The organism is Marinitoga lauensis, from assembly GCF_004135675.1.
Lineage (GTDB): Bacteria > Thermotogota > Thermotogae > Petrotogales > Petrotogaceae > Marinitoga > Marinitoga lauensis.
This window is the reverse complement of sequence record NZ_QHLX01000003.1, coordinates 173015-230685: the sequence shown is the minus strand read 5'-3', so window position 1 is coordinate 230685 and position 57671 is coordinate 173015. Positions and strand designations below refer to the sequence as shown.

General features: G+C 28.4%; 51 protein-coding genes, 2 tRNA genes, 10 pseudogenes and 1 other annotated feature (2 of these 64 running past the window's edge). Of the genes and pseudogenes, 19 read left to right on the top strand and 44 right to left on the bottom strand.

Going from position 1 to position 57671, the window contains the following annotated elements:
- The 9 genes and pseudogenes from DJ007_RS06260 to arcA form a co-directional block, all read right to left on the bottom strand.
- On the bottom strand, window positions 1-510 hold the 5' portion of the coding sequence (locus DJ007_RS06260) for an ABC transporter ATP-binding protein (protein ID WP_129408794.1). Its footprint begins 243 nt before the window's first position; 510 of the gene's 753 nt are visible here — the first part of the coding sequence; it begins with the start codon at window positions 508-510; its stop codon lies beyond the left edge, outside the window.
- Window positions 511-523: 13 nt separating this feature from the next.
- Entirely contained in the window at window positions 524-2260 is a 1737-nt protein-coding gene (locus DJ007_RS06255) for a LytTR family transcriptional regulator DNA-binding domain-containing protein (protein ID WP_129408793.1), read from the bottom strand.
- Complete coding sequence (locus DJ007_RS06250; RefSeq protein WP_129408792.1) at window positions 2247-2810, bottom strand: hypothetical protein; 564 nt, start codon at window positions 2808-2810, stop codon at window positions 2247-2249. Before DJ007_RS06250 ends, DJ007_RS06255 begins: the two co-directional genes overlap by 14 nt.
- Window positions 2810-3130, bottom strand: coding sequence for a hypothetical protein (locus tag DJ007_RS06245; RefSeq protein ID WP_129408791.1), 321 nt, complete (start codon window positions 3128-3130; stop codon window positions 2810-2812). Before DJ007_RS06245 ends, DJ007_RS06250 begins: the two co-directional genes overlap by 1 nt.
- 92 nt (window positions 3131-3222) lie before the next feature.
- Window positions 3223-3453, bottom strand: coding sequence for a hypothetical protein (locus DJ007_RS06240; RefSeq protein ID WP_129408790.1), 231 nt, complete (start codon window positions 3451-3453; stop codon window positions 3223-3225).
- 22 nt (window positions 3454-3475) lie between these two features.
- Window positions 3476-4177, bottom strand: a complete 702-nt coding sequence (locus DJ007_RS06235) for a hypothetical protein (RefSeq protein ID WP_129408789.1) — start codon at window positions 4175-4177, stop codon at window positions 3476-3478.
- A gap of 139 nt (window positions 4178-4316) precedes the next feature.
- Window positions 4317-5975 (bottom strand): CehA/McbA family metallohydrolase, encoded by a 1659-nt coding sequence (locus DJ007_RS06230; protein WP_129408788.1) that lies wholly within the window; start codon window positions 5973-5975, stop codon window positions 4317-4319.
- A 245-nt stretch (window positions 5976-6220) separates the two neighbouring features.
- Window positions 6221-7512 (bottom strand): annotated as a pseudogene (locus DJ007_RS06225) (basic amino acid/polyamine antiporter).
- Between the two features lie 86 nt (window positions 7513-7598).
- Window positions 7599-8800: pseudogene (gene arcA, locus DJ007_RS06215) on the bottom strand (arginine deiminase).
- Between the two features lie 319 nt (window positions 8801-9119).
- On the opposite strand from arcA, the gene DJ007_RS06210 reads away from it, so the two are divergent.
- The 17 genes and pseudogenes from DJ007_RS06210 (at window position 9120) to DJ007_RS06130 (ending at window position 27291) form a co-directional block, all read left to right on the top strand.
- Window positions 9120-9195: transfer RNA gene (locus DJ007_RS06210), tRNA-Thr, on the top strand.
- A 19-nt stretch (window positions 9196-9214) separates the two neighbouring features.
- A tRNA-Tyr gene (locus tag DJ007_RS06205) sits at window positions 9215-9300 on the top strand.
- Between the two features lie 36 nt (window positions 9301-9336).
- A complete protein-coding gene (gene rpmG, locus DJ007_RS06200; protein ID WP_047267463.1) occupies window positions 9337-9501 on the top strand; it encodes a 50S ribosomal protein L33 in 165 nt (54 codons plus the stop codon).
- Between the two features lie 74 nt (window positions 9502-9575).
- Window positions 9576-9803: a preprotein translocase subunit SecE gene (gene secE / locus DJ007_RS06195; RefSeq protein ID WP_129408785.1), complete on the top strand. Its 228-nt coding sequence runs from the start codon at window positions 9576-9578 to the stop codon at window positions 9801-9803.
- A 23-nt stretch (window positions 9804-9826) separates the two neighbouring features.
- On the top strand, window positions 9827-10885 hold the full coding sequence (locus tag DJ007_RS06190) for a transcription termination/antitermination NusG family protein (RefSeq protein WP_129408784.1): 1059 nt from the start codon (window positions 9827-9829) through the stop codon (window positions 10883-10885).
- 46 nt (window positions 10886-10931) lie between these two features.
- Window positions 10932-11359: pseudogene (gene rplK, locus DJ007_RS06185) on the top strand (50S ribosomal protein L11).
- A gap of 13 nt (window positions 11360-11372) precedes the next feature.
- Window positions 11373-12074: a 50S ribosomal protein L1 gene (gene rplA / locus DJ007_RS06180; protein WP_129408783.1), complete on the top strand. Its 702-nt coding sequence runs from the start codon at window positions 11373-11375 to the stop codon at window positions 12072-12074.
- Window positions 12075-12095: 21 nt separating this feature from the next.
- Window positions 12096-12235: a sequence feature (ribosomal protein L10 leader region), on the top strand.
- Window positions 12236-12244: 9 nt separating this feature from the next.
- Entirely contained in the window at window positions 12245-12790 is a 546-nt protein-coding gene (gene rplJ / locus DJ007_RS06175) for a 50S ribosomal protein L10 (RefSeq protein WP_129408782.1), read from the top strand.
- Window positions 12791-12823: 33 nt separating this feature from the next.
- Window positions 12824-13207 (top strand): 50S ribosomal protein L7/L12, encoded by a 384-nt coding sequence (gene rplL / locus DJ007_RS06170; protein WP_129408781.1) that lies wholly within the window; start codon window positions 12824-12826, stop codon window positions 13205-13207.
- 111 nt (window positions 13208-13318) lie between these two features.
- Window positions 13319-16926, top strand: a pseudogene (rpoB, locus tag DJ007_RS06165) (DNA-directed RNA polymerase subunit beta).
- Between the two features lie 21 nt (window positions 16927-16947).
- Window positions 16948-21678, top strand: a pseudogene (locus DJ007_RS20065) (DNA-directed RNA polymerase subunit beta').
- Between the two features lie 437 nt (window positions 21679-22115).
- Window positions 22116-22655, top strand: coding sequence for a hypothetical protein (locus DJ007_RS06155; RefSeq protein ID WP_129408780.1), 540 nt, complete (start codon window positions 22116-22118; stop codon window positions 22653-22655).
- A 26-nt stretch (window positions 22656-22681) separates the two neighbouring features.
- Window positions 22682-24361 carry a hypothetical protein gene (locus DJ007_RS06150; protein WP_129408779.1) on the top strand — a complete coding sequence of 560 codons (1680 nt, stop codon included), beginning with the start codon at window positions 22682-22684 and terminating at the stop codon, window positions 24359-24361.
- A 122-nt stretch (window positions 24362-24483) separates the two neighbouring features.
- Window positions 24484-24672, top strand: a complete 189-nt coding sequence (locus tag DJ007_RS06145) for a hypothetical protein (protein WP_129408778.1) — start codon at window positions 24484-24486, stop codon at window positions 24670-24672.
- Between the two features lie 98 nt (window positions 24673-24770).
- On the top strand, window positions 24771-25340 hold the full coding sequence (locus DJ007_RS06140) for a hypothetical protein (protein ID WP_129408777.1): 570 nt from the start codon (window positions 24771-24773) through the stop codon (window positions 25338-25340).
- Window positions 25341-25426: 86 nt separating this feature from the next.
- Window positions 25427-26761, top strand: a complete 1335-nt coding sequence (locus tag DJ007_RS06135) for a hypothetical protein (RefSeq protein WP_129408776.1) — start codon at window positions 25427-25429, stop codon at window positions 26759-26761.
- A gap of 344 nt (window positions 26762-27105) precedes the next feature.
- Window positions 27106-27291, top strand: coding sequence for a hypothetical protein (locus tag DJ007_RS06130; RefSeq protein ID WP_129408775.1), 186 nt, complete (start codon window positions 27106-27108; stop codon window positions 27289-27291).
- A gap of 116 nt (window positions 27292-27407) precedes the next feature.
- On the opposite strand, the gene atpC is transcribed toward DJ007_RS06130, so the two are convergent.
- From atpC to DJ007_RS06065, 13 genes and pseudogenes are all read right to left on the bottom strand, one after another.
- Window positions 27408-27758: an ATP synthase F1 subunit epsilon gene (gene atpC / locus DJ007_RS06125; protein WP_129408774.1), complete on the bottom strand. Its 351-nt coding sequence runs from the start codon at window positions 27756-27758 to the stop codon at window positions 27408-27410.
- A 54-nt stretch (window positions 27759-27812) separates the two neighbouring features.
- Window positions 27813-29222, bottom strand: coding sequence for a F0F1 ATP synthase subunit beta (atpD, locus tag DJ007_RS06120; protein ID WP_129408773.1), 1410 nt, complete (start codon window positions 29220-29222; stop codon window positions 27813-27815).
- 16 nt (window positions 29223-29238) lie between these two features.
- Complete coding sequence (gene atpG, locus DJ007_RS06115) at window positions 29239-30075, bottom strand: ATP synthase F1 subunit gamma (protein ID WP_129408772.1); 837 nt, start codon at window positions 30073-30075, stop codon at window positions 29239-29241.
- Between the two features lie 14 nt (window positions 30076-30089).
- A pseudogene (gene atpA / locus DJ007_RS06110) lies at window positions 30090-31606 on the bottom strand (F0F1 ATP synthase subunit alpha).
- Window positions 31590-31883: a F0F1 ATP synthase subunit delta gene (locus DJ007_RS06105; RefSeq protein ID WP_206076173.1), complete on the bottom strand. Its 294-nt coding sequence runs from the start codon at window positions 31881-31883 to the stop codon at window positions 31590-31592. Before DJ007_RS06105 ends, atpA begins: the two are co-directional and overlap by 17 nt.
- 8 nt (window positions 31884-31891) lie before the next feature.
- A complete protein-coding gene (locus DJ007_RS06100) occupies window positions 31892-32164 on the bottom strand; it encodes a F0F1 ATP synthase subunit delta (protein WP_129408770.1) in 273 nt (90 codons plus the stop codon).
- A gap of 256 nt (window positions 32165-32420) precedes the next feature.
- Window positions 32421-32651: a F0F1 ATP synthase subunit B gene (locus DJ007_RS06095; protein WP_129408769.1), complete on the bottom strand. Its 231-nt coding sequence runs from the start codon at window positions 32649-32651 to the stop codon at window positions 32421-32423.
- A gap of 43 nt (window positions 32652-32694) precedes the next feature.
- On the bottom strand, window positions 32695-32991 hold the full coding sequence (locus DJ007_RS06090) for a F0F1 ATP synthase subunit C (protein WP_047267521.1): 297 nt from the start codon (window positions 32989-32991) through the stop codon (window positions 32695-32697).
- A gap of 118 nt (window positions 32992-33109) precedes the next feature.
- Window positions 33110-33871: a F0F1 ATP synthase subunit A gene (atpB, locus tag DJ007_RS06085; protein ID WP_240739313.1), complete on the bottom strand. Its 762-nt coding sequence runs from the start codon at window positions 33869-33871 to the stop codon at window positions 33110-33112.
- 15 nt (window positions 33872-33886) lie between these two features.
- Complete coding sequence (locus DJ007_RS06080; RefSeq protein ID WP_129408768.1) at window positions 33887-34225, bottom strand: hypothetical protein; 339 nt, start codon at window positions 34223-34225, stop codon at window positions 33887-33889.
- Window positions 34158-34382 (bottom strand): annotated as a pseudogene (locus tag DJ007_RS20060) (AtpZ/AtpI family protein); the annotation flags it as partial. The pseudogene DJ007_RS20060 and the gene DJ007_RS06080, both read right to left, overlap by 68 nt.
- A gap of 64 nt (window positions 34383-34446) precedes the next feature.
- The gene (locus DJ007_RS06070; RefSeq protein WP_129408767.1) at window positions 34447-34743 is read right to left on the bottom strand and encodes a chemotaxis protein CheX; all 297 of its coding nucleotides are present in this window, start codon (window positions 34741-34743) and stop codon (window positions 34447-34449) included.
- A complete protein-coding gene (locus DJ007_RS06065; RefSeq protein WP_129408766.1) occupies window positions 34710-34916 on the bottom strand; it encodes a hypothetical protein in 207 nt (68 codons plus the stop codon). Before DJ007_RS06065 ends, DJ007_RS06070 begins: the two co-directional genes overlap by 34 nt.
- 167 nt (window positions 34917-35083) lie before the next feature.
- Between DJ007_RS06065 and DJ007_RS06060 the strand changes: the two genes are divergently transcribed.
- Together DJ007_RS06060 and ribF are read left to right on the top strand one after the other, a co-directional pair.
- Entirely contained in the window at window positions 35084-36106 is a 1023-nt protein-coding gene (locus DJ007_RS06060) for a 6-phosphofructokinase (RefSeq protein WP_129408765.1), read from the top strand.
- A 34-nt stretch (window positions 36107-36140) separates the two neighbouring features.
- Window positions 36141-37031, top strand: a complete 891-nt coding sequence (gene ribF / locus DJ007_RS06055; RefSeq protein ID WP_129408764.1) for a riboflavin biosynthesis protein RibF — start codon at window positions 36141-36143, stop codon at window positions 37029-37031.
- Window positions 37032-37054: 23 nt separating this feature from the next.
- Here the strand turns inward: ribF and DJ007_RS14665 are convergent, their stop codons facing one another.
- The 22 genes and pseudogenes from DJ007_RS14665 to DJ007_RS05955 form a co-directional block, all read right to left on the bottom strand.
- Window positions 37055-37204, bottom strand: coding sequence for a hypothetical protein (locus DJ007_RS14665; protein WP_165974042.1), 150 nt, complete (start codon window positions 37202-37204; stop codon window positions 37055-37057).
- 8 nt (window positions 37205-37212) lie between these two features.
- Window positions 37213-38865, bottom strand: coding sequence for a flagellar filament capping protein FliD (gene fliD / locus DJ007_RS06050; protein ID WP_129408763.1), 1653 nt, complete (start codon window positions 38863-38865; stop codon window positions 37213-37215).
- A 72-nt stretch (window positions 38866-38937) separates the two neighbouring features.
- Window positions 38938-39321 (bottom strand): flagellar protein FlaG, encoded by a 384-nt coding sequence (locus DJ007_RS06045; RefSeq protein WP_129408762.1) that lies wholly within the window; start codon window positions 39319-39321, stop codon window positions 38938-38940.
- A gap of 73 nt (window positions 39322-39394) precedes the next feature.
- Window positions 39395-40234 carry a PHP domain-containing protein gene (locus tag DJ007_RS06040; protein ID WP_129408761.1) on the bottom strand — a complete coding sequence of 280 codons (840 nt, stop codon included), beginning with the start codon at window positions 40232-40234 and terminating at the stop codon, window positions 39395-39397.
- Window positions 40209-42329 carry a GGDEF domain-containing protein gene (locus DJ007_RS06035; protein WP_129408760.1) on the bottom strand — a complete coding sequence of 707 codons (2121 nt, stop codon included), beginning with the start codon at window positions 42327-42329 and terminating at the stop codon, window positions 40209-40211. The genes DJ007_RS06040 and DJ007_RS06035 overlap by 26 nt, the downstream gene beginning before the upstream one ends.
- A gap of 92 nt (window positions 42330-42421) precedes the next feature.
- A complete protein-coding gene (locus DJ007_RS06030) occupies window positions 42422-42730 on the bottom strand; it encodes a hypothetical protein (RefSeq protein ID WP_206076172.1) in 309 nt (102 codons plus the stop codon).
- Between the two features lie 161 nt (window positions 42731-42891).
- A complete protein-coding gene (locus DJ007_RS06025) occupies window positions 42892-44208 on the bottom strand; it encodes a hypothetical protein (RefSeq protein WP_206076171.1) in 1317 nt (438 codons plus the stop codon).
- 37 nt (window positions 44209-44245) lie between these two features.
- Window positions 44246-45366, bottom strand: a pseudogene (locus DJ007_RS20785) (sodium/proton-translocating pyrophosphatase).
- 5 nt (window positions 45367-45371) lie between these two features.
- The gene (locus DJ007_RS20780; RefSeq protein WP_276318683.1) at window positions 45372-46412 is read right to left on the bottom strand and encodes a sodium/proton-translocating pyrophosphatase; all 1041 of its coding nucleotides are present in this window, start codon (window positions 46410-46412) and stop codon (window positions 45372-45374) included.
- Window positions 46413-46487: 75 nt separating this feature from the next.
- Entirely contained in the window at window positions 46488-47579 is a 1092-nt protein-coding gene (locus tag DJ007_RS06015; RefSeq protein ID WP_129408757.1) for an HD domain-containing protein, read from the bottom strand.
- 4 nt (window positions 47580-47583) lie between these two features.
- A complete protein-coding gene (locus tag DJ007_RS06010; RefSeq protein WP_165974041.1) occupies window positions 47584-48546 on the bottom strand; it encodes a DNA polymerase III subunit delta in 963 nt (320 codons plus the stop codon).
- Window positions 48521-50035, bottom strand: a complete 1515-nt coding sequence (locus tag DJ007_RS06005; protein ID WP_129408755.1) for a penicillin-binding transpeptidase domain-containing protein — start codon at window positions 50033-50035, stop codon at window positions 48521-48523. Before DJ007_RS06005 ends, DJ007_RS06010 begins: the two co-directional genes overlap by 26 nt.
- Window positions 50036-50226: 191 nt before the next feature.
- Window positions 50227-50502, bottom strand: a complete 276-nt coding sequence (locus DJ007_RS06000) for a hypothetical protein (RefSeq protein WP_129408754.1) — start codon at window positions 50500-50502, stop codon at window positions 50227-50229.
- A 12-nt stretch (window positions 50503-50514) separates the two neighbouring features.
- Window positions 50515-51402, bottom strand: coding sequence for a 16S rRNA (cytosine(1402)-N(4))-methyltransferase RsmH (rsmH, locus tag DJ007_RS05995; RefSeq protein ID WP_129408753.1), 888 nt, complete (start codon window positions 51400-51402; stop codon window positions 50515-50517).
- Between the two features lie 331 nt (window positions 51403-51733).
- Window positions 51734-53571, bottom strand: a pseudogene (locus tag DJ007_RS20050) (ABC transporter ATP-binding protein).
- Window positions 53568-55411 (bottom strand): annotated as a pseudogene (locus DJ007_RS20045) (ABC transporter ATP-binding protein); the annotation flags it as partial. The pseudogenes DJ007_RS20050 and DJ007_RS20045, both read right to left, overlap by 4 nt.
- Window positions 55412-55518: 107 nt before the next feature.
- Window positions 55519-55752: a hypothetical protein gene (locus tag DJ007_RS20775; RefSeq protein ID WP_129408752.1), complete on the bottom strand. Its 234-nt coding sequence runs from the start codon at window positions 55750-55752 to the stop codon at window positions 55519-55521.
- A gap of 185 nt (window positions 55753-55937) precedes the next feature.
- On the bottom strand, window positions 55938-56114 hold the full coding sequence (locus tag DJ007_RS15670; protein WP_206076166.1) for a MarR family winged helix-turn-helix transcriptional regulator: 177 nt from the start codon (window positions 56112-56114) through the stop codon (window positions 55938-55940).
- 473 nt (window positions 56115-56587) lie between these two features.
- Entirely contained in the window at window positions 56588-56836 is a 249-nt protein-coding gene (locus DJ007_RS05970; RefSeq protein WP_129408751.1) for a hypothetical protein, read from the bottom strand.
- Entirely contained in the window at window positions 56836-57099 is a 264-nt protein-coding gene (locus tag DJ007_RS05965) for a hypothetical protein (protein ID WP_129408750.1), read from the bottom strand. The genes DJ007_RS05970 and DJ007_RS05965 overlap by 1 nt, the downstream gene beginning before the upstream one ends.
- A complete protein-coding gene (locus tag DJ007_RS05960) occupies window positions 57096-57587 on the bottom strand; it encodes a hypothetical protein (protein WP_129408749.1) in 492 nt (163 codons plus the stop codon). The genes DJ007_RS05965 and DJ007_RS05960 overlap by 4 nt, the downstream gene beginning before the upstream one ends.
- A protein-coding gene (locus DJ007_RS05955) for a lactate utilization protein (protein WP_129408748.1) crosses the window boundary here: on the bottom strand, window positions 57584-57671 show its 3' portion. The gene runs 554 nt beyond the window's last position; the window shows 88 of its 642 coding nt (coding positions 555-642); the start codon falls outside the window, past its right edge — the gene reads right to left on this strand; the stop codon is at window positions 57584-57586. The genes DJ007_RS05960 and DJ007_RS05955 overlap by 4 nt, the downstream gene beginning before the upstream one ends.

The following is a 57671-nucleotide window of genomic DNA, read 5'->3' as shown; positions in this document are numbered from 1 at the left end:
TAATATTTTTGCAGATTTTGCATCTAATCCAACAGTTGGTTCATCTAAAAATATAACCTTTGGTTTTCGCATCAAAACAGATGCAACCATTAATTTTTGTTTCATTCCATGAGAATAATCACCTATAAACGAATCAAGATAATCTATTTCAAATGCTTCACAAATTTCATCAAGGCGTTTTTTTGATTCATCTTTATCAACTTCATATATATTCATAATAAATTCAATAAACTCTGACCCTTTTAAATTTTCATACATTTTTGGCTCATCAGGAACTACCCCTATATTTGCCTTTATTTTTATCTCATTTTTTTTCATATCCATACCAAGTATTTCTATTTCTCCGCTTGTAGGTTTCAATGTTCCTGTTAACATCCTAATTGTCGTGGTTTTACCAGCGCCATTTGGTCCTAAAAATCCATAAATCTCCCCGCTTTTAATGTTTAGATTTACATTATCTACTGCAATAAAGTCACCAAACTTTTTTACTAAATTTTTAGCTTTAATCACAAAAACACCCCCGTTAGAATTTAAATTTTTCTTTTATATGATGTAAATGGCTTCTACCTATTTTTAATTCTATACCATTATCTAATTCTACTATATAATCTCTTACAAAAAACTTTTTGAATTTTTTTATATGATCAACAGAGATAATATAACTTTTATGTATTCTTATAAATTTTTCTGGATCAAGAGCTTCTTCTAATTTTTTTAATGTATCATCGTAATAGTATTCTTCACTTTTAGTACATAAAAAAACATATTTATCTTCTGCTTTAAAATAATATATTTCTTCTTCTGGAATAATTAAAATTATATCTCTATCCTTTACCGAAAATTTTCTTAAATAATTACTATGACTAATTTTTTCCAATAAAGATTTATTTATTACCTGTTTCCTTTCTATTACTCTTTCAATGGATATTTTTAGTCTTTTTAAGTCAAATGGTTTTAATAAATAATCAACAGCATTTTCTTCAAATGCTCTTATAGCATATTCTTGATAAGCGGTGACAAAAATCACTAATGGTTCATAAGAAAGTTCTTTTAATATATCAAATCCATTTTTTTCCGGTAAATTGATATCAAGAAATATTAAATCAGGCCTATTCTTTTCTATCAGGTCAATAGCTTCTTTACCTGATTTTGCTTCTCCAATTAAATTAATATAATCAAAATTAGCTAAAAGCTTTTTTAATCTATTTAAAGAATGCTCTTCATCTTCAATAATAATACTTTTTATTAACATATTTTCATCCCCGATTTTTATTATTACCTTTATTCCTGATGGTTTATTCTGTTCAAATTCAATTTTTGCATTATCATATGTTAATGCCAACCTATTTTTTATACTTATAAGTCCAAAACCGAATTTTATATCATTAATTTTTCCTATACCATTATCCACAACCTCAAATATTACAGTATTTCCCTTTCTAAAAGCAGAAACACTTATTTTTCCTCCTTCTTTCTTCTTCGAGATTCCATGAATTATAGAATTTTCAACAATAGGTTCCAATATCAAAGGTGGTACTTTAAATTCATTTAGATTATCATCTATGTCAAATTTACACTCTAATCTATTTCCTAATCTAATTTTTTCTATCTCAAGATATTCTTTTATTAAATTTATTTCTTCATTCAAAGAGACAAGATCCTTATCTGAAGAATATAATATCTTTCTATATATATCTGAAAGATTTATTATAATTTTTTCCATTTGTTCCGAATTTTCCTGACCTATTTCCAGTAAAGTATTTAATGTATTAAATAAGAAATGTGGGTTTAGTTTTGATCTTAGTGATACTAATTCTGCCTTTAACTTTTCATTTTTCAACCTTTCGTTTTTTCTTATTTCTTCATTTAACTTTTTATATATAATAATAATAGAAAATATTAAAAACAGAAGAATAACAATAGTTATTAAAAATAGATATTTATATGATGGAAAAACATTAAAAGCAAGAAGATTCGACATTATATACTCTGAAATAACTATACCAGAAAAAATACTAAAAATCAAAATCAAAATATTAACTATTTTATCCAGAAATCTTATTTCTATTTTCACAAATATTTTTAAAAATCTTTGAAGAATATAATAGATTAGACCTATGGAATTTGAAAAAATTTCTGCAATTAAAATACCATACCATAAATTAAAATATGGAGAGAATATATATATTAATAATACCACGAGCAGTGACCCTATTTGATTTTCTAACAATATTTTATATAAATTTTTATTTCTCATCATATATCATCCTGTAATAATAAGAGTTTTTATATTCTTTTAATTCTCCAAGTAATTTTTTACTTCTTTCTAGATTATTATGTTTATATATTTTAGAAAGCTTAAATAATATCTCACCAAAATCATAATTTTCTTTAAATTTTTCATTAGCCCTAATATATATATATTCAAAATCATTTATAAATATTTCTCTGGAAAAATCATAATTAATAATTTCATATGCTGTTTTTCCACGTATATAACGATAAATGAGGTTGTCAAAATCGCTTTTAACAACCTCTTTCATTTCCAGCATACCTGCGTATATATAATAATATTTTAAAGGAAAAAACCATTCATATCTGGATTTTTTTACCAATATACTACCGTGAATTATTTTCAACAAATTATCCATATTTTTAGCATTATTGAAACTCTTCAAAATATTATCTAACTCTTTTTTAGTAAAAGAATCAAAATTTTTCAGATATGCATTTAGTATATTAATACTATTATTTGAAAATGTTCCTATTGATAAAATTAATAAAATAATAACTATAATGCATTTCTTCATCAGAACCCCCACATAATACCTGCCCCAAACGAATAATAGTAATTATAATTTGGTAATTTATCAGTTACAGTATATATCCCTTCTATTTTCCAATTTTCAGGTGAATAATTATATGTAAACCTTCCTTCCACAAAAAAACTAACAAAATCCATAATATTAAAATAAAGACTTGCTTTAGGCGAAACAGATAATTCATCTCTTTTTAATTGTATCACATAAGGTACAGAATTTACATCATTAACAAAATCGTCTACTGTTTTACTACTTCTGGATTCTTCTACTTTCTTACTAATAATTGTTTCTCCACCACCAATTCCCATTCCAATATTGAGCCCCAGCACCTTAAATATATTTATGTGTTTTCCAAAAGTAAAATATCCCTGGGAAATTATTAATTTGTAATTGCCATTTACTACTTCTCCACTATAACCTTCACCCCCATATATGAACCATTAGGCATAATTCCTATTCCACCACCACCATGTAAAATTACTTCATCAAAGTTCACATATTTTTTCAATGGATTAATTTGTGAAACCTGATCTTTAGGAATATAATTAAACATATATCCGCCACCACCAAAATTAATCGAAAACATCGTTAAAGACAAAGCCAAAACAGCCATTAAAATTACCTTTTTCATACTAATCCCTCCTTTAAATTTTTTAATATCTTATAATTTTCATTTTTTTATTACTTTTTACTTCACCTTTATTATCTTTTCTCATTTTTATAATAACATTATTGGAAATTCCATCGAAATTAATAGTTCTGATTCCTTCCCATATATCTTTATATTCAATTTTTGCATTTATGGATATTCCATCAAATCTGATATTTTTACAATTAATTACTTTAATATCGATGTTTGTAGAAATACCACTAATATCAATAATATTTGTATCATATAATCCTTTAATAACCACATTTGTACCATTTATTATTATTTCATTACTATTAAAAAATGTATTATCTTTAAATATAACATTGGCTCCATCGATATTGAAATTTTCAGAATTTATTTTCCCACTAATTTGAATATTTAAACCATTTATTTTTATACTATTGAATTTATTTTTCGATCCAATAACAATTTCCATATTCTTACCTTTTCCCATACTATCAAGCTTTAATTTGCTATTTATAATTCTTGTTTTTAAAATATCAGAATAAAAAATCTTATCTGATTCTGGATCAAATTTTATATTAACGTTTAAACCATCAAGTTCTATTTCAGTAATCCCTTTTAAATCTGCTATTTTATCAGGAATAGCTGTATTTTCTTTTATACTATAATCACTTATTTGAAATGCCATAAGTATAAATATAACCCCTACTAATGGCAAAAAGTACCAATACTCTCTCATATTTTCACCTCCAACAAAATATTATCATTTATCATAAACAAATAAAAATCATTTCTGATAAACTGGCATATATCATTAATGAAAGTAGTATAAAAAAAGTGAACTGACAAAGCAGTTCACCAAAATTTAGATAATATTATTATTTAATTTTTAGCAGTCTATTAATAAATGTTTCATTACTATCATTTTCAAAAGGATTTCCGGGGAAAATAATATAATTTTTATTTATAACAAAACCTCTCTTTTTGTTTTTAAAAGTAATAATAAAACCCTCATTATAATATAAATTATTTAATTTTTCATTCTTAAAAATTTTTTCAGATACTATATATTTAGATGGAATTAATTGTAACACCTGTTTATTAATTTTATCCAATATAATTCCAATTCTTTTATTTTTAGAAAATTCTTTTATTTTGTCAAATATTGAAGTATCCTCCAATGAACTTGCCCGTATTAAAATGACTTTTGATTCATTCTCAAAATTATTACTTATAACATACTTTTTTTCTAAAAATCCAGCATTAACATTTAAAGAAGTTATTTTGATTTTACTCTCTAAATGAATATCATCTTCGTACCATAAAAAATCATTAATATAAACTTTCATATGTACAACATTTTTATCGGGTAAATTCAGCTCAGTTTTTAATAATCTTTTTTCAAATGAACCTAAAAGGAATTTATTTTCATATTCTAAATTATCATCTATATATATTTTTATATCTGCCAGAGATTTTTTTGATGAAATATTATATACATAGAAATTATAATTATTATTAGAATTTTTATACATCTTTATTTTAGGCATCTCAAAAATTCTAATACTGTTTTCTGGCTCATACCATATAGAAGAAGTAACTATACTTTCATCATCATATTGATCCAATCTGGCAAAAACAAAAAAGTAATTCGAATCAACCTGTATTTCTATTTCCTTTTCAAAAGAAGATGGTAAATTATTAAACGTATATTCTTTATTTGGTGTAAATATATTTAAATTTTTTATATCTTCTCCGTCAGGATCTTCATAAAATACCTTTAAAACAATTTTTTCAGGCCTTTTAGTATAATGCACAATATCTCCCATTTTTGCATCATTAGTTTCTAACCAAACTTTGGCATTTCTATCTTCTGTTCCATAAGTTTTTCTATTCTTAAATCCATTTAGTATTTCTTTTTTATTTTTTTCTTTTACCCAAACTGCTGTCCTTGAATCATTGCCAGTTCCCCAATTTGCAACATGATTATCCTGGCCAATAGTTGCTCCTACATGCCATCCTTTCTTTAGTGCATTCATATAATTCCCAAACATCTCATCATTTATAGTTTCATTTCTTGCCCAACTCCCATTTCCAACTTCAATCATATTAATATATAAATCTGCTTCCGGATAGTATTCAAAATCTTTAAATGTTCCAAACATAGATATTGGATGATTAAATTGTGCTAATGCTTTTTCTTTAATTATCCAGTCATAAAATTCTTCTGTTGTAGTTTTTACGTTCCTACTTGTCCAACTTTTTGATTCATATACATTAATATGACCACTACCTGCTGTCCATTCAAAACCAGCAATAGCAACAAAATTATCCGTTGTTTCACTATTTGCCATATCTTTCATAACATCAAACTTATCTCTTCCATTATAATCTGCTTCAAAATAATATGCATGATCTGTTACTGCTAGAAAATCTAAATTTGCTATATCTCTTGCATATTTGTATGCATCAGAAGGAACCGATCCAGGTTCTCCATCAGAAAATGATGTGTGTGAATGCGGATTTCCAAATAACAATATTAAATCATTTGGAAATGAAAAAATAAAAGTGTAAATAAATAAAACGAATAAAAAAGAAAGGATCTTTTCACTACAATCACCCTTTTATGTTTATAACATAACATTATAACACAAAAAAATACCTCCTCGTAGTTTAATAACTACTTTGGAGGTATCATTGATTTTTAAAAGCTTATAATATTTCTAAACAACTAATTTCCCTGTTGCTACTAATATTATAACAATTATCGAAACGATCCACATTAAACCATAGATTGTTTTCTGAGCCCTGTTAAGCTTTCTCCTTTTTCTTTCTTTGCTATAGGATATGCAAAAATACCAAATGAATATATTACCAATGCCGTAATAATATAAATCCAACCAACTGCATAAATTACCCAGGCAGTATAAATTACAGCAACCCAACCAAAAAATTTATATAAGCCATTATTCTCTTCATTTGCTACCCTTACTCCAAATACTGCTGAAAAGAAATAAGGTAGCAATATTGTTGTTGTAGCAATGTAAAATATAGTATTATATACATTCTGTAAAGTGTCTGATAAAAGAGTTAATAAAAATATCTGAGTTATAATATTAGTTACTGTTAATGAAAATACTGGTGTTGCATGCTCATTTTGTTCTGCAAACTTTTTTGGAAAAACATTATCCTTAACAGCAGCTATATATGGAATTTCTGCTGTTAATAACAACCAACTTAATAATGCTCCAAAAACAGAAAATAAGAAACCAAAATCTAAAATATATTGTCCTGGTTTTCCCATTATTTTACTTAAAACTGTTCCCAAAGGAGATGTCGAATTTACCAATTCTGAAGGAGGTACAACTCCCATTGTAAATACTGAAACTGCTATATAAATCACTAAAGTAATAAGAAAACCAATTACTGTTGCTTTTCCAACATCTTTCTGTGATTTGGCTTTATTTGATAAAACCACAGCACCTTCTATACCAATAAATGCCCATAGCATTGTTCCAAAGCTATTATTAATCTGGTTAAATATTGAAGATGTTTCACCAGTTGCAGCTAATTTAGTTGAAAAGAAAATTCCTTTTACTAAATCCGGATTGAATGCAAAAAGAGAAAGGATTGCAACTAAAAACAATGGAACTAATTTTAAAATAGTTAAAATTGCATTTGTAAATCCTGCTGTTCTTATACCACTGATGATTAAGAAATGATATACCCACAAAATAATACTTGAAAATACCAATGCAATAAATTTATTCTGTTCTAACACAGGAAAATAGCCACTTAATATTTTCATTATAACGGCAAAAAAAGCAATATTCCCAAGTAATGCTGACCACCAATATCCCAGGCAGAATTAAATCCGACAAATTCACCAAATTGTTCTTTTGCATAAGAATAGATTCCACCTTCAAGCTCCGGTTTTTTATAAGATAAAAATTGAAAAACCATAGCAAGAGCAAAAACTCCAAATCCGGTAATTAACCATCCTATTAAAATAGCACCTGGATTGGCAACACTACCCAAATCGGCAGGGGAATTAAATATCCCGGCACCTATCATTGAACCAATAACAATCATGGTCAATGCAAACAACCCCAAAACTTTATTATTACTCACACCACCACCTCCTATTAAAATTACTAACATTAGCCTCTATTCATAGGCATGGACATACATCTTGGACCACCACGCCCCTGGATAATTCACTTGATGGTATTTCTATAACATTAATTCCATTTTCTCTCAATAAAGTGTTGGTTACATAGTTTCTATCATAAGCTATTACAACGCCAGGTTTAATAGCCAATACATTTGATCCATCATTCCATTGCTCTCTTTTAGCTGCAATTTCATCTTCTCCACCACATTTTAAAATTTTTATTTTTCCATTGTTCATATATTTTTGTAATATTTCTTCTAAAGAAGCTTTTTCTTCTATTACTTCCAGATCTTTTTCTCCTTTTTTAATAACGTATACTAATAAGCTGGATTCCAATTTTGAATGTGCTAAAAATTTATCATTATCAACCATTGTAAAAATAGTATCTAAATGCATATATGCTCTTTTCTTAGGAATATTAATTGCAAGTATTGTATCAAAACTTTCATCCGTTTCAAAAAATAATTTTTTTGCCAATATTTCCACTGCTTCTGGCTCTGTTCTTTGAGATATTCCTATTGCCAAAACTTTATCCGTTAAAACAAGAACATCCCCACCTTCAATTGCGAAATGATTATTCATATCATAATATATTGGAGTACCTTCAAAATCTTTATTATATTTCACGACATATTTCATAAACAATGACTCTCTTCTCCTCGCCTTAGTCATCATTTTATTTATTACAATCCCTTTTCCAACAAAAGCTATGGGATCTCTTTGAAAATATAAATTAGGTAAAGGTAATAAATAAAACTGTTTATTCATTCTTACCTTTGTCGAAAAATTTTCTTTCTTTAATTTAAACTCATTTATCCTAACACCACTAACTATTTTGTTAATCATTCCTTTTGTATCAAAACTCAAAAGATATTCTTCCAATGCTTTTAATATATATTGATTTTTAACTTCACTTAAATCAAGATACTCCTTGACAAATTGTTTTTTTATTTCATCTTCACTTAATGCTGTAGCCAATAAATCTGTTACGTATTCAACATGAACACCATTTGTTCTTAAAATTTCAGCAAAATAATCATGTTCTTGCTGTGCTTTTTTTAAATAAGGTATATCCTCAAATAATAGTTCCTCTAATAAATCTGGCTCCATATTTTCCAATTCTAAACCAGGTCTATGCAATAAAACTCTTTTTAAATCCTTAACTTCAGAATAAACGTTAATGCTCATTGTAAAACCTCCTACAAAAAAATTTTAAAACCCCTTAATATTATACTCGATGTAATAAAAAAATAAAAACTTGAAAATTCATGAATTTTTATGAGTATGATAAATTTTTCACTGTTAAATAAAATTATTATAAGTATGCGTGAGTATGCATGAGTATGCGTAAGTATGCTCGGATATACTATGAAATTTTTTTCACTGTCACAAAATAAATCCGTGTTCATTTATTAGTGATATAATGTTGCAAATGAGTAATAACTTCTTAATCGTTAAGTAATTGACAGCACGGTTTTTATCTGGTATAATAACCCACGGATGAGTTGCCGACGTAGCTCAATTGGCAGAGCGGCTGACTTGTAATCAGCAGGTTGGGGGTTCAAGTCCCTTCGTCGGCTCCATATTTTTTTACTTACCGGTGGTGAGGTGCCCGAGTGGCCAAAGGGGCGGACTGTAAATCCGCTGGCGGATTGCCTTCGAAGGTTCGAATCCTTCCCTCACCACCATTTCATTAATTATAATGTTATGCGAGGTGAAATAAAATGGCAGCAAAAAGTCCTGTTTTAACCGTATCGCTAAAATGTACTGAATGCAATAGAAGAAATTATTACAAACAAAGAAAAAGAACTTCTAAAAAAAAGTTAGAATTTAGAAAATATTGTCCTCATTGCAATAAACACACTTTACATGTTGAATCAAAAATATAAAATGTAAAAGTTTTCTAAAAAAGGAAATCAACCCCTAATTTAGGGGGTCATGATTAAATTTTGGGGGTGTTTTGATGTCGAAATTTTGGTTATTTTTAAGTTCTGTTATGCAAGAATCTAAAAAGGTTAAATGGCCAAACAAAAAAGAAGCTTTAAATTCAACGTTGATAGTATTAGCTATACTAATATTTGTATCTTTATATTTATTTATTGCTGATTATGGATTATTAAACTTCTTTTCAAAAGTTATTTATCCTTTAATCGGCATTAAAAGTGGTTTAGGTACTGGCGCTACTCAATGATGTTGAAAAGCAGGTGAATAGACATGCGTAAAAAATGGTATATTTTACAAACTTTCTCTGGAATGGAATACAAAGTTAAAGAATTAATTGAAGAAAAAGCCAAATTATATGAGAAAGAAAATATGTTTGGTAAAATATTGATACCAGAAGAAAGTGAAATTGACTTAACCAATAAAAAAATTGAAAGACTTGTTGTTTCTGAAGATGCTTCTGTTTTTGTAAAAAATGGAGAAAATGTAAAAAAAGGTGATTTGCTTGCAGAAGAACCACCTGTTGTCGTAAAAAATTCTGGAACTATTGTCGAGGTTAAGAATTTTAGAAAAATAATTGTAGAGACGAAAGATAAGAAGTTTACTAAAACTTTTTTGATTCCAGAAAGCGCTAAAATTATTGGTGGTTTAAAAGTAAATTCAAGAATACACGCAGGTATTCCTTTAGCTAAAGCTGAGGGATATGAAGCTGATCTTGATGGTATTATTATCTCTATTGAGAAAATGAAAAGAGTTGTTATTCAAACAGAATCAAATTCAAATGATGTATATTTAATATTTAAAGATAATTTTGATTCTGCAGCTTTTAAAAAGGGAACATATGTAGAAAAAGGACAGATTTTGGGTAATAAAAGACAATATAAATCTAAATCTTCAGGAAAAGTTGAAATTAGAGATTTTGCAAGTAGAAAAGAAATTATAATACTAAAAACAAGAATTTCAAGGTTATTTCCTGGATATATGTTTATAGAAATGATTTTAAACAAAGAAACTCAGGAAATGGTAAAAAACATCCCTTATGTTATTAATTTTATTAATATAGGTGGCACTCCTGTTCAATTAAAAACGAAAGAAGTAAAAGCTTTATTAAGATTAACAGGTGAAGAAAGCTACGAAATGAAAGAAAGCAAATTAAGAGCAGACTATGAAATAGGAGAACATGTAAGGATTGTTAGTGGACCATTTGAATTCTTTACTGGAAAAATTACCAATATTGATTTACATAAGCAAACAGTAAAAGTTACAATTAATATGTTTGGAAGAGAGACTGAGGTAGAATTAGGCTTAACAGAAATAGAAAAAATTGATTAAAAATAGTGGAGGATTACTCCGCTAATACCACAAAGGAGGGAAACATATGGCAAAGAAAATTGCTAGAATGGTTAAATTGCAATTGCCAGCAGGTAAAGCTACACCTGCTCCACCAGTTGGTCCTGCATTAGGTCAACATGGTGTTAACTTAATGGAATTCTGTAAAAAGTTTAACGCTGCAACTGCAGATAAAGCCGGAATGATTATTCCTGTTGAAATTACAGTTTTTGAAGACAGATCATTTACATTTACTTTAAAAACCCCCCAGCTTCTTTTTTAATTTTACAGGCAGCTGGACTTAAAAAAGGTGCTTCAAATCCTGGTAGGGAAATTGTAGGAAAGATCACTATGTCACAGGTAAAAGAAATTGCAGAAATCAAAATGCCCGATTTAAATGCAAGAACAATTGAAGCAGCTATGGAAATCATAAAAGGTACTGCAAGAAATATGGGCATTGAAGTAGTAGAAGGTTAAGGGGTGTATGTGAATGTCAAGACATGGTAAAAGATACTTAGAAGCAAAAAAATTAATTGATAGAGAAAAATTTTATACATTAGATGAAGCTTTAGAAATAATACCAAAATTGGCCACTGCCAAATTTGATGAAAGTATAGAATTGCATATGGTTTTAGGTATTGATCCAAGAAAAAATGATCAACAGGTAAGAGGCAATATCTCTTTACCACACGGAACAGGTAAAAAAGTTAGAGTTTTGGTTTTCGCTAAAGGTGATAAAGTAAAAGAAGCTTTAGACGCTGGAGCAGATTATGCTGGTTCAGATGAATTCATTCAAAAAGTACAGGGTGGTTGGACAGATTTTGATGTTGCAATTGCAACACCTGATATGATGAGAGAAATTGGTAGATTAGGTAAAATCTTGGGTCCTAGAGGATTAATGCCATCTCCAAAATCAGGAACAGTTACAAATGATGTTGCTGATGCAGTAAAAGACTTTAAAGCTGGAAAAATTGAAGTAAGAAATGATAAAACTGGAAATCTACATATTGCTGTTGGAAAAAAATCATTCGAAACAGATAAATTAAAAGAAAATATTGTAGAAGCTTTACAACAAATAGAAAAAATGAGACCATCTGGAGCAAAGGGTAAATTTATTAGAAAAGTTTCATTAGCTCCAACAATGGGTCCTGGTTTGAAATTAAACGTTTCTGAATTTTTAACTGAAAAGTAATAAATCTTGTGTTATAATACTCACGTAAATGAATAAGTACTGAAGACAGCAGGTAATATATAATGTGGTGGATACCCGCCTGCCGAGGTACGCTGAAGAATAAAACAATAATGTTTTAGCGCTTCTGCGGTCCTCGGGACCGCAGATTTTTTTAGAGGAGGTGTGAGTCGGTGTTAACAAGAGCTCAAAAGGCTGAGTTGTTAAAAGAATTGGAAAGTGTTTTCAAAGATTCTTCAATAGTTGTTTTTGTTGATTTTAAAGGTATGACTGTAGCACAATCAAATGCATTTAGAAGTGAATTATATAAAAATTTTGAAAACAAAGTTAATTTTAAAATCACTAGAAATGCTTTGATTAAAACTGCAATAAAAAATGCAGGTTTAAATTTAGAAGAATATGAAAAATATTTAGAAGGAAACACTGCTCTTTTATATACTAAAGACGCAGATCCTATTGAAGCTTTAAAAACTTTAGTAGAATTTAAAAAGAAAAACAAATTAGAAGTTCCAGTTATAAAAGCTGGCATCTTAGAAGGTAAAACATTCACTGCTGAAGAAGCAGAAGAATTGGCAAAATTACCTTCAAAAGAACAGTTGCTTGCTATGTTGGTTGGTGGCTTAAATGCTCCTATTTCAGGTTTGGTTGGTGCATTAGGCGGAATTTTAAGAAAGTTCTTATATGCTTTGAATGCTATAAGAGAAGAAAAAGAAAAATAATAATACTTAAATATTTTCAGGAGGTGTATTGGAATGACAAGAGAAGAATTAATTCAAGCAATTAAAGAAATGACTGTAGCAGAATTAGCAGAATTAGTAAAAGCTTTAGAAGATGAATTTGGAGTATCAGCAGCAGCTCCAGTTGCAGTAGCAGCAGCTCCAGTTGCAGGTGCAGCAGCTCCAGCAGCAGAAGAAAAAGATTCATTTGATGTTGTATTAAAGAGCTTTGGTGCAAAGAAAATAAATGTAATTAAAGTTGTTAGAGAAATTACAGGTTTAGGATTAAAAGAAGCTAAAGATTTAGTAGAAAAAGCAGGAACTCCAGATGCAGTTGTTAAAGAAGGAGCTACAAAAGACGAAGCTGAAGAACTTAAAAAGAAATTAGAAGAAGCTGGCGCAGAAGTAGAATTGAAGTAATTTCTTAAAGAAATATAAACTTTTATATGATATAATTTATCCGCATCAGACTAAAGTCTGATGCGGTATTGTTTTGCTAATAAAAAAATTAGGAAGACGAGGTGATTCTTTGTGAACACCCGAGTGTTAAAGGTGGGAAAAAGAGAAAGGCATTTTTTTGGTAAGGTTAAAGAGGACATTTCACTTTTCCATGATTTATTGGAAATTCAACTTGATTCATTTGATTGGTTTGTAAAAGAAGGTGTTAAAGAGGTTTTAGACAAATACTCTCCTGTTACAGTTGAATTAAAAGGAAAAAGAAAAGCTAAAATCTCTCTGGAGTTTACAGAAGTTTGGACGGAAGATCCTATATTTGAAGAAATGGAATGTAAAGAAAAAGGGTTATCTTATACTGTTCCATTAAAAGCTAAAATAAGAATAACAGATCATAGTACTGGGGAAATTATTGAACCCAGTGATTCTTTATTTTTTGGTAATATCCCAAAAATAACAGATAGAAGTACATTTATTATTAATGGCGCAGAAAGAGTTGTTGTAAACCAGCTCGTTAGATCTCCTGGTGTTTATTTTGTTAGCGAAGAACAAAAAAGTGTTAAACAAACAAGACCATATTTTGTTGCTCATTTCCTACCAGTTAAAGGTGCATGGCTGGAAATAATCTATAACCCAAATCCAGGAAAAGATTTTTTACAAATCAGAATTGATAGGAAAAGAAAATTTAATTATTTCCTATTCTTAAGAGCTTTAGGATATGATTCTGATCTCGCTATTTTAGATTTATATCCTCATAAAATCAATTTAAATTATGATTTGACTGAATATCTGGAAAAAAATATAACAATACTTTCAGATATAGCAGTTCCAGAAAGCTCAGATTTATATAAAGATACAAAAACATATAGAGGTGTTAGATTAACAGAAAAAATTGTTGATGAATTGCTTGAATTAGGAGTTTCAGAAATAACAGTAGCTCATATTGTTGCTCAAAATACGTTAGACCTGTTTAAAAAAAGTTATGAATCCGAAGATTCTATCCTAACTCCCGAAGATGCTTATAAAGAATTATTCAAAAAATTGAGACCTGGTGAAATTCCTAGAGTAAATATTGCAACTGATTATATTAATAATTTATATTTTAACCCGAATACTTTCGACTTCTCAATGATTGGTAGGAAAAAAATAGTTAATAGAATGGAAGATGTTTATAAAAAATATTTAATTGAAGTCGAAGGAAAAATAATTGAAAAGGGTGAAGATATTGAATATCCTCATAAAGAGGAGAGAATATTAACCAAACTTGATCTCGTGTTAGCTTCAAGACATTTATTAGAAATGAAAGAAAATCCAGAATTACTTGATACAAGAGATCATTTAGGTAATAAACGTGTTAGGTCAGTTGGAGAATTGATGCAAATTGAATTCGAAAGATCATTCTCTAAAATGCTGCCTATTCTAAGTGAAAAATTGAGTATCATACCAAATATTCAAAAATTAAATCCAAATTCTTTGATAAATTCAAGAGCAATAATGACAACTATCAATCAGTTTTTTGCAACAAGTCAACTTTCTCAATTTATGGATCAGGTTAATCCATTGTCTGAATTGACTCATAAAAGAAGATTATCTGCTATTGGACCTGGTGGGCTAAAAAGAGAACATGCAAAATTCGAGGTTCGTGATGTTCATCATTCACACTACGGAAGAATGTGTCCAATTGAAACACCAGAAGGAGCAAATATAGGTTTGATTACTTCTTTGGCAATATTGGCAAGAGTTGATGAGTTTGGTTTCTTAGAAACACCATATTATAGGGTTAAAAACGGGAAAGTTCTATATGAAAAGGGAGCCTATTGGCTAACTGCAGATCAGGAGGAAGAAAAAATTATTGCTCCTGCTTCTGTTGAAATAGATGAAAATGGAATGATTAAAGCAGAATACGTTGAAATCAGACATGCTGGTAAGGTTACATATGTTCATAGGGAAGATGTTGAATTTATTGCTGTTACACCAAAACAGATTGTTAGTGTTTCAACTTCATTAATCCCATTCCTTGAACACGATGATGCTAATCGTGCTTTGATGGGTTCTAACATGCAAAGGCAGGCTGTTCCATTAATGATTACAGAAGCTCCTTTTGTAGGAACTGGTGTTGAATGGTTAGCTGCTAGAGACTCTGGATATGTAATCAAGGCAAAACATAGAGGTAGAGTATCCTATGTTGATGCAAAAACAATTATAATTAATAGAATAGATGAAAATGGAAAAGATATATTGGATAATTATGGAAATCCAGTTCAGGATAAATATACATTATGGAAATTTATTAGATCAAACCAGGATACGACTATAAATCAAAGACCTATTGTTGAAATAGGTGAAATTGTAGAAAAAGGTTCTCCACTTGCTGATGGACCGGCAATAGATATGGGAGAATTAGCATTGGGTAAAAATGTACTTGTAGCATTTATGCCATGGGAAGGTTATAATTTTGAAGATGCTATACTTGTAAATGAAGAATTGCTCGAAAGAGATACATTTACCTCATTACATATTGAAGTATATGAAACCAAAGCTATGGATACGCAATTAGGTCCTGAAGAAATTACAGCAGATATTCCAAATGTAAAAAAAGAATCATTAAGAAATCTTGATGAACATGGTATAGTTAGAGTTGGCGCTTACGTTACATCAGGAGATATTTTAGTTGGTAAAGTAACTCCAAGAGGTGAATCAGAAACATCTCCAGAAGAAAAATTAATTAGATCAGTTTTTGGAGATAGAGGTAAAGACGTTAAAGATACTTCATTAACTGTTCCTCATGGAATTGAAGGTAGAGTTATTGATGTAAAAGTATATACAAGAAAAGATATTCCTGACCTTGAAACTGGTGTAAATCAATATGTTAAAGTATATATTGCTTCAAAGAAAACGTTAAACGTTGGAGATAAATTAGCTGGTAGGCACGGTAATAAAGGTGTTGTTTCAAATATTTTAAGAAAAGAAGATATGCCTTTCTTACCAAATGGAAAACCAATTGAAATGATACTTAGTCCTTTAGGTGTTCCTTCACGTATGAACCTTGGGCAGGTATTGGAAATGCATCTTGGTTGGTTAGCAAAATTAACAGGAAAACATTTTGCTACTCCTATATTTGATGGTGCAAAAGAAAAAGAAATTATGAAAGCATTATATGAAGCAAGAAAAAATAATAGAATGGATGAATTGGATAAAGTTCGTAAAGAATATGGACTTGATTTAGGAGACACTCCAGAAGTTGAAAGTGGAAAAATCGTGTTAAGAGACGGTAGAACAGGTGAACCTTTTGATTATCCAATTGCTATTGGATACATGTATATGTTAAGATTGGTTCACATTGCAAAAGATAAAATGCACGCACGTTCTACAGGTCCATACTCATTAATTCACCAACAGCCATTGGGTGGTAAAGCACATTTTGGTGGTCAAAGATTCGGTGAAATGGAAGTTTGGGCATTAGAAGCTTATGGTGCTGCGCATACATTAACAGAAATGCTAACATATAAATCAGATGATATTAAAGGTAGAAATGAAGTATATAAAGCCATATTAAATGGAAAGAATTTACCAGATCCTGGTATTCCTGAAAGTTTCAAAGTTTTAGTTAAAGAATTACAGGGTTAATGTTAGATGTTCGTTTGTTTGATGAAGACGGTAATGAATTAGATGTAGATAAATTATAAATCCCTCAAGGAGGGTAAAGCATGGGTAAAATGACATCATCATTTAAAAGGAAAATTGCAAAAATCAAAGTGGGAATTGCTTCTCCTGAAAGAATAAGAGAATGGTCAAGTGGAGAAGTAAAAAAACCTGAAACTATTAATCACAGAACATTTAAACCTGAAAGAGATGGGTTATTCTGTGAAAAGATTTTTGGTCCTGTTAAAGATTATGAATGTACTTGTGGTAGGTATAAAGGTAAAAAGTATGAAGGCACAGTATGTGAAAGATGCGGTGTTAAAGTAGAATCTAAAGAAGCCAGAAGAAGAAAAATGGGCATATAGAATTAGCAGCTCCAGTGGTACATATCTGGTTTTTGAAATCGTCACCATCTATTTTATCCATACTATTGAATATACCAGTAAAAGAATTAGAAAACATCATTTATTATGGTTCAAAAAGGGTTGTTGAAAAAATATGGTTAATTACGGATCCAAAAGATTCTGATATGTTTGATTATGGTGATATGCTTCATAACACCGAATATGAAATTTTTAAAGAAAAAATGGACTTTGAAGTAGAACAGGCTGTGAAGGTTTTACACGTAAAAAACAAACCAATGGCCAAAAGAAGCGGTGTTGTAAGCATTGAAACAGAAATGACTCAAGCCAAACATGAGATTACATGGGTAAAAATAACAGACGAAAATGGTATAGAAGAAAAATGGCCTATATTCGAAGGTTCTACATTATTCGTTGAAGAAGGCGATGAAATAGAAGAAGGCACACAATTAGCTGACACATTTTTATATGAAGAAGAAATATTAACAGCCAGTGAATACTTAATTTTTGAACAATTCTATCCTTCTACAATAGAGATAGAAAGAGATATAGAAAGAGATACCCTATATTGGTTATAACAGCTATAGACCCAGAAGTCGAAAAAGAGATTGGTAAAGGTATAGGGAGCACATTATTACAGGAAGAATATGAAGCATACTATGAACTTTATGGTGATAAAATAACTGCTGATTATGGTGGAGAGGCTATTAAAAAGTTACTCAAAAATATTGATTTACATGAATTAAAAATACAATTAGAAGCAGAATTAGCAAAGTTAGATAAAAAAAGTGCAAAAGCCTTAAAATTAATTAAACGATTAAAAGTTGTAAAAGACTTCTTAAAATCCGGTAATAAGCCAGAATGGATGATAATTGAAGCATTACCAGTAGTTCCACCAGATATAAGACCTTTGATTCAAATAGATGGCGGAAGATTTGCTGCTACAGACTTAAATGACTTATATAGAAGAGTTATAAACAGAAATAACAGACTTCAAAAACTATTTGAAATTGAAGCACCTGAAATAATCATTAGAAATGAAAAAAGAATCCTGCAACAAGCTGTAGATTCTTTAATATATAATGGCCGTGTTGGTAAAGCTATGACCGACAGAAGTGGAAGACCTTTAAGATCATTAACAGATTTAATCAAAGGTAAAAAAGGTAGATTTAGAAGAAATCTTCTTGGAAAACGTGTTGACTATTCAGGAAGGGCTGTTATCGTTGTTGGTCCTGAATTAAAAATACACGAATGTGGTCTTCCAAAGAAAATGGCAATGGAATTATTCAAACCATTTGTATTGAATAAATTATTAAAAGATTCTAATGCATCAAGTAAGAATGCAAGAAAATTAAAGAAAACTATTATAGAAAAAGAAATGCCTGAAGCCTGGGAAATGCTTGAAGAAGTAATTAAAGGACATCCTGTAATGCTAAACAGGGCACCTACATTACATAGAATTTCTATACAGGCATTCATCCCAAGATTGATAGAAGGTAATTCTATACAATTACATCCATTAGTATGTCCTCCATTTAACGCTGACTTTGATGGAGACCAGATGGCTGTTCATGTACCATTATCAAACATAGCTCAGGCTGAAGCTAAATTTTTGATGTTGTCAAGATATAATATCATTTCACCAGCTAATGGAAAACCTATATCAATGCCAGGTAAAGATATGATTGCTGGTGCTTATTATCTAACCACTGTTGATAAAAAATACTTTGATTCTAAAGAATTGCCTAAAAATCCAAAGGATTTAATTGAAAATAACAATAAAATTAAATATATTTTTGGAGATGAATTCCAGGCATTTTATGTCCATGAATATGAAAAAATAACAAGACATGAGGTAGTAGTTGAAAACGGTGAGTTAAAATGGTCAAAACCAACATTGATATTACATGAACCAATTGGGTTATATAACAACGGCGAAATTATCAAAACCACTGTTGGAAGATTAATATTCAAAGAAATTCTTCCAGAACCAATTGGAAGATTTAATCCTGATTTCAATAAAATCTACAAAAGAAAGAAATTAAAAATCTTATATTTGACACATTTAAATATCATGGAATTGATAGAACAGCTGATTTGTTAGATGATATCAAATATTTAGGATTCCATTATGCAACAGTATCTGGATTAACAATTTCTGTAAGAGATATTGTTGAATCAAAAGAAAGATTAGAAATTATCAAAAAATCAGAAAAGACTGTTATGGAAATCGAAAAATATTATGAAGAAGGTTATTTAACAGATGAACAAAGATATAAAGAAGTCGTTAAAGTTTGGGAAAAGACAATTGCTGCGGTTACTGAAGTAACAAGTAAAGAATTCAAAAAGTATCCATTCAATCCAGTATGGATGATGGTTGATTCCGGAGCTAGAGGTAATATCGACCAGTTGAAACAGCTTGCCGGTATGAGAGGTCTTATGGCTGATCCATCAGGTAAGGTTATTGAATTGCCAATTAAATCTAACTTTAGAAATGGGTTATCAGAATTAGAATTCTTTATCTCTACACACGGTGCTAGAAAAGGTTCTGCTGATACAGCATTAAGGACATCTACAGCTGGTTATTTAACAAGAAGATTAGTAGATGTTGCACAATCAATTACCGTTACAGAACCAGATTGTGGTACTGAAAAAGGTATCGAAGCAAGAGAGTTAATTGCAGATGGATTAAGAATAGAAAAACTATCTGATTACTTATTCGGTAGAGTTTTAGCCAAAGATGTATTAGATCCACAAACTGATGAAATAATTTCACATCCAGAAACAGGTAAAAAATACGTTAAAGATGTAATGCTAGACGAAGAAGATGCTGAATTCTTAGCAAACTACAAAACAAAGATTCCAGTAGTTGAAACAATTAAAGATATTGAGATTGATAATATTAATTTATACTTACATAATATATTAAATAGTGATGTAATAATTGACGGTGAATTACTATTCTCAAAAGGTACAAAAATTGATAATGATTTAATTCTTTCATTAAAACAACATAATGTAAAAACCGTTGATATAAAAGAATATAAAGCTGTTAACTTCGTATTCGTAGGAGATAATCTAAAAGTTGAAGATGAAAATGGAAAATTAATTACACTGGCAAATTATCAGGAAAAAATTGATGAGGATACAGCAAGAAAATTAGAACGATATAATATTTCGGAAATCGAAGTTAGACCATCAATTTATGTAAGGTCTATATTAACATGTGAAGCTGAACATGGTGTTTGTGCTAAATGTTATGGTATGGATTTATCAAATCATAAAATAGTAAATATCGGTGAATCAGTTGGTATTATAGCTGCCCAATCAATTGGAGAACCTGGTACACAATTAACAATGAGAACTTTCCATACTGGTGGTATTGCTACAGCAGGTGATATTACACAGGGTCTTCCAAGAGCTGAAGAATTATTTGAAGCAAGAAAGAATTTAAAAGGTCCTGAAGCCGAATTCTCTACAGTAAAGGGTATTGTTAGAAAAATTGATAGGGATGAAAAAGGAAGACTTGTATTCATAGTTGAAGATTTTAAAGGCGAATTATATACATACACTGCTGATCCAAAAGTTAAACCTACAGTATCAGAAGGGGATAAAGTAGAACCGGGTTATAGGTTAACTTCCGGTAATATAAAACCAAGAAGATTATTAGAAGAATTAGGGGCAGAAGTTACATTTGATTATCTATTAAAGGAAATCAAAAAGATTTATGCTGAACAAGGTGTTGAGATCCACGATAAACACTTTGAAATAATAATCAAACAAATGTTCAATAAAGTTGAAATAACATATGCTGGAGATACAGACTTTATGCCTAAAGATTTAGTAAACATTAAAGCTGTAGAAAAAGTTAATAAAAAGATTTATGAAGAAAATAAAAAAGTTGAAGAAAATAGAGAAGATATTATTGGCAAGAAATTAGCCGAAAAAATTTCTATAAAAAATGGCGATGAAAATGAAACAATCGGTGAAGTTGGTGATGAAGTTACAAAAGAATTATTAGATAAAATAATCGAAGTTGGTATAAAAGAGGTTGAAGTATTTAAAACAGAACCTCAATTATTAGAAACTGAAGATGGAGAAATTAGATTAGTCGGAGAAAAGAAAGTATATTTAATTAATCCAAAAGAACCTGCAAGATTTGAAAGAAAACTATTAAGAATAACAAAATCATCTCTTGAAAGAGAAGGTTGGTTAGGTGCTGCATCATTCCAACAAACAGTTCAAGTATTAACAGAAGCTGCATTAGAAGGAAGAGAAGATTACCTTATGGGTCTAAAAGAAAATGTTATTGTTGGACAACCAATACCAGCTGGTACTGGATTAAAGGCTTTCTTGGAATCTGAAATTTCTGTATTCGAATTACCAACATTCCCAACAGAAGAATCACAATCAGAAGAAAGCGCTGCATCATAATAAAAAATAAATAGTAAATAGTAAATAACCTAAGGGACCTGTTTTGCAGGTCCCTTATTTGTATTAGATTAGTAAAAAATTTCAAAATATTTACTATATAAAAATATATTAACATCGAAGAAATTGATAATATAAAGCTTTCTATAAACTAAAATTTAACAATAAAAATATATCAGTTGATATAATAAAGGTGTAAATTTATTAGATTTACGAAAAGAGAAATTTACCACAAATTTACGTTAATGTTGCTGTTTTTTTGATAAAATTATTTTGAATAAAATAAGTAAAAAAATTTTTTAGTATGTCTATTATAACGAAAAATATAAATCATTTATAATTTGCGACTTATAAAGTTATAAAATTCACAATATATGTATTTTTTTTAATTGTAATATAATTAAAATTTTTAATTCATAAAAGGGAAAGGGGTGGATGTTTTGAAATACTTAAAAATTTTGTTTTTACTGATTATAATCTTATTTGGTAATATACTATATGGATATGTAAAAATCGATAAAAATAAATTGCATTCATTATATGATTATGCACAAAAATATTATGTTAAATATGAAACACAAAATCTAGAGATTTATTTTGAAAAAGATTCTCCATTTAGAAAACATATTGCTGTTTATGCAAAATTATTTCAGGATGAGGTAGATTATTTTATTAAAGTATTTAAAGAAAAAGAAATCCCAGAAAAAATTGTTATTGTCATTATTAATAATGATGCAGATAAATTGGCATTTTCTAACAAGAATGCGTCATTTACTACAGCGATAATGGATAAGGATAAAATTAAAACCTTTATTTTTTCAACCATATGGGCTGTTCCGCATGAAATAGTTCATGGTTTATGTGGTATATTATGGGGTAAAAGTGGAGTTCCATATATAGATGAAGCTTTTGCAAGTTGGTTTAGATGGTATGATAATCCATATGTTATAAATAGTTATAATAAAATAATAAAAAAATAATAATAGATTCTGACGAATTTAAAGATTTGACGTTTAATGAGAAGTTTAAAAAGATTTTCTTTAATTATAATAATGGTTATACTTTTGGTATTTCATTTTTTGATTTTATTACAAAAAAGTATGGTTATAATGAACTAAAGAAATTATATCAGGAATCTGGAATCCTTTCAGAAAAAATGCTGGAGGAAAAATTAAAAGAATATGCTAAAAACTGGCTTAAATGGCTGGGAGAGACATATTTTGAAGGTAATTATTACTATAAAATGATTTTTAAATACTATAATCATAATTTTACGGATACCATGGAACTAAAAAAATTATATTCAATAAAAAATATTACAAATAATTTTTATTTTAATTCGCAGCTAAATACATTGATTTTTAATTTAGATTATTCTACAAGAAGTGGTTTCATATATTATTTAAATAATAAAAAGATAGAGATTTATGATTCAATTCCTTTAGCAGTTTCAAAAAATTATATAGTAAAATTTGAAGATTATAATTCATTTTATATTTTTGATAGAAATAACACAAATAAAAAGATAAAATTAAATATAAATTATAAATATATAATTCCATCTATATTTATATTAGAAAATGAAAAAAAATTAATAGTAGTAAATGGAGAAAAAATAAATGAAATTAAAGAATACAGTATTGATACCGGGAAACACATAAAAACAATGGATTATAATAAATATATTTCTACAATAAAAGAAATAGATGGGAATATAATATATGGAACAACAGATGGAAATATAATAACAGAAAATAAAATTATAAAAATATCAGATGAACCTATTAGAAAAATTGTTGAAACAGAAAAATATATAATAATCCTTTCTGGAATGGATGAATTAAGTATATTGGAAAAAAACACTTTAAAAATTATAAAAAATATTAATAATAATGAATATATACATGATATATCAACAAATAAAAAAATACAGGCATTATATATATTATATGAAAAAGGAATAATTCGAAAAATAAATTTAAAAGATTTTAAAGTAGAATATGAAAAAAATGCAGGATTTGATCCTGTGAAAAACAAAGTAATTTTGACAGAAAAATATCTCATAAAAAGTGATGATGATTATATAAATTTCTATCTTTTAGAAGATAATGAAAAATCAAAAAGAAAAGATGTTGATTATAAAAATATAAATTTAAAAGAATATAAAAAATATGAAGAAAATATAAAATATTATAATATACAAAATGGATATGAAATAATAGAAAATGAATATGCAGAATTAACAATAAAAAAAGAAGGACAAATAATTTTTAAAAAAGAGTTAGAAGATTATCTGTCGAAAATAAAAATAATTAAAGATAAATTATTTATTTCATGTGAAAATGGAGCAATTGAACTATATAATATAAACACAGGAAAATTATTGTATAAAGATAAAAAAATACAGAAAATAGCAGATTTTGATGGAGAATACATATATTATGGGAATAAAAATTATGAAATAGTAAAATATGATTATAAAGCCAAAAAAGAAACAAAAAAGTATACAGGTCATTATGGAATAGTACAAGCAATAAAATTATCCAATGATAACAAATACATAATATCGTATAATGGGTTAAGTGGAAGTATAAACTCAAAACCAGGAAATAGAATATTAATACACAGTTTGCAAAAAGAAACGTATATAAGATCAATAACAATATTAAATCCAATAAAAAAGTAATTATCTTAAAAAATGATTATCAAATATTAATTGAAGATATAAAATCAAATATATTTATATACAATATTCTAAATGGTAAACTAGAAAATATAATAATACATCCATTAAAAGAAATAAAAACGATGGATATAAATAAAAATGAATTGATAATAACAGATGGAAAAAGAATAATGATATATAATATAGAAAATGGTGAACTGATGAAATCATATTTCTCAGAGTATAACATAGACAATATAAAATATATAGAAGATAATAAAATAGCATTTATTAGTAATAATATAATTTATATTTGTGAGGAAAGTAGATAGCATAAAAAGATTTTAGAATTTTAAATTTATTTTTGTAAACTTATAAAATTAAAATATGAGCTGTTGAAGACGGTATGATTTTTAAAAGGAGATTTTTTATGAAAAGAATTTTTATAATATTATATATTATTCTTATTACTATAAGTTTTTGTATAAAAATTGATAAGCAAAAAATAGATTTTATATATAATTATGCTAGAAATAATTATGCAAAATATTATATTAAAAATTTAAAAATATATTTTGAGAAAAACACTAATTTTGCTCCTTATATCGTTGAAATCGCATCATATTATCAAAAGGAAATAGATAGTTTGATAAAGGTTTTTAAAATAAAAATATTCAATAAAAAAATTCCTATAATTTTATTTGATACAAGAAAAGAAATAATAGGATTATCAGAATATCAAGCCGGTGGATTCTGGAATAATAAGGTAATTTTTGGAACGCCTGTTAATTTAAAACATGAAATTGTACATGCTATTGATTCGTATATTTTAAAAGGAGAAAATTCCTTTTTTAAAGAAGGCCTTGCAAATTGGTTCAAATATATTAATGATGGTCTCGATTTAAGCTCAAAATATCACTTTTATGCTAAATATATGCTTAAATACTCTTCAGAATATAGAAATCTGACTTATGATGAGTTATATAAAAAATATTTTTAAACTGGAAAAATGGATATACATTTGGAGCATCTTTTATAGGTTTTTTTATTGAACATTATGGAATAGATAATTTCAAAAATTTTTATGTGAATATACAAAAAATGGATGAAAATCAATTTAAAGAGTATGTAATGCCATATATGATTAAATGGATACAATGGTTAAAATTTGAAAATATAGAATTTAATTATATGGAAAATTTTTTTGAATTTTTCAAAGGCAAAAAAATAAATAATTTAAATATAGATTTTAAAAAATGGATAAAAATAAAAAATGTATATAACTGGAACTTTTTTGTTGATACAAATAATAATATTATATTGAATAAGATAAATAGTAATATATATTCACACACATCAATATACAATTTAAAAGAAAATAAATTAAATTTGTATAATGGTAGCTTTGTTGCAATTTCAAAAGATTATTTATTAACAAAGAATAGTGGTATATTAAATCTGAATTTGTATGATTTACAGAAAAAAACAAAGTTATATAAAATTGATAATGAAATGAAAAATATAAGCCTGGGCTATATTTTTGAAAAAAAGGGGATAATATATTTAATTAATGGAAAAGAAATAAGAAAATATAATTTATATACCGGGAAACACATAAAAACAATGGATTATAATAAATATATTTCTACAATAAAAGAAATAGATGGGAATATAATATATGGAACAACAGATGGAAATATAATAACAGAAAATAAAATTATAAAAATATCAGATGAACCTATTAGAAAAATTGTTGAAACAGAAAAATATATAATAATCCTTTCTGGAATGGATGAATTAAGTATATTGGAAAAAAACACTTTAAAAATTATAAAAAATATTAATAATAATGAATATATACATGATATATCAACAAATAAAAAAATACAGGCATTATATATATTATATGAAAAAGGAATAATTCGAAAAATAAATTTAAAAGATTTTAAAGTAGAATATGAAAAAAATGCAGGATTTGATCCTGTGAAAAACAAAGTAATTTTGACAGAAAAATATCTCATAAAAAGTGATGATGATTATATAAATTTCTATCTTTTAGAAGATAATGAAAAATCAAAAAGAAAAGATGTTGATTATAAAAATATAAATTTAAAAGAATATAAAAAATATGAAGAAAATATAAAATATTATAATATACAAAATGGATATGAAATAATAGAAAATGAATATGCAGAATTAACAATAAAAAAAGAAGGACAAATAATTTTTAAAAAAGAGTTAGAAGATTATCTGTCAAAAATAAAAATAATAAAAGATAAATTATTTATTTCATGTGAAAATGGAGCAATTGAACTATATAATATAAACACAGGAAAATTATTGTATAAAGATAAAAAAATACAGAAAATAGCAGATTTTGATGGAGAATACATATATTATGGAATAAAAATTATGAAATAGTAAAATATGATTATAAAGCCAAAAAAGAAATAAAAAAGTATACAGGTCATTATGGAATAGTACAGGCAATAAAATTATCCAATGATAACAAATACATAATATCGTATAATGGGTTAAGTGGAAGTATAAACTCAAAACCAGGAAATAGAATATTAATACACAGTTTACAAAAAGAAGCGTATATAAGATCAATAACAATATTAAATCCAATAAAAAAAGTAATTATCTTAAAAAATGATTATCAAATATTAATTGAAGATATAAAATCAAACATATTCATATACAATATATTAAATGGTAAATTAGAAAATATAATAATACATCCATTAAAAGAAATAAAAACGATGGATATAAGTAAAAATGAATTGATAATAACAGATGGAAAAAGAATAATGATATATAATATAGAAAATGCTGAACTGATAAACTCATATACCTCAAAGTATAACATAGATAATATAAAATATATCGAAGGTTATAGAATAGCATTTATCAGGAATAATATAATTTATGCAGATAAGGATAAATAGTGGTAAAATAAAAATCAAGCATAGGACTTACACAAAATTTTACCGGCTACCAGGCTAACCTACAGGCTACCTACCCCGGCATTGGCTATTAAAAATAAGGAAGGTAAAAACCTTCCTTATTTTTTTACTATTGATATTCTTACCATATTTTTTTCTATTTCTGCCTGAGCTTTTGCTTTTTCTGCAGTATTTGCCGCATGACTCAATTTAGCTTTAGCAGCTTCTATTGATTTCATCGCAGTTTCAACATCAATTTCTTCCGGTCTTTCAGCAGCTGTTGTTAAAATAACCATTTCTTTTCCATCCATTTCTACTATACCACCATGAATGGCAAATAATTCTTCTTTTTCATCTTCTGTTTTTATTATTAAAGGTGAAACTTTTAATTTTGCAACTATAGGTAATCTATTGGTTAATACACCCATTCCACCTTCTACTGTAGTAAATTCAGCATATTTTGCTTTCATTTCAGCTTTAATTCCTCTGGGGTTACAATTTTTAAATCAAACATTTTCCCCTCCTTATACTTTAATTCCCATGCTTTTTGCCTTTTCTAATGCTTGTTCTATAGTTCCAACCATATAGAATGCCTGTTCTGGAATATGGTCATATTTACCTTCTAAAATTTCTTTAAATCCTCTTACTGTATCTTCAATTTTTACATACTGTCCATCAATACCAGAAAATTTTTCAGCAACAAAGAATGGTTGTGTTAAGAATCTTTGGATTTTCCTTGCTCTTTGTACTGTTAACTTATCTTCTTCTGATAATTCTTCAATACCAAGAATAGCTATAATATCCTGTAAATCCTTATATCTTTGTAATACCTGTTGAACTCCACGAGCTACCTGATAATGTTCATCACCCAGAATTGAAGGATCTAATACTTTTGATGTTGAATCCAAAGGATCAACGGCTGGATATAACCCTAATTCAGCAATTTGCCTTGAAAGAACTATTGTTGCCTCAAGATGTGCAAATGTTGTTGCTGGAGCAGGGTCTGTAATATCATCAGCTGGAACGTAAACTGCTTGAACTGATGTAATAGAACCATCTTTTGTGGAAGTAATTCTTTCCTGTAATTGTCCTACATCTGTTGCCAATGTTGGTTGATATCCAACAGCTGATGGCATACGTCCTAAAAGAGCAGAAACTTCTGAACCAGCTTGAACAAATCTGAATATATTATCTATAAACAACAATACATCTTTCTTCTGAACATCTCTAAAGTATTCTGCCATTGTCAATGCAGTTAATGCAATTCTGAATCTCGCTCCAGGTGGTTCATTCATTTGACCAAATACAAGAGCTGTATTAGGTAAAACACCAGATTCTTGCATTTCTAACCATAGATCATTACCTTCTCTGGTTCTTTCCCCAACACCTGCAAACAAAGATAATCCTTTATGTTCAATAGCAATATTTCTTATAAGTTCCATAACAAGAACTGTTTTACCAACACCAGCACCACCAAAGAAACCTATTTTACCGCCTTTAGGGAATGGTGCTAATAAATCAATAACCTTAATACCTGTTTCTAATATTTCAATTTCTGTTGATTGATCTTTTATTGATGGTGGTTCTCTATGGATTGGCCAATAATCTTTAGCATCTACTTCTCCTCTTTCATCAATTGGATCACCTAAAAGGTTAAACATTCTTCCCAAAGTTACATCTCCTACAGGTACCTTAATAGGAGCGCCAGTATCTACAACATCAAGGCCTCTTTTTAATCCATCTGTTGAATCAAGTGCAACACATCTAACAGTGTTATCACCTATTAATTGTTCAACTTCCAATACTAATTTTTTGTCTGTATATGGATTAATTACTTCAAGAGCATTATATACTTCTGGTAATTTTCCTGATTCAAATTTAACATCCACAACGGGGCCTATTATACTTACTAATTTTCCAATATTTTTTTCCACTTATTACACCCCAATATTATTCTTCCTGCAATGCCTGAGCACCATTTACTATTTCAATTAATTCCTGTGTAATTGACGCCTGTCTTGCCTTATTATATGCAAGTGTAAGCTTTTCAATTAAATTCTTTGCATTATCCGTAGCATTATGCATAGCATTTTTTCTGGCATATAATTCACTGATTTTGTTTTCATATATAATCAAATACATTTTAGATAATAAATATAAAAATGCTGCTTCTTCAAACAATTCTTTAGAATCTGGTTCATATTCAAATCTTGGATCCATAGCTCCTTCAAAATTTATTGGCAATAAATCTACAACTTCAGGCTTTTGAATCAAAGCATTTTTAAATGCCCCATACACTACCTTAACTTTTCCAATGTTTTTTTCTTCAACAATATCTAAAATATCATCTAATATATATTCTGCATCCTCTTGTTTTGGAACATCATACAATTTTGTTCTTGATAATAATAACTTACCTGAATGTTTTAATTCTATTTCACCTTTTGACCCTATATTATAAAATCCTATGAAATCCTCTGTCTTGCTAGCTATATCATTTGCTAACTTAGTTAATTCCATGGGAAATGCTCCACACAACCCCATATCAGGAGTTACTACAACTATTAATGTTCCTTCTTTATTTGAAGTATATATACTGTTTTCAACTGGTGCTATTTTTTTCATTATTTTTTCTGCATAATAGGCATAATCCTTCAACGCCGTAATTTCTTTAACTATTTTATTCGCTTTTGCAGCTGCAACCATCTCCATTGCTTTTGTAATTTTCATTGTTGATTGCGTTGAAGCACGGCGTTGTTTAAGAATCCTTAATTTTCCACGACTCATAAGATGTCACCACCTTAAGCTTGAAAAGCTGCTTTAAAGTCTTCAATAGCTTTTCTAAGCTCCTTATCTAATTCATCATCAATCTTTTTCTTAGTTTTTATTGATTCTAAAATTGATGGTCTATTGGATTTCAAAAATTGCAAGAATTCTTTTTCAAATTTACTTATGCTTGATGTTGGTATATCGTCTAAATAACCGTTAACACCAGCAAACACCACAGCAACCTGGTCTTCAACTTCCATTGGAACATATTGCCCTTGTTTTAATAATTCAGAAAGTTTTTCACCTCTGATTAATTGTTTTCTTGTAGATTCATCTAATTCTGTAGCAAATTGAGCAAATGCTTCTAATTCCCTATATTGAGCCAAATCAAGCCTTAAACTACCAGCTACCTGCTTCATTGCTTTTATTTGAGCGGCTCCTCCAACCCTTGAAACAGATAAACCAACATTTACAGCAGGTCTTTGACCAGCATAAAATAATGATGGTTCAAGGTAAATTTGTCCATCTGTAATAGAAATAACATTGGTTGGAATATATGCCGAAACATCATTTGCCTGTGTTTCAATAATTGGTAACGCTGTTAATGAGCCTCCACCATAATTTTCATTAAGTCTTGCTGCCCTTTCCAGTAATCTTGAATGCAAATAGAAAACATCTCCTGGATAAGCTTCACGTCCTGGTGGCCTTCTTAAAAGAAGTGATAATTCCCTATATGCAGCAGCATGTTTTGATAAATCATCATAGATTGCTAAAGCATCTTTACCACTGAACATAAAATATTCACCCATAGCTGCACCAGCATAAGGAGCTAAATACAATAACGATGCTGGATCACTTGCACTTGCAACAACAACTGTTGTATATTCCATGGCACCATATTCTTCTAATTTTGCTACTGTTCTTGCAACTGCTGAAGCTTTTTGACCTATTGCAACATAAATACAATAAACACCTTTACCTTTTTGGTTTATTATTGTATCAATAGCAATTGCAGTTTTACCTGTTTGCCTATCTCCAATGATCAATTCTCTTTGTCCTCTTCCAATAGGAATCATTGTATCAATAGCTTTTAATCCGTTTGTAACGGCGTATCAACAGGTTTTCTTAAAACAACACCTGGTGCTTTATATTCTATTGGTCTTGTGTGCTTTGCATTTATTGGTCCTTTTCCATCCAATGGTTCACCTAGTGGATTAATAACTCTTCCTAATAGCTCTTCACCAACAGGTACTTCTGCAATCTTACCTGTTCTAACAACTTTATTACCCTCTTTTATAAGCCTATAATTACCTAAAATTATTATACCAACATTATCTTCTTCAAGATTTAATGCCATACCACTTACAATATCACCAGAATCAGTATGTATTTCAACCAATTCACTGGCCATAGCATCTTTTAAGCCATATGCTCTGGCTATGCCATCACCAACTTGAATTATCCATCCAACTTCCTTAATTTCACCTGATTCATATGATTTTATGCGTTCCTCAATAACTTTTTCAAGCTCATCAGGATTTATTCTCAAACAAATCACCCCGCTTGGAAGCGTACTCGCGTCCGATTTTTTCCAAGATTCCTTTTACTGAATAATCAAAGATTTTTTCTTCTAACTGTAATTGTAATCCTCCAATTAAATCTTCATCTATTTCTGCATTCAAAATTGCATTTCTTCCAGTTTTTTTAACTATAATATTCTTTAATTCATTTACTGCTTTCTCTTGTAATTTGTAAGGTGTTATTATCTTTACTTTTATTAATTTTTTTAATTCGTTATTTTTTCTTTCCAATAATGTATATATCATTGGTAACATCAATTGTCTTTTTTATATACTAAAGCTTCAATATATTTATTGAAGTCAGCATCATCGATTTCAGCGGTTTTAACTATCTGCATAACTATATAATCCTTTGGCAATAAAGGATTACCAATTAAGTCATAAAACATTTTATCTTTTTCAATTCTTTCAACTATTTTTTTTACAGCCTGAACATATTCATCAAGCTTATTTAGCTTGTTCTCTTTTGAAAGATATTCATAAAAGGCTTCTACATATCTTGTAGCTAAAGATATTGAGTTTTTCATAATTTTTCACCCTTACTTAATGCTTCAAATGCTCTTTTTATAAATTCTTCATTAACCTTTTCGTCTACATTTTTCTTTAATATCATTGAAGCAATTGCAATTGAGAGTGAAACTACTTTATTTTGAATATCTTTATAAGCCTCTTCCTTTATTTCCTTTGCTTCTTTTTCTGCACTTGCAATAATTCTTGATTTTTCTGCTATAGCTTCTTCTTTAGCATTTGCAACTATATCTTTTGCTAATTCTTCTGCTTCTTTTATAATACTTTCTTTTTGGATCTTATTTCTTCTAATTCTTTATTGGCATTTTGTAATTTTTCCTCTGCTTCTTTTCTTAATTTTTCTGATTGATTTAATTCACTTTCGACAATTTGTTTTCTTTTATCTGCTATTTCAAAAAAAGGTTTATATAACATAACCCATAAGAAATAGGCTAATACAGTAAAACCTACCAAGTTAAGTATTGATGTAAAATTAAAATCTAACACTCTTTACACCCCTTTTATGGGGATTCTTACCCCGTAATCACAATTATGGTAGTACAATTAACATTAATAGCGCAATAACCAATGAATATAACCCTGTAGATTCTGTAACAGCCATAGCTAACAACATACGTGTAGTTAATGTACCAGCCATTTCTGGTTGTCTTGCCATAGCATCCATAGCATGAGCACCAACAGTACCTTCACCAACACCAGGACCAATAGCACCAATACCCATAGCTAATCCTGCACCAACAAATTTACCTAAATAATATAAACCTGTACCTAATGCAGCTTCACTTCCTGATTTTACTATTTCCTGTGCCACTTGTTCAACAGCCATTCTAATCTACCTCCTTAATAAATTTTATTATAATATGATACAAATTTTAGCTATATTTACTCTTCAAGTAAAGACCCCATATATGCTATTGCTAATAAAGAAAAAACAAATGCCTGTATTAATCCAACAAAAATCCCAAAAAATCCCATAAAAATATAGGCAAAACAAAATACTTTAACATATAACTGATAATAAGAACCAAAATTCCTCCACCAAAAATATTACCAAACAACCTCAATGAATGGGATACAGGTTTTGCCAATTCTCCAATTAAATTTAATGGTAATAACAATGGTGTTGGTTCAATAAACATTTTTAGCCAATTAACTATTCCTTTAGCCGATGCAGCAAAAATATGACTGATAATAAGAACCATTACAGCAAATGTTGCGTTTGTATTTAAATCAGATGTTGGAGTATACCACGTATCTGTAAACAAAGCTATTTTTAATCCATCATTCACTGGAGAAACATTAATACCTGGCATACCAGATAAAAGATTAGCTATCAAAATATACAAAAATAATGTTGTAGCAATTACATAAATAGGCTTTCTATATTTTGGATTTGGGACAGCATCTTCAACTAATTCCCAAAAATACCCAAGCAATGATTCAACTAAGGCCTGTTTTTTATTAGGTATTAACTCAAATTTTACTCCAGCAGCAAAAATAATTAATATCAGTATAATAACTCCTGACATAATAACTGTCATTGGATTGATAGTATTCCAAAAAGTTGGAGTATCTCCAAATGAATATACCCATCTTAACCCAACACCTTCTAAATCTGCTGAAGGGAAAAATATAAAATTAATTAGTCCCAACCCCACATAAATCAAAAAAAGAGTTAATAATGTCTTTTTCTGTCCTTGAGTCATATGTATTCCTCCCTGTTATTTTGGTGAAATGAGTGCTGCAAACTTCATATTCATTAAACCTAAAAAAGTTAAAAACAATCCTTCACTTGAAAAAAGCCCTGCAACAAGTAGGATTATACCAAAAAAAGCGTATCTAATTATATAACCTTTTAAAATTTTACGTTTGGGTTTTGTTAATAATGTTTTAATTTCCTCAGTTATCATTAAGATTCCCGCAATCGCTCCGACACTACCAAGAAAAATAAATAACGCAGTAATTTTATAAAAATATAACAAACTTAAAAATTCAATTATCGAAAGAATTATTATTTTTATTATTATTTCTTTTGCTTTCTTTTTTAGTTCTGAGTTCATTATCCTGCTTTTCCGCCTCCTTTAGTAATTCCATTATGCCATTATATAAACCAGAAATTATACCTAAAAATAAAAATACTATCTTCCAAATGTTATTATTTGTTAAGGAAGATAAACCATAACCTATTAAATATCCAATAAATATATTTGCTAATACAGTTAATGCAAAAAAAGAATCAGGTTAAGATTAGCAAAAATCTTAACATCTATCTTATGATCTTTCATATTGAACTTTTTAAAACTACAAAAAATTCCTCAGAAAATTTATTATCAATATTCATAGGAAATCTTAAAGATATACCATCTTTTATAAAAATAATGTTATTCCCATGCATTATTGAAGGTGGTGTAATGTTTATTTTATACCCTAATTTTTCTAAATTCATAGCAATAGAACCAGAAATCATATTTCCCAATTCACCAAGAGCACTTAAACTCATTTCATCTAATTTTTCAACAGGCATACCCATCATCATTTGAGAAACTATAACCTTTGCTGATTCAACAGACAATCCCATATGAATATTCCATCAAGATCCCCTATAAAGCCTATAGTAACAACAACTTCATAAGATCTGTTGTCTCCTTTATCCACAACTGGCTTTTGAATTACAATATCCATATTATTTGTTGCCATCTTAAATGTTTTTGAAAAAGCATCCAATATCGAATTAATAACTTTTACGTTCATGAAAAATCCTCCTTTATATATTTCACAAATATTATACTATAAATTTAACTAAATTACAACATTATAATAATTTTTCCAATAAACATTTTTTCTGGTATAATTAAATAAAAATATATATTATTATTAATTCTTATTGAAATTATTTTAAAAATAGGGGAGGGAGAAAAATGAGAGTAGGAATATTAACTGGCGGCGGAGATTGTCCTGGTCTAAATGCTGTTATAAGGGGTATTGTTCATGCAGCAGGCGAAGGATATGAAACTTATGGCATTCTTAATGGATGGAAAGGCATGCTTACAAAAGATATGATAAAATTGGATAATGATGATGTCGAAGGTATTCATATATTAGGTGGAACTATATTAGGAACATCAAGAGTTAATCCTTTTAAAGATGAAGAAAGTCGAGAATTGCTTGAAAAAAACTTTAAAGAAATGAAGATGGATGCATTAATAGCTATAGGAGGAGATGACACTCTATCAGTTGCAGCTAAATTATCCAGTTTGGGGTATCCTGTTGTTGGTGTTCCAAAAACAATAGACAATGATGTTTCAAATACAGATTATACTTTTGGCTTTCATACAGCTGTAAATGTTGGCGCAGATGCTATCGACAGATTACATTCTACTGCAAAATCACATCAAAGAGTTATGATTGTCGAATTAATGGGAAGAGAAGCTGGTTGGATAACGATAGAAGCTGGTATGGCAGCTGGTGCTCATTTAATATTGATACCAGAATTTCCAATGACAATAAATGAAATTGTAAACTATGTGCATAAGAGAATGAAAGAAAAAAAATATATGATAATAGCTGTAGCAGAAGGATTTAAACCAACAGAATTGGAACAGGTAGTTGCAGATAAATCCACTATCGATGCTTTTGGACACATTAGGCTTGGAGGAATTGCTCATTATTTAGCTGAAATAATTGAACAAAAAACAGGTTATGAGACAAGATCAGTTGTATTAGGGCATTTATTAAGAGGTGGCACTCCTACTGCATTTGATAGAATTCTCGGAACAAGATATGGTGTAGAAGCCATGAAACTTGTAAAGGAAAAGGATTTTGGTAGAATGGTTGCTTTAAAAGGAAATCAAATTGTGTCTATTCCTCTTGAGTATGGTGTGGCCACTAAAAAGCTCGTTCCATTTGAATATTATAAATTAGCTCAGTTGTTCTTTGATTAATAATATAATCTAAATATAGAGGTGAATTTTTGTAATGAACTATGCAGTAACTATAGGCACTTTCGATGGTGTTCATAAAGGACATCAAATTATTCTCAAAAAAACACTTGAAGTTGCTAAAAAAAATAATTTAATCCCAAAAGCATATATTATGAAATATCCTGCAACAAAATACTTTGGAAATTTCAAAGGCGTTATTTTGCCCTCATATGAACGAGAGAAAATCATTCAAAATATGGGATTTGAAACAGAGGTTTTTGAATTACCAAATGTAATTCATATAACTCATGGTGAGTATTTAAATTTCCTTTTAAAAGAAGGAATGAAGGCCATAGTATGCGGAGAAGATTTCACTTTTGGAAAAGAAAGAAAAGGTGATGTTTCTTATCTTTTAGCAGAGCAACATAAAAATAATTATTATGTTGAAGTTTTAAAAGATATAAAAACTTCTGAAACAAGAATAAGTTCTACATTTATTAGACGTGCTTTGCTATCAGGAAAAATTGAAGAAGCTAATAATTTATTGGGAAGAAATTGGATACTTGAAGGGCCGGTATACGAGGATAGGCATATAGGCTTTAAATTAGGATTCCCTACTGCTAATATCGATATAAGATATAAGGAAGAAGTGATATATCCTCATTATGGCGTATATTTAGTAAAAGGTGGAGTTAAAGATAGTTCATATAAATACTACGGTTTGATGAGTATTGGACTTCGTCCTACTTTTAATGAAAAAATAACTGAACCTAAGGTTGAAGTTTATTTTTTAGATTATTTTGGAGATTTATATAATAAAATTATAAAAGTTGAAGTATTAAAATTCCTTAGAGACGAAATTAAATTTAATTCAAAGCAAGAACTTATCAATCAAATGATAAAAGATGAAGATAATGCAAGAAAAATCATAAATAAAATAAGGTAGGTTAATCACCTACCTTATTTTATTTATTTTGCAAAAGCACTTGCTATCCATGAACCTTGAGCTTGCATTTGAGACACAGATTGTTCCATTGCTGAAAATTTTTGCCAATAATATGCTTCTTTTCTCTGAAGTTGATCAACAAGAGAAGTCATTCTTTTTGCGATGTCTCTCATTTCTGTACCTATAGTACCAGTTGTCCAGAAATCTGGTCTATAGTTCCACCAAATTTTGTTGTATCCCATACATAATCTTTAAACTGTATTGCTATTCCTTTATTATTATCATCATCATAGGCAAATAATTTCCAAACTTCTTCAGCATTATCTTGAATGGCTGACTTTAATTTATCTTCGTTTATTTGTAAAATACCTTTCATCGTATTTTCATAAGAACCTCCAGCATCACCAGAATTAATACCAATATCATACAAAGAATTATATTCAGCATTTACATCTGAAGACCATGAAATAACTCCATATGCTATATCTCTTAATTTATAAAAAATATCCTGTAAATTTTCGTCTCCTTTTAATACACCTTTCATTTTATCTTCTTCTGATAATGTTTGCCCTTTTTCGGCTTTTACCGGTTCTTCATTTAGTTTATCATATATATATCCTATAATTTCATTATATTTATCTACAAATTCTTTTATTTTATCATATGTTGCATCTGCATCTTGCGTTACCTGAACATCCACCCAGCTACTGGATATAGATTTTAAATTTAATGTAACATTATTATATTCTACAGTATTTCCCCACGTTGTTTTGGTTAAATCTGCTGTACCATCTCCATCCAGATCAATTTCGACATTTGCTGCAGTACCAGCAGTAATAGTTCCCATGTAATTTCCAGAATTATCAACCCAGGATAAATCATCTAAAAGATTTGTTTTATTACTCCCAGTTGAATCACCATCTTCTATAGTAATTGATTGGGGTCCGCCCTCTTTATTTCTAATCATTAATTTATCTTCATTTTCATCATACCAGGCTACCACATTGGCATTAGAAGCATTTATTCTCGCGATTAAATCTCCCAATGAATCTGTTGAACTAACAGTAATTTCTGTTCCATTTATCCTTATTATACCTGAAGCAACATCAGAACTTATATCAGATAATAATTTAGATGTATTTATTGCACCTGCATGCACAGTACTTTCAATATAACCCGCAGTTGCACCACCTGGCACAAAATCTGCTCCTTCTAAATTAAATACATCTACAAAATTACTCGTATCGGAAGAATCACCTAACAAAACCTTCGATACAGTTCCTTCCATCCCAGCTTTTTCTTCTATTTTTAATTTTCCATTATCAAGCGTAGCAGTAAAATATGTTGAATTTGTATCTATTTGATTGATTATATCTTGAATGGTATCAGTTCCTGAAAAATTAATTTGGGTACTCTCTAAAATATTCCCTGAGGAATCTAAAGCTTTTAATGTAAATGTCCCTGCTACTGGTGTAGTTCTACCATTTAATTGATAGTATTGAGTTGTTAAATCAGGTATATTCCCCAACGTATTATTTGGAGTAAGAGCTGTTGACGATGATAATGAATTAACTTTAACTTTAAAACTAACATTACTTGCTGAAGTTGAAGCTGTAGCAGATAAAACATTTTCATCACTTACCTGAACATTTTTTGGTATTAAATTGCTTTTTAGTTTAAATGTTGCAAGAAAGTCCCAAAAATCACTGAGTTTTGAATCAACTTCTTTCCATGCTTTTTGTTTTAATTGTAATGTATCAAACTCATTTTGAAGTCTTTCTAATGGTTTTCTTTCTACTGACATTAATTGATCTATGATTGATGATGTATCCAAGCCACTCGCTACCCTCCAAATTGGAAAGAGCCGAGATAACTATTTTCACTCATATTTTCTCACCTCCATATTTTACGCACGTTCATCGAGAAAAATGCCTTCCAGCTTATCCAGCATTTCTGCCATTTTCACAGCTGTTTCTGGAGGAATTTGTCTGATAACCTTTTTCGAATCCTTATCAACAATTTTAACAATTATCATATTTATATCGTCTTTCACTTCAAATTTTACTTCACCTTTAAATATTTCTTTTAATTTGTTCAACTTTTCTTCTATTACTTTGGATAATTTCTTTGTATCAAGATTAGTATTTGACACTCTATGTTCTTGATTTTTATTTGTACTATTTTTTATAGTGGTTGTTTTCTGGCTACTCTTTTTTGAAAGATCTACATCCTTAGTAAGAGAATCTATGAAACTCGAAAAATCACCATTTATTCTGTTCATTTCTCCCATAATTACACCCCATAGGAATCCTTTCCTGTTAAAAACTTTCCTATTTATATATCGGACATATAATGAACAATTATTAGCTTTTTTTATAATAATTTGTAACAAAATAATTAATAGTATCTTGAATAACAAAATTTTCTACGTAAACTCCCAGGGATACATAAGGCTTGTTTGAACCATGATAATCACTTCCTGCTGTAACCAATAGCCCATTTTTCCTTGCTAAATCTATTAGAAAATTAGTATAATGCGGGTCACTTGAATAATGAAAACACTCTATTCCATCAAGCCCATAGTCTTTTAATTCATTCACAAGTATTTCCAGTTGAATATTAGACAATCTTAGCTTTTTAGGATGTGCTAAAACAGCCAAACCACCTGCTTTTTTTATAGCTCGGATTGTTTTTCTTGGAGAAAATTTAAATCTTTCTATATAACATGATTTACCTCTTGTTAAATACGTTTCTATAATTTGAGATACCGATGTACCATATCCTTTTTTTAATAAAATCCTTGCTATATGTGGTCTCCCTATAGTATATAGGGATAAACCTTCTAAATCTTCAATATCAATTCTAAAACCTTCTTTTTTTAATAATTCTATCATTAACCTGTTTCTCTCAATCCTCTTATTATATATAATTTCAAGTACTGAATTTAAGTAATCGTTTTTTATATCAACGTTATATCCTAAAATATCCATAAGTGTTGGAAATTCTGCATTTATTTCAACACCTGGGATATATTTTAAATTCAACTCTTTTGCAAATTCAATTGCTTCCATTTGTCCTTTTATAGTATCATGATCAGTAATAGAAAATATTTTTATTCCAAGATTTTTTGCTTTTTTAATAAGCTGTCGTGGTGATAATGTTCCATCAGAATAAGTGCTATGGCAATGCAAGTCCAGCAACATAAATTATACTCCCCTCATAAAACTTCAACTCTATTCTTCCATTGTTTTTTGCTTTGTAAAGTGCTTCATCTGCCATTTTTATCAATAATTTTAATTTTGGTTCTTTAATAATATTTGAAATAGAAGAAATTCCCATACTACATGTAATATTCATTTCAGTATTTTCAAATAAATCTTTATTTATCTCCTTTAATAACCTTTGAGCTATTTTCTCAGCATCATCAAGATTAGTATTAGGCAAAATGATTAAAAATTCCTCACCTCCATATCTACAAACCATATCAAAATCCCTTAGATGTTTTTTTAAAGATTTTACAAGTTCGACTAATACTTCATCTCCTTTTTGGTGTCCGTGTTCATCATTCACTTTTTTAAAATCATCCAGATCAATTAATATAACAGAAAAATCAAAATTATATCTTTCATATAGTCCATATAATTCTTTTAATTTATTTTCCATATATCTTCTGGTATATGCCCCTGTTAAAGGATCTAAAATACTATGCTCATAATGTGTTATTTTATCCAGTATAGAATAAAGAACTTCTTCAATAATTATTATATTATCAAGTATTTCTGCTGCTTCTTTTTGGCTCAACTCAATATTTGAATTTGCCAGGTAGATATAATATTTATAATCCTTATAATCTGATATGTATGATAATTTTAACGGTTTTATGAGAAATTGATCTTTTTTTAGTTCGTTTTCATCTTTAAAATTAAAGTTATATTCAACTTCATAATCATTGGTTATAATCCTTATTAAAATTTCATCTATTGGAAGTATATCTCTTAAATGTTCTCCTATTTTATTTACAAGATATTTAGGAGAATCTGATTTCAATAAATCTATAATTAAATTATTTATCTTCTCATATGATTTTATTCTCAAGACCAGATTATGATAATAATATCGATCGCTCTTATATTCCAATGAATAATTTTCTTCGTATATAAATGTTGGAATATTAAATTCTCTCATTAAATATTGATTTATTTCTTCAAATTTATTTTTCATCATTAAATCATCATATATTTTTTGTGCTTTTCTTAAATACTTTAAAGATTTAAATTTTTCTCTTTTTACATTATAAAAATATCCCAATCCTTCATAAAGCAAAGCCAGCGATAATTTCTTATCCTTAAATTCTTTAATTAATTCTATTGCCCATTTTTCATATTCATCATTAAAAGAATAATTTGCCATTTTTTCAGAAACTACATTTATTAATTCTTCTTTAAAATAAATCAACGGATTGTTTTTAAAAAATAGCCATGAATCATAAATAATTTTTTCATTGTTTTCAAATACAATATTATAAAAATTAATAAGAAATTCGTTTTTCAATATAAATTCTTTATATTTTTTGTTCTCAAAAAAACTTTTATCTTTTTCAAACATTGCTTTTAAGACATATATATTGTCATTTACTTCATCTACATTATTTTTTAAAAATGGCTTATCCTTTATGTAATCTTCCATTTTTCTTATATTACTATCAAGGTTATAATAATCTTTAGCATATAAAAAATAATAATTTTTTATATCATTTACAAGTATATAGCTATTAAAATCGTTATTTATTTTAGAATATTTTTCTGCTTTATTTATAATTTCAAAAAATTCTTTTATTTCTCCTTTGTATAATTTGCTATTGGCAATATTTATTAATACTCTATTATATGTCTGATAATCTCCTATTTCCTCTGAAATTTCAAGAACTTTTTTGTTGTAATATTCTGAAAGATTAGAATTCAAACTTTCATATAGTATAGCCATATTACTATATATTATTTGAATCAGCCTTTTGTAATTTACTTCTAAAGCTATGCTTAATCCATCGTTATAATATTTTAGAGATAATTCTGGTAATTCTGTTTCAATCTTTACACCAAGCATGTTCAATAACATACCTTTAATGGTTTTGAATTTTTTTAAATTATTGTGTTTTGAAAATAGATTTTCAAACTTGAAATAATAATTGTAAACATCTTCTTTTTTCAATTTTGAAAAATTTATATTCAAATAATAATAAATGTATAGCGCCTTTTTATAATCTGTAGTTTTTTCATCATTAATCCACTTAATAAGCATATCATTTAATGTTTCTTTATCTGAAAATTTTAAGAATAAATATGCTATATATCCATATACATTGCTTTTACTAATTAACTCAATATATTCTTTTATATCCTCACTATATTCATTAAAAAATACTTTTTTGAAAGATAAATCCCTATTGCCGAATAAGGAATATTATCTGTAAGATTTTTAATTTCATTAAAACCGTAATCTATAAAACTCAAATTTTCCCACTTAAATAAAGCTTCTTTCATTTTTTTTATAATTAAAGCTATAGTTGCTCTTATTTTACCAGAGCTTTTTAAATGAAATATTTTCTTTTTTAAAGAATCACTTTTTCGGCATAAATACATATGAATCATTTTCTTTTCTTTTTTCGATAAACCATTATGAAATAAATCCTGATATATCAAATTAAAAAATCTATATTCATTATCTTCTTTGAGAATTATATCTTTTTCAATTGCATATAAAATCGAGGTGTCAAATGATTTTCTTAAATATTTTTCGAGATGTTTAATTTCATTTTCATTAAACTTAAAACCCAGAGTAGAAATATATCTTAAATCCTCCCTTATATTTTCAGGTATCCCTCAATTTTTTCCACTGCTAAATCTATTATTTTTTTATCCTTTAAATTCTCAGGATAAAATTCATACTTTCCGTCTTCAATTTTTATTATTTTTAGCATTACTAAATCTTTTATTATTTGAAAAATATTTCCCGGATATCCTTCTGATATGTTATATACTATATCAACTATTTCCGGATATTTCTTTAAAAATGTACTCGATAATAATATTTTTAATAATATCTCTGTTTCTTTCATACCAAAAGGTTTTAATTCAATATATTCAGTATTATCAAACTTTATAGCAGGAGGAATATGTGATACCAAAATAAAAGAAAAAGGAAATTCAAAGTTTTTACTCATTATGTCTTCAATAAAATTTTTGAATTTAATATCAATTTCCTGATAATCATCAACTATTATTATTAATTTAAAATCCTCTTGATTTGTCTTCATTAGATCTATTAATTTTAAAAAATAGAATACATTTAAGGTTTCAGGAACAATAATATCTCCAGGGAATAAATCCTTAATATTATAAGCCTTTATTATAGTATATCCCAATTCTTTAAACTTAAATTCCATAAAATTTATTAACCTTGTTTTACCAACACGTTGATTACCATATATGTAAATATGTTTTTTCCCTATAACCTTTAAGATTTTATCTCTTTCAAAAGCTCTATTTATAAAATGAGGAACTCTGATTTTCTCTTTCTTATTTTTATAATCAAACGAATTTGTCAATAAATTATACAAATCATGAACGCATTCAAAGGTTTCATTCTTTAACATATTAATAAAATTATCAATTCTTTCATATTGTTTATTCATTAGGTCATATAATTTTACCGAAAAATTTATTAGCAAATCGATGACTCCATCTTCATTTTTTTTGTTATTTATAATTATTTTCTCATTATTTACTGGAATAAAAATAGATGGAATCATAGTAATATTGTTGGTTTCATCTATAAATATATCTTCTAAATAAATGTATGGAATAATTATATTTGAAGAATGCGTTAATCTATCTACTATATCAAAAACAGTATATAAAATATTATAATAAATTTCCTCACTAATCTCTACTTCTGTTATTGGTACTTCATTCCAATATTCAAAATTTATATAATAATTCTCATTATCATACTCTATTTTTTCAGGTAAAATTATTCCAAATTCATTCAACGATTCCAATGTTTTCAATATTTTAAGATATCTTTCATATTGAAAAAAGAAGCTTTCCGTGACTCTTACACGGAAAGTCTTATTATCTATTATCTTTAAATATTCCTTACCAAATGTGGTCTCTCTCAAAAAAATTGAAATTCTTCCAAAATAATCGCTCCCAGAATTAAAATAAATGATATATTTTAAATATAGAAACAGTAATTAAAGAAGTTACTGCCATTATTTTTATTAATATATCAAGTGAAGGGCCAACTGTATCTTTTAAAGGATCTCCGACTGTATCTCCTACTACCGATGCTTTATGTGCATCTGTACCTTTACCTTCTCCTTCAAGATTACCATTTTCTATATATTTTTTTGCATTATCCCATGCTCCTCCTGAATTTGCCGTATAAATTGCCAGCATTACACCACTAAAAGTAGTTCCTGCCAATAATCCTCCCACAAAATCAGTTCCAAATATAAAGCCCGATATTAAAGGCGTTAATACAGCTATTAAAGCAGGTATTTTCATTTCTTTTAGGGCACCATCACTGCTAATTTTAATACATCTATTATAATCTGGTTTATTTTCTCCTTCCATTAACCCTGGTATTTCTCTAAATTGCCTTCTAATTTCCTCAACCATCTTTTCTGCTGCATTTACTACAGCATCAATTAAATATGCACTGAAAAAATATGGTAATGCCGCCCCAAATAAAGCGCCAGCTATCGTCCTGGGACTAATCAAATTAATATTTAAAAAACTTTTTAAATCTACCTGCATTGATGGATTTATTTGTGAATATACAAATGATGCAAACAGAGATAATGCTGCAAATGCCGCCGAACCTATGGCGAATCCTTTACCAATAGCTGCTGTTGTATTCCCTACAGAATCCAGCATATCTGTTATTTTTCTAACTTCAGGTTCCAGATCTGCCATTTCACTTATACCGCCGGCATTATCTGCAACTGGTCCATATGAGTCAACCGAAACTGTTGCTGCAACAAATGATAACATCCCATAGCAGCCATTGCAACTCCATACAAACCAGAAAAATAATCTGCTATCAAAATACCAAACATCAACATAAATACAGGATATAACACGCTTTTCATACCTAATGCCATTCCTTTAGATATTACTATAGCCGGTCCTCCCTTAGCAAACCTGGCTAATTCTTTAGTAGGATGATATTTATCACTGGTATAATATTCTGCTAACAATCCAATTAATATTCCAGAAAAAATTCCTACTATTGCTGATAACCATGGAGAATATACTCCAAATCTAAAATTCATTAGTTTCAATTCATCCCTGGAACATCTTTTAAATAAAATATACTTAAAAAAAATGTAAGGATTATTGTAAGTATTGCTGAAGAAAATAATGAAATATTTAATTCTTTGTGCGGATTATCAGATCCTTTTTTAAATATTACATATAATATTCCTACCATAGAACTAATAAGTCCTAATATAGTAAAAAAAAGTGGATATAATGTTAATTTAAAAGTCGTTATATATGATATTTCTTTAACATCTCTTGATATTAAAAAACTTGCATACAAAACAAGTATAACCGACGATATTATTGCTCCTATATAACTTTCCAGCAAATCTGCTCCTAATCCTGCAACATCACCCACATTATCTCCAACATTATCTGCTATTGTAGCAGGGTTCCTTGGATCATCTTCAGGTAATGCCAATTCTGTTTTACCAACTAAATCAGCTCCCATATCTGCTGCTTTAGTATATATTCCTCCACCAACTCTATCAAACATGGCAATAATCGAGCATCCAAGAGCATATCCAGAAATTGTCATTGCAAAAGGTATATAACTTATTCCCAACCAATTCCTGACTACAACAATATTTTCTTTATTCAACTGCCCTTTCCAGATGCCAAATATTATATATACAAGTATTAATCCTAACAAAGCAAATCCTGCAACTGACAATCCCATTACACTTCCACCCTGAAAAGCTACTTTAAGGGTTTTTCCTATATCTTTTGTTTTTCTTGCCATATTAGAAACACGAACATTTGCATATGTAGCCATTTTCATTCCTATATATCCTGCACTCCCACTCATCAACGCTCCCATTATAAATGCAATTCCAACATTAATGTCTGTTACAATCATTAGTATAATTGCTATAAATACAACATATAACCCTACTGTTTTATATTCATGATTTACAAATGTTTTTGCACCCTCACGAATAGCTAGAGCTACTTCTTTCATTTTTTCTGTTCCTTCATCGAGTTTTAATACAGAAAAATAATTAAACATCGCAAAACCTAGTGCAAATAAAGGTATTATAAGCACGTAATATAACATAATTTCCCTCCCCTCTTTATTTTCTGTTTTAATATATGTAAAAACAATTTATTGGGGAGTTACAGATATCAAAGTTTAATTAAAAAAAGTTATTTTCTCTACATCGTCTATCAAATCATATATAAAATCAAAATTAAATTGCTTTAACTCTTTTTTCATATTAAAAAACGCTTCTCTAAACAGCATTTGTGAATTACCGGACCTTATTTCAATAGCACATTCAAGCATTGCATTAAACAAGTCTGAAGCTCTCACATATTTTCCATATTCTAATTCAAAAGGGTTAATCATATAATTTTTAAATCGTTCAAAAATCTCTTCTGTGTCTTCATCATCTTTAAGCCACTCTTCAATCATTTCTTCTTCAATTCTCGAAATTATATCTTCCATTCCTTTTACTTTCTTTTTTGTAGGCGTAATTACATCTCCAGTAAATGCTTCTGGAAAATCATGTAATATACTTGCTATAATTACTTCATCGATCAATTGTTTATTTGTATTCTTATTCAGATAATAAAAAATGATTGCAACAGACACTACCATAAATGTGTGTGAAGATACTGAACTTTTTACATTTCTGTGGTTTTTATTCCATCTATACATAGTAGTCATTCTTGTTGATATTTTTAAAACATAGTTTAATATATTTTCTAATTCATTTATGTATGGCAACCTTAATCTTAATGCCCTTAATTTTTTTTCTGTTTCTTGTTTAGGTTTTTCGAAATATTCTGGATATATTCTACTATTAATCTCGATCTCTTTTAAAGAAACCATTAAATCAATAAAATTAGTATATTTTTCAAATCCTTCCTCATACTCTGAATCAAAAAATTGCACTATTTTGTTTTCTTTTAGTTCTTCATAACTTTTTTCAAGTACTTTTTCCCACATTTCCTGATTTTTTGATAATATTCTTTTTTTCGTATCTAAAGAAATATCCGATAAAATGATTTTCGGCAATTCTTTAAAAATTTTTGCTCTTATATTATTAGCAATAGAATAATTTTTCCCCTTTTTGTTTAAAAATTCTATTGTTATCAGATTTAATAGCAAACTATGAAAAACATTATCTGCTTCAGTAAACCTTAATAATGCCGGTCTATTATTCCATCTATATATCGTAAATAAATTTGTCAAATCATATATGCTTTCTCCCAAACTCATAATATCACCCACAAATATCCTGTATTAAATTTAATAAAATTAAATCCTTCTTTTCACCTATTTTTGCCATTCTATCATATTCTTCTAATTTTATAATAATATCCATAACCTCTTTTTTGGTATATAAAATTGCATGATTTGCATAAAACTTTTTTTCGTTTTTAAATTTTACTCCTAAAAACTTTTTTACTCTCATCTTTGATACATTTGTTATTTGAGAAATTTTTTGAACCTCCGGCCAACTAAATTTTTTTTTCATCTCTACATTAATTATAACACGATATAAGTCGAAAAAATATTTGAAAAGGTAGCCTAATAGAAAAATAATATTAAAGTCAGGTAAAGATAGAAAGTTTTTTGCCATTTCGAGGACTTCTTCTTTTCTTTTTGAAGATAACAAATATGCAAATTCCTCAAAATCTACATTTACATGTAAAAATCCTATTTCCTTAATTTCTTCCTTCTTTATCTTATCCTCTGAATAAATTGCCATTTTTTTTATTTCTTCAAATAAAAAATTATCATCATTGCCGTATATTTCAAGTATATATTGAATTGCATCTTCATCAATATCTTTATTAAAAAATTTTGCAATCTCTTTTACATAATTTATCCATTTTTCTTCTTCCCAGGGTTTTGGTAAAATACATTCTATTTCTTTATCAAATTTTGATTTTATTTTTGATGTATTCATAATAATCAGTTTTTCTATACTATCGGAATATACATCGTTTAATAACTTTAAAATTTCATCTTGTTCTTTTTTATTAAATTTATTAAACTCTTTTATAATCAAGATCTTTTTATCTCCAAACAGAGAATTTGATAATATATTATTTTTTATTTCATTAACTGGATCCTGGGAATTAGGAGAAATTTTAACAATATCTAATTCCTTATTACACAAATCTTTTAAAGCCATTTCTTTTTTTATATTTGAATCACCGTATATCAGTATTTTCTGCATTTTTTTCATCTCCCAGATATAATATTACATAGTCCAGTTTATTTATTTCATATGAAACATTCGGAACCTGTTTTACAACATAATTTCCTTTTCCAGATAACACAATTTTTTCCTCATTTACCCCAAGAGATTTTAAAATAAATAATGCATCTAACAAACTCTTGTTTTCAAGGTTTGGTAGGTAATCCTTTATCATTTTCACCTTATTTGAATATTTAAATTCTTCCAATCTAAAAAATATATTCGTCGCTACAGGAGCAGCTACTTCACCACCATAATATTCTTTTTTAGGGTCATCTATAATAGAAACTATTGTGTATTTTGGTTTTGAAGCAGGGAAAAAACCAACAAAGAGTGAATAATATTTATCTGAATATCCTTTTCCAGCAACAGCCTTTTGTGCTGTTCCTGTTTTACCAGCTATTAAAACCCCAGGTTTATATGCTTTTCTTGCAGTTCCTTTCAGCATCGTATATCTCAACCAATCCTTCATTAAATTTGCTATTTCAGGCGAAAAAACCTGATAACTCTGTGCAGTTTTATTTTCCAAAAAAGTTGGCTTCACATATTTTCCCTCATTAGCGAAAACATTAAAAATAGAAACCAATTGAATAGGCGTAACTCCTATTCCCTGACCAATAGCAATCTGATAAGGGGTTATCTTATACCATTTTTCTGGTTTAGTAAAAACACCTGAAATCTCCTTATTAAATTCTATTCCTGTCTTTTTTCCAAAACCTATTTGTTCAAGTTTATTATACAACCATTCTTTAGAAAAATTTTCCATTATTTTTTCCATAACTTTTACAACTGCAACATTAGAAGAATATGCTATTGCATCTTTAGCATCAAGACTGGTAAAATAATGCCCTTCAGCTTCACCTATTGTAAAATTTACACCCGGAACCGGTGAAATTGTTGAAGTTAAAGAAAATTTTTGATATGGTGATATTAAATTTTCTTCAAGTGCGATAGAATATATTATAGGTTTCATTGTGGAACCTGGTTCAATATATCCCATAAAAGCCATATTCCAGGGATAATCAGAAACAACAGCTCTTACTTTTCCTGTTTTTGTTTCCATTATTATTACTGTTCCACCTTCTGCATTCTGGGCTTTAATCATTTTTCTCAGTTCTTCATAAGCGATTTTTTGCATTTTTAAATCCAGGGATAATCTAATTTCCTTTTTACTATCCAATAAATTGTTTTTGGACAAGAATTGCTCTATACCATATTCAGTTTTTCCATTTTCACCTATATTCTTTCTCAAATCATATGATGTATTATAATTTCTTTCATATGTTTTATATATTCTACAATATCTTAAAATGCTTTCAGGTATATAAGTTTTTAATTCTAAAATATCATCATATTTCCCTAAAAGAACATACGGTTTTTCAAAATCTTTTTCTTTTAAAAATGCTGATAATTGTGATTTTAATTTGTCAAATTTATTTCTTTTTTTATAGTTTTTAAATCCAGCCATACTTCATATATTGTTTTATCAACAGCAATAATGCGACCTTCTTTATCTGTTAAGGTCGCTAATTTTTACTATTTTCACTTATCTTATAATTTTTATTTATCTCATATGGTTTTAAAAATAAAATATAGGAAATTAATATGAGATATAGAATTATTATAGTGAGAAGGGTTATACGACTGCGTAGCACAAATTTAATCTTCCTCCATTACAAGAAGAGCTTGCTTATAAAAATTAAGTTCTGTATTAACAGTTTGAATTCTGGTATGATAATCTGAAATTTGTGAATTCAAAACTGAAACATTATTTTTTAAAGTTTGAATTCTACTACCAAAATTTAATGTTGCAACTATAAATCCTATCATCATTATAATCAAAAAAGAAAAAATTACAAAAGTTATGGATAACTTTTTCGTTCTTTGTAATGTTCGATCATTTATTGCTGGTAAAAATTTAAGACGTTTTTCCATGATTTAGCCCCTTTAAATCCGTTCGGCCACCCTGATGCGAGCACTCCTTGCTCTGGGGTTTTCTTTTATTTCTTCCTCTGTAGGTAATATCGGCTTTTTTGTCAAAAGCTTTAGTTTTTTATGATTTCTAAAAAAATTCTTAACAATTTTATCTTCTAAAGAATGAAATGAAATAACGCAGATTCTACCGCCTTCATTTAAAAATTCAGGGAATTTTTCAAGAGCTGTTCTAATATTATCAAATTCTCCATTAACCTCTATTCTAATTGCCTGAAATGTTTTAGTTGCAAAATGCCTGCGCCTTCTATACCTTTCTTTAGGTGGCAATGCTCTTTTTATAGCTTCAACCAATTCAAATGTTGTATTTATTGGCCTTGAATTTACTATACTTCGAGCTATTCTTCTTGCAAATTTAAATTCTTCTCCATACTCAAAAATAATTTTAGATAATTTTTCCTCCGGATATTCATTAACCACATTCCATGCAGTAAAATCAGAATCTGGATCCATTCTCATATCAAGTGGTTCATCCTGCATAAAGGTAAATCCTCTGTTTTCACCTTTTAATTGGAATGTAGAGACCCCTAAATCCATCAAAAATCCATCAACCTTATGTATCCCCAAACCATGTAAAACAATATCTATATCCCTATATGATGATTTAAAGAATTCTATTTCATCTGTAATTTCTTTTAATCTTTGTTCTGCAATTTCAAGCACTTCATAATCCAAATCCACACCAATTATTTTAGCTTTTCCGTTGGTTTTTTCATAAATTGCTTTAATATGACCACCTTCACCGGTAGTGCAATCTACATAAATCCCATCTTCTTTTGTAATTAAATATTCCAATACTTCATTCACCATAACGCTCTTATGATAATCCTCATATTTACGCATATTACACCTCACAATCCTTTTTTAAAATTATATCATATATATTCTAAAAAACAAAGTAAAAGGAGCCAGGTTGGCTCCTTCAGACTGTCGACAAAATAAAATAAGAAAAATAATATGAGCGAATCCTTGAAAATTCCCGAAAAAATGTGAATGGAACCGGTCAATTTTACACGGATGCAAAATTGAGCGAAACCGAACAAGGATGTGAGTTTAAGCGACCGGTGAGAATGAACATTTTTGAGGAATATGAATTTTCACCGGATGAGCGAATATTATTTGAGTATTTTATTTTGTACTTTGACTAAAAACTAAGGAGCCGTAATGGCTCCTTTTATATTTCCTCTGCAACTTCAAACTGAGAATTATATAATTCTGCATAAAATCCTTTCTTTTTCAATAATTCTTCATGAGTACCCTGCTCAACAACATCTCCTTCATTCATAACAATAATTAAATCAGCATTTTTTATAGTAGATAACCTATGAGCAATAACAAAACTCGTTCTATTTTTCATCAATCTTTCCATAGCCTGTTGCACCCTTAATTCTGTCCTTGTATCTACTGAACTTGTAGCTTCATCTAATATCAAAATTTTCGGATTTGCAAGGAATGCCCTTGCTATTGTTATTAATTGTTTTTCACCCTGAGAAATGTTATTTACTTCTTCATTTATAACCATGTTATATCCACCAGGTAACGCGTGAACAAAACTGTCAACATGTGCCATCTTTGCCGCTTCTATAACCTCTTCATCTGTTGCATCCAATCGTCCATATCTAATATTTCCATAATGGTCCCATTAAATAGCCATGTGTCCTGTAAAACCATTCCGAATAATGATCTTAAATCTTTTCTTGAATATTCTCTTATATCAGTATCATCGATTAAAATAGCTCCATCATTCACATCATAAAACCTCATCAATAACTTTACTAACGTTGTTTTACCTGCACCAGTTGGTCCAACAATAGCTACGGTTTGACCGGGTTGTATAATTTCAGAAAAGTTTTTTATAACTATTTTTTCTGGATTATATCCAAACTTCACATTTCTAAACTCAACCTTTCCTTTAATTTTATTTATATCAATCCGTGTTTCTTTTTCTTCTATTTCCTCTTCATTATCTAAAAATTCAAACACGCGTTCAGCGGCAGCTGCTGTTTGCTGAAATATATTTGAAATGTTAGCAATTTGCGCAATAGGTTGTGTAAATGATCTCATATATTGGATAAAAGCCTGAATATCACCTATTTTAATAATACCTTTAACCACAAACCAACCACCCATCACTGCAACAATTACATAACCTAAATTACCTACAAAGTTCATTACAGGCATCATCATACTGGATAAAAATTGAGATTTCCATTCTGATTTATATAATTCATCATTCATTTTTACAAACTTTTGAATACTCTTTTCCTCTCCATTAAAGGCTCTAACTATAACATGTCCTCCATACATTTCTTCAACATGACCGTTTACATGCCCAGATATTCCTGTCTTTTTTTAAAGTATTTTTGAGAATGTTTAATTATAAACATCATTAATCCAGCAGATATTGGCAAAACAATTAAAGCTATTAATGTCATTTGCCAGCTTATTGAAAGCATCATTCCTATAACTCCAATAATCATCGTTATTGAAGTTATTATTTGAGACAGACTTTGATTTAATGTTTGGGTTATTGTATCAACATCATTTGTTATCCTCGAAAGAATCTCACCATGATTTGTTCCATCAAAATATTTCAATGGCATTTTATGAATTTTTTCCATTATTTGCTTTCTCAAATTATAAGTAACCTTCATTGAAATACCAGACATTAACCAACCCTGGATATAACCAAATATCATACTGATGAGATATATACCAGAAGAATAAACATTATATGAGAAATATAAACAAAATCTATTCCAGCACCACCCATTATTTTACTCATTATTCCCTCAAAAATCTTAGTTGTAACCTTACCCAAAATCTTAGGACCAATAATAGCAAATATTGCACTGGCCATCGCAAATATTATAGAAATAATCAATGTCCATTTATATTGATTTAAATATTTTATTAATCTTTTCATTGTTCCTTTAAAATCTTTTGCTTTTCAACCGGGCCTCTCATCATTGGTCCTCCAGGTCCGCGATGTTGTCTATGTTCTTTGCTCATGCTAACTCCTCCTCTGATAACTGAGAATAAGCTATTTCTCGATAAACCGAACATGTTTTCATTAATTCGTCATGAGTGCCTTTTCCAACAATTTCACCTTCATCTAACACTATTATCTGTTCAGCATTCATAATAGTTGAAATTCTCTGAGCTACAATTATTATTGTACTATTTTTTGTATATTCCTTCATTTTTTTCTTACAGATAAATCTGTTTTAAAGTCAAGAGCCGAAAAACTATCATCAAAAATGAAAATATTCGGTTTTTTAGCCAGTGCTCTTGCGATTGAAAGTCTTTGTTTTTGGCCTCCAGAAAAGTTCTTACCACCTTGAGAGACCTCTTCTTTAAATCTTTTTGGCAAATTATTAATAAATTCCAATGCTTCCGCTACATCTGCAACTTTTTCCATTTCTTCATCACTTAAGTTTTCATTACCATATTTAATATTTGACTCAATAGTTCCACTGAACAAAACGCTTTTTTGAGGCACATATCCTATATATTTCCTTAATTCATTTTGAGTTAATTCTCTTACATCTATGTCATCAATTAAAACCTGTCCTTTATCAACATCATAAAATCGTGGAATTAAATTTACCAATGTTGACTTTCCAGAACCAGTAGATCCAATAATTGCTGTTGTTTGACCGGGTAATGCTGTAAAACTGATATTTCTTAAAGCATAATCTTCCCCACCTGGATATTTAAAGTAAACATTTTTAAATTCAATTTTTCCTTTTGGTTTTTCTATTTTTTTAGGTTTTTCTGGGTCTACAATAGTAGGTTCTATTTCAAGCACTTCTGCTATACGTGAAGCAGATACCGAAGCTCGTGGAATAAAATAAATATCATTGCCATCATTAAAAATGAAAAGATGATTTGCATTGCATATTGCATAAAAGCCATCATATCTCCAACCTGTAAACTAAAATCATTTATTTGATGTGCTCCAACCCACGTAATTAAAAGTATTACACCATTCATTATAAATAACATAGCTGGCATTAAAAAAGCCATCAATCTATTTACAAAAAGATTTGTTTTAGTAAGTTCTTTATTTACTTCATCAAATCTTTCTTTTTCTCTATTTTGTGTATTAAAAGCTCTTATAACCATCATACCTGTTAAACTTTCTCTTGATACTAAATTTAATTTATCAACCAACTTTTGAATTAATTTAAATTTTGGTACTGCAAAAGAGAATATTGTTCCAATAAGAGTTAATAAAGCCAATACAGCAACCGCAATTGTCCATGACATCGATGGACTTCTATCCAGGGCCTTTATAATTCCACCTATTCCAGGATTGGTGCATAAAATACAATTCTTATCAGCATAATCATTAAATTCTGTATCTGTGTAATATCGTTTGTTGTCCTTGTTATCAACGAAGCAGTAGAAAATTTATCAAATTCTTCACCTGAAAAATTCTCCACTTTAGTGAACACTTTTTTCTTAAATCCTTTGCCAGGCCAGCTGCTGTTTTAGCAGCAAAAAAACCCACTATAATTGCACTTATTACACTTATTAAAGTAATTAATAACATAATAGAACCAGATTTTAAAATATAACTCTTTTGCGTCTTATATAAATCTATACCTATTTTTTCATATTCGGACTTAACAGATTGTATAAGTGATTGCTTTATCATTTCGTCTCCTAAAACCTTTATCTTGTCATATATATTATTTGCAAAATCCAATCTCTGATTCAAGGGTAAAAATGCTACTAATTTGAATATATCTATTTTCAATTTTGTATTGATCTTTAAACCTTCTGTTTCTCCTTTTTCAATTGCTCGAACAGCCGTAAAAGCCTTTGAAAAAACTTTTTCCAAATCTTTTCTTTGTGCTTCATCAATATTTGCAATATAAATAGATTCTTTTTTTAATACAGGATATTGATTTACATATTCTTCATCACTAGGTTTAATGTACTTATAATTTTCTAAAACAAGTTTTTTTCTGAATTATCCATAAATAGAAGAAGTCTCTTCATCGTTAAACCGCTAACAGCTTTTGGCAATGTATCTTCAATACCGCTTTGTTGAATTCCTATATTAACGATTTTTGACATATAATCTGGTAAAGTTAAATTCATAACCGCCTGAACATACAATAATAATATTGCTAAAATTAAATACAATGTATATGGTTTCAGGTATTTCATTATCTTTAGCATATCATCTCTCCTCCAATATCCTATTTAATATTTTAATCCTTCTATAACCTTATCTAATTCTTTATCAGAAACATTTTTCAAAATTTTTTCTATTCTTTTCTCAACACTTATATGATTTTCTTCTGCTGTTTTTCTAAAACTCTCTGTTATTTCAACAAAAACCTTTCTTCTATCCTTTTTATCTCTTACTCTTTTATAAATCCCTGTTTTTCCATTCTATCAACAATACCAGATACAGTACTATTGGATAATCCCATTTTTTTACTCAAATCACTAACTTTCATACTTCCATTTTTCATTAAAACTCCTAATAACATCCATTGAGAATATGTGATCTCTGTATCGTTAAAATTCTCTGCCATAACTTTTTAAAATTCTCTTTTAATTCTTTAATTAAAGCTATTATTTCAAAGCTCTTATTCAAAAAATCCACCTCCATAACCATATAACACAAAAATTATTTCGCACACGAATATTTTACCACAAAATATTTCGCATGCGAAATATTTTTCTCTAACTTTTTATTAAGTTTTAATTACCTAAACATTTCGTTTCACGAAAATGATTTACTGAAGAATCTAAATACCGATATAGACTAAAAAATAAAACTCATTCAGACGCTTGATTGCTTTTCTGAAAAAATCATTCATTCTCAGCCGGCGCTCAGATTTTGCATCCTGCAAAAGCTTCGCTCAAAAAAACGTCCTGTTTTTTTGTCGGCTTTCATTCATGATTTTTTCAGGCAATCTACGAGTCTTCATTCGTTTTATTTTTTTACTCTATTAAATATTTCTAGAAGTTTTTATCATTATTATAAATTTAATTCCTAATCTCTTCACAAAACGAAGCGTTTAGGATTTATCTTTAAAAAAAGCTCTATTACATAACCATTTAAAAATGCGTATATCAATATAAATAAATTCAGCAATAATACAAATTTTATATCCAATATAGACAACGCAAATGGCAACCATTGAATTTTAATAGACCATGCTGCAATTGTTACTGCAATTACTCCAATATTAGCGCCATTACTTATTAATTCTGCAAAAAATGGATAAAAAGCATAAGCAGGACCTACCATTAATGTTCCAAAAATACCCCCAATACTTTTCCTTTAAACCCACTTTCTTTTCCTACAACTTTAGAAATAACACTTTTAGGAACAATTTCTGAAATATATCCTGTTAAATATGCCACACTTATTATTATTGGAAACAAATTAATAAATGTTTTTATAGCATATTTGAGCCCTAAAAATGCTTTATCCGGATTCAATATCATTAAGATTATTGCTATAATAAATATAATGATTTCTATCTTATAGTTTTTTATAAAATCTTTCATAATATCAACTCCATCAAATATGCTATTACCAATATCGAAATTACAGAAAATACATTTCTTATTATAGTAAATTTTTTTCCAAAATTTTGCAATTCATAGGTCAGAAATATAATCCCTAGCATAACCCATGATAATAAAAAAGCAGATACCAGAGAAACACTCGCATTGTTTTCAAATAAATATTGAGCTATAGGATATCCGGATGCTGGTGGTCCCATCATTATAGCACCTGTAAATAGTCCTGTAATTATACCTTTTATTCCTGAAAAGTTCAAAAGGAAATCCCCAACTTTTTCTGGTGATAAAAAGTTTTGCAATATACCTATAATCAAAAATATGGAAAATATCCTTATCGAGTTTTGAATAAGATTTTTATTTCCCTTTTTTATTGCTTTTTTTAATTCCTTATTTCCTTTTTTAAATCTTAATTGTATGTATAGAATTACTATCAATCCAAGCATAATGAACCCAAATATTAAATTACTCATAATCCCAGGTCCTCTTTTACCAGAATTATTTTAAATCTTCCAGGATGCCTTACACCACTTTCAACTATAACTCTATGAATACAT

Bases quoted from the DNA above. Each gene is read 5' to 3' on its own strand.
- DJ007_RS06235 (WP_129408789.1), bottom strand. From the start codon at position 4,177: ATGAGAGAGTATTGGTACTTTTTGCCATTAGTAGGGGTTATATTTATA.
- rplA (WP_129408783.1), top strand. From the start codon at position 11,373: ATGTCAAGACATGGTAAAAGATACTTAGAAGCAAAAAAATTAATTGAT.
- DJ007_RS05970 (WP_129408751.1), bottom strand. From the start codon at position 56,836: ATGGTAGGTCCTGCTTATGCTTTTTATCCATTTTTTGCAGAATTAATA.
- DJ007_RS06010 (WP_165974041.1), bottom strand. From the start codon at position 48,546: ATGCAGAAAATACTGATATACGGTGATTCAAATATAAAAAAAGAAATG.
- rsmH (WP_129408753.1), bottom strand. From the start codon at position 51,402: ATGCGTAAATATGAGGATTATCATAAGAGCGTTATGGTGAATGAAGTA.
- DJ007_RS06005 (WP_129408755.1), bottom strand. From the start codon at position 50,035: ATGGCTGGATTTAAAAACTATAAAAAAAGAAATAAATTTGACAAATTA.
- DJ007_RS05960 (WP_129408749.1), bottom strand. From the start codon at position 57,587: ATGAGTAATTTAATATTTGGGTTCATTATGCTTGGATTGATAGTAATT.
- DJ007_RS06045 (WP_129408762.1), bottom strand. From the start codon at position 39,321: ATGGGAGAAATGAACAGAATAAATGGTGATTTTTCGAGTTTCATAGAT.
- DJ007_RS20775 (WP_129408752.1), bottom strand. From the start codon at position 55,752: ATGCTAAAGATAATGAAATACCTGAAACCATATACATTGTATTTAATT.
- DJ007_RS06140 (WP_129408777.1), top strand. From the start codon at position 24,771: ATGAAAAGAATTTTTATAATATTATATATTATTCTTATTACTATAAGT.
- DJ007_RS06255 (WP_129408793.1), bottom strand. From the start codon at position 2,260: ATGATGAGAAATAAAAATTTATATAAAATATTGTTAGAAAATCAAATA.
- DJ007_RS06130 (WP_129408775.1), top strand. From the start codon at position 27,106: ATGGATATAAGTAAAAATGAATTGATAATAACAGATGGAAAAAGAATA.
- DJ007_RS06080 (WP_129408768.1), bottom strand. From the start codon at position 34,225: ATGAACTCAGAACTAAAAAAGAAAGCAAAAGAAATAATAATAAAAATA.
- DJ007_RS06190 (WP_129408784.1), top strand. From the start codon at position 9,827: ATGCGTAAAAAATGGTATATTTTACAAACTTTCTCTGGAATGGAATAC.
- atpB (WP_240739313.1), bottom strand. From the start codon at position 33,871: ATGACTCAAGGACAGAAAAAGACATTATTAACTCTTTTTTTGATTTAT.
- atpC (WP_129408774.1), bottom strand. From the start codon at position 27,758: ATGAAAGCAAAATATGCTGAATTTACTACAGTAGAAGGTGGAATGGGT.
- DJ007_RS06060 (WP_129408765.1), top strand. From the start codon at position 35,084: ATGAGAGTAGGAATATTAACTGGCGGCGGAGATTGTCCTGGTCTAAAT.
- DJ007_RS06145 (WP_129408778.1), top strand. From the start codon at position 24,484: ATGGATATAAATAAAAATGAATTGATAATAACAGATGGAAAAAGAATA.
- ribF (WP_129408764.1), top strand. From the start codon at position 36,141: ATGAACTATGCAGTAACTATAGGCACTTTCGATGGTGTTCATAAAGGA.
- DJ007_RS15670 (WP_206076166.1), bottom strand. From the start codon at position 56,114: ATGGCAGAGAATTTTAACGATACAGAGATCACATATTCTCAATGGATG.
- rpmG (WP_047267463.1), top strand. From the start codon at position 9,337: ATGGCAGCAAAAAGTCCTGTTTTAACCGTATCGCTAAAATGTACTGAA.
- DJ007_RS14665 (WP_165974042.1), bottom strand. From the start codon at position 37,204: ATGAGAGACATCGCAAAAAGAATGACTTCTCTTGTTGATCAACTTCAG.
- DJ007_RS06100 (WP_129408770.1), bottom strand. From the start codon at position 32,164: ATGAAAAACTCAATATCTTTAGCTACAAGATATGTAGAAGCCTTTTAT.
- DJ007_RS05965 (WP_129408750.1), bottom strand. From the start codon at position 57,099: ATGAAAGATTTTATAAAAAACTATAAGATAGAAATCATTATATTTATT.
- DJ007_RS06035 (WP_129408760.1), bottom strand. From the start codon at position 42,329: ATGCTTATTAAGTGGATTAATGATGAAAAAACTACAGATTATAAAAAG.
- DJ007_RS06240 (WP_129408790.1), bottom strand. From the start codon at position 3,453: ATGAAAAAGGTAATTTTAATGGCTGTTTTGGCTTTGTCTTTAACGATG.
- DJ007_RS06250 (WP_129408792.1), bottom strand. From the start codon at position 2,810: ATGAAGAAATGCATTATAGTTATTATTTTATTAATTTTATCAATAGGA.
- rplL (WP_129408781.1), top strand. From the start codon at position 12,824: ATGACAAGAGAAGAATTAATTCAAGCAATTAAAGAAATGACTGTAGCA.
- DJ007_RS06090 (WP_047267521.1), bottom strand. From the start codon at position 32,991: ATGGCTGTTGAACAAGTGGCACAGGAAATAGTAAAATCAGGAAGTGAA.
- DJ007_RS06000 (WP_129408754.1), bottom strand. From the start codon at position 50,502: ATGGAAAAACGTCTTAAATTTTTACCAGCAATAAATGATCGAACATTA.
- secE (WP_129408785.1), top strand. From the start codon at position 9,576: ATGTCGAAATTTTGGTTATTTTTAAGTTCTGTTATGCAAGAATCTAAA.
- atpG (WP_129408772.1), bottom strand. From the start codon at position 30,075: ATGAGTCGTGGAAAATTAAGGATTCTTAAACAACGCCGTGCTTCAACG.
- DJ007_RS06065 (WP_129408766.1), bottom strand. From the start codon at position 34,916: ATGAACGTAAAAGTTATTAATTCGATATTGGATGCTTTTTCAAAAACA.
- DJ007_RS06105 (WP_206076173.1), bottom strand. From the start codon at position 31,883: ATGATATATACATTATTGGAAAGAAAAAATAACGAATTAAAAAAATTA.
- DJ007_RS06015 (WP_129408757.1), bottom strand. From the start codon at position 47,579: ATGAGTTTGGGAGAAAGCATATATGATTTGACAAATTTATTTACGATA.
- DJ007_RS06245 (WP_129408791.1), bottom strand. From the start codon at position 3,130: ATGGGAATTGGTGGTGGAGAAACAATTATTAGTAAGAAAGTAGAAGAA.
- DJ007_RS06040 (WP_129408761.1), bottom strand. From the start codon at position 40,234: ATGTTGCTGGACTTGCATTGCCATAGCACTTATTCTGATGGAACATTA.
- DJ007_RS06070 (WP_129408767.1), bottom strand. From the start codon at position 34,743: ATGGGATTGTCTGTTGAATCAGCAAAGGTTATAGTTTCTCAAATGATG.
- DJ007_RS20780 (WP_276318683.1), bottom strand. From the start codon at position 46,412: ATGTTATATTACGTGCTTATAATACCTTTATTTGCACTAGGTTTTGCG.